A 57671-nucleotide genomic window follows, 5' to 3' on the forward strand; every position below is an offset into this window, starting at 1 on the left:
TCCAAAAGGAGTACCTCAGGGTAAAGACATGAACGATCAAGGCGGCGGCGTAATATTCTACGGAACCAAGGACACCCTGCTTTGCGGATGCTATGGAGTTAACCCCTGGCTCGTATCCGGGCGTAAACCCAGCGTACCAAAGCATAACAGGGAAGTGACTCTTTCCCACGAAATGGACTGGGTACGTGCATGTAAGGAAAGCGCTTCCAGCAGGGTACCGACCTCATCCCCGTTCAACGAAGCTGGTCCGTTTAATGAAATGGTAGCTATGGGCGTGCTGGCAGTTCGGCTGCAATCACTGAATCAGGTGTTGGATTGGGACGGCGCAAATATGCGTTTCACCAATATCCCCGCAGATGCTAAAATCAAGACGGTTATGAAGGACGGATTCAAGATCCATGACGGCCACCCAACCTTTAATAAAACATGGACGGAACCGACGGACGCAACGGCTTACGCATCTGAACTGATCAAACACACGTATCGTCAAGGTTGGAAACTTCCCGACATGCCCCGATAATTAATACGCATAACATAAATAAAATATATTAAAGCTATTAGCATGAAAAAAGTTTTATACCTGCTTACTACTATAACCTTAACAACGATGCTCATAACTTCCTGCAACAACGGAGCGAAAGAGAATAAAGAAGGCGAAGAAAAAGATTCCACCAAGGCCGTGGCCGCCGATACAGCAAACAAAGATCTGTCTCAGGCAGATTGGAATGCCATAGCGGCAAAGGCTGATTCAGGATGGATCACACTGTTTGATGGCACCAGCACCAAGGGCTGGCGGGGCTACGGCCGCGCAGATCTGCCCAAAGCATGGGTCATCGAAGATGGCGCCCTTAAAATTAAAGGATCGGGCGAGGGTGAAGCCGGTGCGAAAGATGGTGGCGACATAATTTTTGGAAAAAAATTCAAGAATTTTGAGCTCTCATTTGAGTACAAGGTATCTAAAGGCGGGAACAGCGGCGTTTTCTATCTCGCTCAGGAAATTCCTGGCGAACCGATATGGAAATCCTCTCCTGAATACCAGGTTCTTGACAACGCCAATCACCCCGATGCCAAACTTGGCAAAGACGGTAACCGTCAGTCTGCTTCACTCTACGATCTGATTCCGGCTAAGCCGCAGAATGCCAAACCTTTTGGCGAATGGAATACAGGCGGGATCATGGTTTATAAAGGAACTGTGGTGCATAAACAAAATGGATCTAATGTTGTGGAATATCACCTTTGGACAGATGACTGGAAGAAAATGATTGACGAAAGTAAGTTCAAGGGATGGGAGCATTTCATTAATGCCGGTGGACCAGAACATGAAGGATATATCGGGCTGCAGGATCATGGCGATGATGTGTGGTACCGGAATATCAAGATTAAAATTTTAGACTAGGATTTAATTTTTTTATTGAAAGTGTTCCGGCATTCATTGCCCGAACACTTTTTTTCTTTCAAACTAACTACAAATGAACCTCAAGTTATTATACACATGCCTGGCTTTCTTTTCTGCCAGCCTTCTTCTGGGATGTGCAGGCCCAAAGAATTCAGGATCTCAAAAACTTGCCAGAAATCAGAAGAAAATCTATCTGCAGTTATATTCAGTCAGGGATGATATCCGGAAAGATTTTTCCGGCACCATCGAACAGGTAGGCAAAATCGGGTTTACCGGTGTGGAAGCCGCCGGCTACAACGAAGGAAAATTCTACAACCTGACCCCTGGCGAGTTCAGGTCAGCCATTGAAAAGAACGGCATGATCGTGTTGTCCTCACACACTGCGAAGTCGCTCGACCGCGATATTTCGAAAACTAACTGGGAAGCCATCTGGAAATGGTGGGATCAATGTATTGCAGACCATAAAGCCGCCGGCATGAAGTACTTAGTAGTGCCTTCAATGCCTGCGCCCAAAACGCTGGCAGACCTGAAGGCTTACTGCGACTACTTTAACCAAATTGGTGAGCGGTGCAATAAACAGGGAATCAGGTTTGGATATCATAATCACCATTTTGAATTTAATGAAGTGGAGGGCCAGCGGATTTATGATTTCATGCTGAAAAACACAGACCCTTCCAAAGTGTTTTTTGAAATGGATGTCTACTGGACTATGAGAGGCGGACAAAGCCCGGTGGAGTATTTTGAAAAATACCCCGGTAGATTTGAAATACTTCATATAAAAGATCATAAAGAACTTGGGCAGAGTGGTATGGTAGGTTTTGATGCTATATTCAGGCACACCGGTGTTGGCGGAATGAAACATGCGGTCGTTGAAGTTGAAGCTTATAATTTTGCTCCCATTGAAAGTATCAGAAAAAGTTACGACTACCTGATTAATCTGAAAGAGTTCTAATTCATCCATCCGTGGCCTCTTTTTTGAGAATGTTTTTATACAAATTAAAACCCCATCAACATGTACAACAGAAAAGAATTCATTAAACTCTCGGGTGCGGCGGCGCTCGGCCTCACGCTCACCTTCAAAGATTCCCTGACCAAAGATCCTTTCAGCAAGGGAACAATTAAGAACCTGGGCATCCAGATCTATTCAGTACGGGATGACCTGCCTCGTGATCCCGCAGGTGTTTTAAAACAGCTATCATCGTTTGGGTACAAAGAAATTGAAAGCTTTGAGGGTGGACAGGGTATGTTTTGGGGAATGGGCGCAGCAGGTTTCAAGAAATATATGGATTCCCTGAATATGAAAATTGTGAGCAGCCATTGTGATTTCAGAAAGGATTTTGAAAAAAAGGCCGCGGATGCTGCTGCAATCGGTATGTCTTACCTGATCTGTCCTTACATAGGAAAACAGCCCACCCTGGACCAGTACAAAAAGATTGCGGACGATTTCAATGTAGCAAGTGAGATATGCAGGAAAAATGGAATACGTTTTGCTTATCACAACCATGACTATTCATTCAGGTTACAGGACGGACAGTATCCCCAGGATATCTTTATGAAGAATGCGACCCACCCTTCCATGGATTTTGAAATGGATATGTACTGGGTGGTTTCGGCCGGTCAGGACCCCGTTGCCTGGCTTAAAAAATATCCCGGCAAGTTCAAGTTATGTCATATCAAAGACAGGACTAAGGGTATTGCTCCGAAGCCCGGGGAAAAAAACGTCAGTTGCATTGTTGGAAAAGGATCTATCAATTACGGCGCGATATTGAAAGAGGCCAAAAAGCTGGGCATGTCCCATTATATCCTGGAACAGGAGGCATATGAAAAGGCACCTCTGGAGTGTGTGAAAGAAGGTGCGGCCTATCTGAATAACCTTAATTTTTAAAACGAGGCTGACGTCCTCGGCTAAATTGCCGGTAGGTGCCTGTAACCCCTGACACTAAAGGGGTGCAGGCAAATGCTGGTGGCCTAATGAAAAGGATATACGATTGAAGTCATTCAAGTTTCCGAGATCTTCCTACTTTAGGAAATCTTTTGCCCGTTGATATCAAATACCAGGGAGCTTCCTCAATATATTGTTGAAAATAAGGTAATAAAGGGGAATGTTTGAGTACACATTTTTACTTATCTTCGAAACTTATTATTCCCTTACTACAAAGCCATAGCAAATCAACATATGAAACAAAGCTTGAAAAATTTTTCTGACGCAGTAGAATGTAACTGCGAAGTTCGCTGTCTGCCCAACAGGCAGGCATTGGACAAAATCATTAACCGCCAAAGGCGGTGACCTAAAAAATATATTAATGAAACGACGGAAATTTATCAGGAGCAGCATAGCTACGCTTGCAGGCCTTTACATCGTACCTTCTCATGTCCTTGGTGGCAACAGGCATATTGCCCCAAGTGATCAGCTTACCAAAGCGATCATAGGCGTTGGCGCCATGGGACAGGGTCATATCAAATATCCAGGTTCGAGACTGATCGCCATTTGTGACGTGGATGAAAAACATCTGGCAACGGCACTGTCCAAATCACCACAAGGGACCAAAACATATCACGACTACCGAGAACTTTTACAGAACCCGGAAATCGATATTGTTCATATTGCCACGCCCCCTCATTGGCATGGGATCATGAGCGCGGATGCGGCACTTGCCGGAAAGGACGTTTGGTGCGAGAAGCCCATGACACGCACTATTGGCGAAGGCAAAAGAGTTCGTGAGGCCATACAGCAGTCAGGCAAAATGTTCAGATTAAATACCTGGTTCAGATTCAAAGATAGCTTTTACGGCATGAGAACCCCGGTACAGCCTATCAAGAAACTGGTCGCAAGCGGACTTCTGGGCTGGCCATTAAAAGTAACCATAAATGCCAGCACCGGGTTTGACTGGAAATTCTACTGGGTGGGAAAAACTAACCTGGATGTACAACCCGTTCCGCCTGAACTGGATTACAACATGTGGTTAGGGCCCGCTCCATTCAAACCCTATAATCCACACAGGGTACATGGCACATTCAGGGGCTATTGGGACTATGATGGCGGAGGTCTGGGAGACATGGGTCAGCATTATCTTGATCCGGTCCAATATATCCTGGATAAAGACCAGACGAGTCCGGTTCGCATTGACGTGGATGCACCACAACAAAATCCGGATGCCGCAGGTACCTGGAGAAGAATTGAACTGATCTACACAGACGGATGTAAAATAGTTCTTGATGGAGAAAACAGGGATAAAAACGCTGCTTTTATTGAAGGACCTAAGGGTAAGCTTTTCCCTGGTATGAGATCAGATATTCCGGACCTGGAAAAAAAACTGGCAGCCTTCCCCGAACCGGCACCCCAGCTCACCGATTTTTCAGAATCCGTAAAACGCAGACAAAAATTCGCCCTCAACGAGGAAAACGGATTCCGGTCAGCCACCCTGGTAAACCTGGCCATTGCAGGAGTCAGACTTGGCCGGTCTCTTGATTTTGATCCTGTAAAACTCGAATTTATTAATGACCCTGTCGCTAACAAATTAATCAGCCAACCGATGAGGACACCCTGGGCCCTTTGATGATCTCTAAATACCAAACAATGAAAAGGAATTATCTATATCTTCTCCCATTTCTACTTCTTGCCGTTCAGCTTTCCGGTCAGCCTAAAACGGACCTGAGGACCACTCAAACAAAAGTTGCCGACCTTCTGATGCAGTTTCCTGCACAGAATGGAGCCCAGCTCAACCAAGCTGTGACCGAACTCTCGGGACTGGGCGAACCAGGAATTCTCCAGATCACTTCACGAATCGTTGCTCCGGGTAACGGCGATGACGCTGCCCAGCGCGACGCGATTAGTGGGCTGATGAAATACACCGGCAAATCGAGTGACAAGAATAAAGTGAAACTGGCTTCTGTCGCAATGACCAAAGCGATTGCCAGAGCCACCAACGATGAAGTGAAGGATTTTCTCTTACAGGAATTGCAATGGGTTGCGGGAAATGAAGCCGTACCTTCGGTCAGCAAATATCTTGTTAGCCAGCGGCTAAGCGACCCCGCAGCAAGGGTATTGGTTCGGGTAAACTCACCGGTAGCAGGGCATGCATTACTTTCCGCGCTGAATAACGCTAAAAAAAGCCAGACACTCACCATTGTTAAGGCCCTTGGTGATATGCACTATTCCCCGGCGCAGAAAAAACTGGCACAACTTGCCTCCACAGCAACAGATCCGGATTTAAGAAAAGTACTATGGTATTCGCTGGCCAGGATCGGCGACCCACAATCACTACCGATTCTGGAAACCGCTGCTTCAAAGTCAGCTTTCAAATTCGGTAACGAAAATGCCACCGGATCCTATCTGTTATATTTAAGCAACCTTTTAAAGTCGGGCAGAAAAAATGAAGTGGCCGGAGCTGCAAAGCGACTGCTGACGAACCCTTCAGTACCGGAATCTTTCAGATCTCCCGCGTTATCGCTCCTGTCAGAGGCTGAAGGACCCGCATCCCTCCCACAGTTGATAGAAGCATTGAAATCATCAGACAAAAAATACCAGGGAACAGCTCTGTCCAACCTGGCAAATCTTTATTCGCCTGCGATTTCAACAGAGTTGCAACAGATTGCCAGGGACAGCAGGGATCAGGATCTGACGGCCGAAATTATCACCATGATGGGACAAAAGAAAGATGCAGCCGGCATTCCATTATTTAAAGAATACTTGCAGGATAAATCGGGTGTTGTACAGACAGCGGCTGTTCAGGCCTTAGCAAGTGCTGGTGGAGAACAGGCTATATCGCCATTGATCGAATTGATGCTGAAGAGCGATAAGAACTTAATTGAGAAAACGGCATCGGCCCTTCAGACTATTAGCGGGAATCGCGTGGCTGACGCTGCGGCTGCAGCATTGCCCCGATCCTCCGGGGAAGCCAGGATTGCGCTGATCGGGATTCTTGCCAATCGCCAGGCAACAGCCTACTCAAACCTGATTCTGGCTGAAGCGGCCAGCAAAGACCCAGGGACCAGGCTCGCGGCGGTTCAGGCACTGCACTCAGTCGTTGGAAAAGAAGATACCGAACGGGTTGCGGCATTATTGACTCGGTCAGACAATGCGGCAGAAACAGAAGCCCTTCAAATGGCATTATTTCAAGCTTTAAACCAGGGAGATAAAACCCAGCTGGTAGCATCGGTAGAAAACCTCATGAAAGCTAATCCAACCGGTTCAACGCGCTATTATGATGTATTGGCTATGAACGGCAGTAAGAAAGCACTTCAAAAAATCGTGAATGAATACGAAACCGGTAAGGAAGAGCAACAAGCACTTGCAGTAAAGGCGCTGACCAGGTGGAGCAATTCGGATGCACTGGATGCCCTGTTTAATATTGCAAAAAAAACAAATAACAGCGCGTTTCGCGACCAGGCATTGACTAGTATTATCGAAGGCATCAACAAGACCTCCTACCCTACAGATCAAAAAGTTTTATTATTCAGAAAAGCGATGGACCTGGCAGACAAGGTCAGCCAGAAGCAAAATATTATCAATGGAATTTCGCGCAACAGTACGCTGCTCTCCCTGGTATTCGTGGCGAAATATCTGGATGATCCGCAACTGATGCCTACGGCCGTTTGGGCAGTTAACAATATCATTTTGGATAACCCGGGGTTAAACGGTGAAATGGTAGAGCGCATCGCTCAAAAATCAATTGAGCTCAACAAGCAGCCGGAATCCGAGTACGCCAAACAAGCCCTGCTCAGGCATTTAGCTGGTCTGCCTAAAGGCCCCGGTTTCGTCTCTATGTTCAATGGAACCGATTTGAGTGGCTGGAAAGGTCTGGTTGAAAATCCTATTGCCAGGGCTAAGATGAGTGCGTCCGAGCTTGCTGCCAAACAGGTAAAGGCAGATGAACAAATGAGAAAAGACTGGCGCGTGGAAAATGGTGTGCTGGTATTTGAAGGAAAAGGATTTGACAACCTCGTATCCACCAAAATGTACCAGGATTTTGACCTGGTCCTGGATTGGCGTATGGAAGCCAAGGGCGATGGCGGCGTGTACCTGCGAGGATCACCGCAGGTTCAGACCTGGGACACTTCCCGTGTGGAAGTGGGTGCGCAGGTAGGGTCCGGAGGATTGTACAACAATAAAACGCATGCCAGCAATCCATTGGTGGTGGCGGATAATCCTATCAACGACTGGAATACATTCCGTATCCGAATGGTAGGCGACCGTGTTACGGTTTACCTCAATGGGCAACTGGTAACAAACCAGGTGGTTTTGGAGAATTACTGGGATAGAAAACTACCAATTTTTGATAAAGAAGCGATTGAACTTCAGGCACACGGTACCCGCCTCGAATTTCGCGATGTCTATGTGCGGGAAATCCCCCGGCCGGAACCTTACGCAGTTAGCGAACAGGAAAAGAAAGAAGGATTTGTTCCTCTATTCAATGGGAAGGATCTGGAAGGCTGGACGGGAAACAAGAACAACTACTTTGCTTCCGGCGGCATGATCGTGTGCGAGCCCGCATCAAAATCCGAGCGGGGCGAAAATCGGAATCTTTATACAGAAAAGGAATACAGTAATTTCGTCATGCGTTTTGAATTTCAATTAACACCGGGTGCGAACAATGGATTGGGTATCCGGACACCAACTGAAGGTGATGCGGCTTATGTTGGCATGGAAATTCAGATCCTGGATAATGAAGCGCCGATTTACAAAGACCTGCACGAGTACCAGTATCACGGCTCCGTATATGGCGTCATTCCTGCGTTGCGGGGTTACCTGAAACCCGTGGGTGAATGGAATGAAGAGGAAGTTACCGCTAATGGAAATCGAATCATTGTTAAACTGAATGGAAAGGTAATCCTGGATGGCGACATAGCTGTTGCCAGCAAGAATAATACACAGACCGCTGATAAGAAGCCGCATCCGGGGCTATTGAACAAAAAAGGTCATATCGGGTTCCTGGGACATGGATCGGCGCTGAAATTCAGAAACCTGAGAATAAAGGAACTGGGAGGGAAAAATTAGACGTTAGATTTTAGATATCAGATATTAATTTTTTAATATATATAAGTAACCCCTGCCACTACCCTACCTCCACGCCTCTGACGTGCGTGACAAGGTTAAAATCTTTATCCTTACAGGATTGAGAAGGATGAGCCGATTATTTAATAGTGCTTGGCTCTCGGTCGTTTGATGAAATTCTTTCTTTAGCAAGTTTGTAGGCTACCTCCAATTGTTCTTCCGGCGTATAATTGGTATTATCAATCACGATGGCATCTTCAGCCTGCCTGAGTGGACTGATGGCCCGGTTGGAGTCGATATAATCCCGCATCTGAATATTCTCAGCCACTTCCTGAACGGTAATATTCGGGTTCTTGGCATACATCTCTTTAAACCTCCTTTCCACCCGCACCATATTATCAGCGGTCATAAAGATCTTGAGTTCGGCATCAGGAAAAACAACGGTGCCAATATCCCGGCCATCCATAATAATGCCCTTATTCCTCCCCATCTTCTGTTGCTGCGCCACTGCAAACTCGCGAACTTCCCCGATGGCAGCCACGTCACTGACTTTTTCTGCCACAATGAGATCCCGGATCAGGTACTCCACATTCTCATCATTCAAAAACATGTCGGCCTGGTGGGTCAGCTCGTTATACCTAAAATCCAGCTCAATTTCTTCCAGCGCTTTTTTGATCTCTTTTGGTTTGTCTAAATCTACGCTCTTACGAAGGAAGTGCAGGGTAATCGCCCTATACATGGCCCCGCTGTCCACATAAACATAGTTCAGCTTCTTTGCGAGTTGTTTGGCAAGAGTACTCTTGCCACAACTGGACCAACCATCTATAGCAATGATAATTTTTTTCATAATCCGGGCGGAAAGATACATATTTTCCCGCCAAAACCTGGATATTGCCTATAACCAGGCAGCCGACACAGCTTCCTGGAAAGCTATGCAAACCTTTCTGACAAAGGCTTCTAGTCCAGATAAGCCCCGGTAACTCGGTCCCCCTTCACTTCCACCGTAATATGTTCCTGTAGCGTTGTCGACAGGGAAAATCCTTTATAATCAGCGCTGATGGGGAACACCGTGTGGCTTCGCTCGACCAGAACAGCCGTCTGTATTTTTTTAGGTTGATAATCCAGAAAAGGCCGCATGGCGTATAGCAATGTTCTTCCGCTGTTTGTAACATCGTCCACCACAATCACAACTTTTCCATCAAAATCCGGATGCGAGTCCAAAACCACATCTCCTGGTATTTTCTTGTCAATTTGTAATGTTATTAAAAAAGCTTTAGTACTGCAATTGGCTTCAATGAGTTGTTTAATCTTTCTTGCGAGGATCACTCCATTTGACACTATCCCCACAAGGAATATTTCCTTCTCGTCCAAGTTGTTTTCAATAATTTCCAATGCCAGCCGCTCGATCTTCTTGGAAATAACATCCTCGTTCAGAATATTTTTTTTTGTGACTACCATGTATTAGTTTTCCTTAATTTTAAGACCTGCCATGAACAAGGCCTAAATTAGCTAATGTAATTGAAACAGTATGCAAATCGTGCAACAAATTTTGTTCGGTCTTCTGACACTCTCTGCTGTTCTGATCTTTTATCGAAGAATTTCCCGGATCAGGAACAATATTAACCTTGGGAGGGAGGAAGTCATCAGCGATCAGAAATGGCGCCGTTGGAAAAATGTGCTGTTGTTCGCCTTTGGACAAAAGAAAATGTTCCGGAACCCGCTGGTAGGTGTACTTCATTTCTTCGTTTATGCCGGATTTATCATAATCAATCTCGAAGTCCTGGAGATCATTGCCGACGGACTGGCGGGCACACACCGAATATTTACGGGTGCTTTGGGGAGACTTTACCCGATCCTGATCAACGCATTCGAAGTCCTTGCCGTGATAGTCATTCTCTTCTGCGCCATATTTCTGATCAGGAGGAATGTTCTCAGGGTAAAACGGCTCGCAAGCAAAGAGCTCGATGGTTGGCCACGGAGCGACGCAAACTATATATTGATTGCTGAAATCATCCTGATGACCCTTTTCCTGACCATGAATGCATCTGATACACTGCTTTACACAAGGAATCCATCGCTTTACAATTATCACCTTTCAGAGAATTTTATTATATCACGTCATTTGCATGCTCAGCTTGCTTCACTGTCCGATGTTTCGCTGATGGGTATAGAACGCGGGAGCTGGTGGTTACATATCGCTGGTATCTTTGCTTTTTTGAACTACCTCCCCTATTCCAAGCACCTGCATATCCTGCTGGCCTTCCCGAATGCCTATTTCGCCGGACTTGAATCACCAGGGAAAATGAAGAATATAGCGGCCGTGCAGGATGAGGTGCATTATATCCTGCAACCCGACCTCACGCCAGATCCTTCAGAGCATCCCGGAAGGTTCGGCGCTAAAGACATCGGCGACCTGAGTTGGAAAAATTTACTGGATGCATTTTCCTGCACAGAATGCGGGCGCTGTACCGCGGCCTGCCCTGCAAACCAGACAGGGAAGAAACTTTCGCCGCGGAAGATTATGATGGATACCCGGGATCGCACTGAAGAAATTGGCCGCGCGATGAACGGGCATAAAGCGATGAAAGAGGATGGGAAGTCACTATTATTTGACTATATCACACCCGAAGAACTCAGGGCCTGCACTACCTGCAATGCCTGTGTACAGGAATGTCCCGTGAGCATTAACCCGCTCGACATCATCCTACAGCTCAGGCGCTATCTGGTGATGGAAGAAAGCAATGCCCCACAGGAATGGAACGCCATGTTCAGCAATATTGAAAATAATTTTGCACCGTGGAAGTTTAGTCCGGATGACCGGGATTCATGGATGCGGGAATAGCACAATCAGTATTCAATCGGACTTGCCTGACGTTGCAGTTTGTCGATATCCTGAATCTTGGCAACTACGCCCTTTTTCTTGATAAACATGCGCCAGACCTGGATCAGTGCTGTCACTGAAAATATAATCCCGATCACCAAATTCAGTCCTGCCTGGTTGTCGCTAATGATGTGTGCAACCAAACGTCCCCCGAAAATAAACACACAATTCCCAAGCAAAGTACCGATGCCTATTCCGGTAATATAAATATTGTAATAGGCCCGGTTCGGTATCAGGATATTTTTTGTAAACAACACGGTACTCCATCCGAACCAAAACGGAATCTGGACTGGGTTTATGGCACTCATGGTCAGGCCCAGCAAATAGGATGGTAAATTATTGTTCAGTATAATATTCCTATGTGCACCCGGATGCAAAGCGGCATAGTAGCCGCTTACTGCCAAGGCCAAAATGACAAGAAGGGTAATCCATTCCAGGTATCTGAAGATCTTCTGCTGCTTCCGGACCCAGTCCATCGCCACCAATGAGAGCCGGACATAGATCACTTCTGCCGACAAAGAACCCAGGGCGAACAGCATGGCATTTCTAACCGATTCAGCAATTGCGATCTGCATGGCTGCAACATTCAGGGTTCCCAAAGGAAGCGAACCCAGAAAGCTAATGAGCATCCCCATCAAAAAAACGCGCAGAATTCCGTTCCTCATCAGGCTAGAATTTTTTTCCTTTTAACATCGGAACAAATGAAAAATTTGCGAAATACTCCACTTCGATATCGCCTTCCATCCGGGTTACCCTCCTCATTTGCTGGACCCCGCCGATATCTACCGGAATCACCATCTTCCCGCCTATTTTCATTTGATCAATAAGCGCCTGAGGGATTTCAGGAGCTGCTGCTGTAATAATGATCCGGTCAAACGGCGCAAACGTGGGAAGGCCAAGAAAGCCATCGCCATAAAAAAATTTGATAAACGGGAATTGCCTGAGATAGGGGAATAATTTATTCTCCTCAAAAAGTTTTCGCTGGCGCTCAATCGTAAAAACATGTGCACCCACGGCCGCAAGTATGACGGCCTGATAAGCGCTTCCCGTGCCAATTTCGAGTACCTTCATCCCGGGTTTTACATCCAATAATTCCGTCTGGTAAGCTACTGTATAAGGTTGTGAGATGGTCTGCCCCTCTTCAATAGGAAAAGCCCTGTCGGCATACGCTACATCGTCAAAAGCAGAATCCAGGAAGAAATGCCTCGGAACACTATTCATGGCCTCCAGCACCCGCTCATCAGTTATTCCCTTCCCCCGTATAGAATCAACCAGTTTTTTGCGGAGGCCCTTATGTTTATACGTGTCCTCTGTACTCCTCTTCATAAGACCGCAAATCTAACCCAAATTTTGCAGTAAGCCGCAAATTGAATGAATATCCAACTTGTGCAGTTTCTCTGTTCTAATTAAGTATTTTTCTGGAAATATTGAGCCTCAAAAACCTATTTTAGGTATATGTCCTATTCAAATAGTATTTTTACCCATATCTTGAGTCCAAAACAATCGTAAAAAAAGGATGATGGGAAAAAGAGAAAATTATATTTCATGGGATGAATATTTCATGGGCGTGGCGCTCCTTTCGGGTAAACGAAGCAAAGACCCTTCCACACAAGTAGGCGCCTGCATTGTAAACCAGCAAAATAAGATCGTTGGTGTTGGTTATAACGGGCTCCCTATAGGATGCAGCGATGACGAGTTTCCCTGGGTAAAACAGGGCGAATTCCTGGAAACCAAATATCCCTATGTTTGTCATGCTGAACTGAACGCGATCCTGAACAATATCGGCATCAACTTACTGGGGTGCAAAATCTACACAGCTTTATTCCCTTGCAATGAATGTAGCAAGGCTATTATTCAGGCGGGTATCAAAGAAGTCATTTATTTATCTGATAAATATGCCAGCCAGGACAGTTTTGTGGCTGCGAAAAAGATGCTAGACACAGCGGGTGTGAGCTACAGGAAGGCAACCGTCAACATCCGTGAAATTCATCTTTCATTTTTGGAAGAAGATGTCTGACAGCAGTTTTGACTGAAATGGATCCAGATTCTTAGCGATCAAAGGGTAAGGATCATCGCTGCCGCCAGCCCTGCAGTTTCTGTCCGAAGCCTGGCCGTACCGAGACTAACGGGCTGAAATCCCTTGTCTACGGAAATATGAATCTCTTCCGGGGTAAAATCTCCTTCGGGCCCGATCAGTATGAGCGGGCGCGGACTGGGAGGAAATGATTTAAGGAGTGGTTTATCTCCTGGTTCACAATGTGCAATATACGTGGTCGTAGCGGTGTCGACCGAATCAGATTTCAAAAAATCAGCAAACAGCATTGGGTCGCTTAAATTAGGCAAGAACGTCTGTCTGCTTTGTAACATAGCACTGACCAGGATGCTACGAAGCCTCTCGGTCCGCACGGTAAGCCTTTCAGTTCGATGGCAGATCAAAGGAAAAATAGTATAAACGCCGATCTCGCCTGCTTTTTCCAGGAACCATTCAAAGCGGCTGTTGTTCTTTAACAGGGAGATGGCTATTGATACCTGTGGTTGGGGGCGTTCAAACACGCTTTCAGCTACCTTCCTGACCGTACTTTGTTTTTTATCAGCTTGCGTAATGACGGCGGTTAGCAGGCGACCCTGTCCGTCGGTGAGATGGATCTGATCCCCCGATTTCATTCTGAGTACCTGAACGATATGCTTTGAGGTCACTTCGTTCAATAGCATATCTTCTCCTATATTTTCGGCGGTATCGATATAGAAATAGGGCAATGGTTGCATGAACGGAAATCAGACGGGCGATTAAATTTGTTTCAGTGTATTAGAAAGGCGCATCATCCAGGTTATTCTCCAGTTCTTCATCAGTCATTTTATTCATGCGGCTTTCAGCAATGAACATCTTTGCGCCACCTTCCTGATCTTCGATCCGCTTCCAGGATCCACCCCCGGCAAGGCCGATGGCGTTATACGGATCTTCTTCCCAACCTATGAATTTCTGAATATGAAGCAGGGCTTTTAGTTTGATGACATCCAACTGACCATTTCTGTGTTTCGCGATCTTCACTTCTGTAAGTCCCCGCTGATCTTCACCATCGGCAGAAGTCGTCATGTCGTAATATTCTGGTCTGTATAGGAACATAACCAGGTCAGCATCCTGTTCAATAGCGCCCGATTCGCGCAGGTCACTCAATTGTGGTACGCGGCTTCCGTCTTTCGCACCACGTTTCTCCACTTCACGACTCAGTTGCGACAGGGCAATAATAGGTACACTCAATTCTTTTGCAAGGCCTTTCAGGTTACGGCTGATATTACTGATCTCCTGTTCACGATTAGCATTCCTGTTTTCTCCTGTGCCACTCATCAATTGCAGATAATCGATGATGATCATCCCCACGTTATGTTTATTTTTAAGTTTCCGGCATTTTGCCCGGAGCTCAAAAATGTTCAGCGCCGGCGTGTCGTCAATGAACAAGGGCGCCTGAGATAATTTCTGAATTCCCTTGGTATACAACTGTTTCATCTCATGCTCTTCCATCTTTCCGCGAGCGATTTTTTCCAGCATGATCTCACTTTCTGCTGCCAGGATACGCTGTACCAACTGGCTGGCGCTCATTTCCAGCGAAAAGAACGCGACCGGAGTAGGTTTGGAAGGATTCATAGAAGCATTTCTCGCCAGGTTTAAGGCAAAGGCTGTCTTACCTACAGCCGGGCGTGCTGCCAGAATGATGAGGTCACTGTTTTGCCAGCCGTAGGTTACTTTGTCAAGAGTTTTGAATCCGCTTGGCACGCCGGTAACATCTTCATTCCGGTGGCGGAGATCTTCGATGCGTTGAATCGTATTCACCAGCACGGAATCAATGGGTTGGATACTGCTTCTTAAATGCTGATTGGTTACTTCAAATAATTTGCCTTCAGCCTCATCCAGTAATTCAAACACATCGGTACTGTCTTCGTAGGCGTCATTGATGATCTCTCCGCTGATCCGGATCAGTTCGCGCTGTATGAATTTCTGTAAAATTATCCTGGCATGGGCTTCGATATTTGCCGCAGAAACAACTGAGTTCGTCAGTTTGGTCACGTAGTAAGCTCCCCCAACCATATCGAGTTCTTCCCGGGATCTGAGTTCTTCTACGACCGTCAGTATATCAATAGGCTGACTTTTATTACCCAGCGACTGCATCGCACGGAAAATTCGTTGATGTGCATCAACGTAAAAGCACTCGGGTTTCAAGATCTCGATAACCGAATCAAATGCGTTCTTTTCAAGCATTATAGCCCCAAGGACCGCTTCTTCCAGTTCCCGGGCCTGCGGGGGTAATTTCCCATAGACCATCGCCCCTAGATCGATAGAAGACCTTCGTTTTTGCTTTCTTTCCGTACCAGTATTTTTCAGATCCATCGTTCGCGTATGCCGATAAAAATTTAGACCATCAGTCTTTACCAATGATTCAGGGGGTAATTTCCAAACTTATACAATAATGGAATTAATTGTGATAGTTCATTCCCTCGAAATCCTGCGACGAATTTAGAGCCGATTTACTGTACAAAAAAATCTTTATTTCTATACGAGTTATTAACAGGTTTATTCACACCGGAAACAAACTGTACGATAGGACTTTACAATTGATTAATTAAACCCATCTAAAACATGATCCGCAACACGTGACGAAATCGCGGGGTTTGGGGGCAATTATTCAGCCGGTTAATGAGCCTTTTTCCAGTCGGCTTTCCAGGTCAACGCCGTGTCGGATAGCCATTTGCCTGGCGGACTCTCATCCTGTGTCGGCGTGCCTGATAATCCCCGTTGCCGGATTTTCTATTCGATGCCCTCTACGTCAAAACCCTTCAAAAACAACAGGGAGGCTTCCATATCGTCGTGCAATACGCGGTCTCTATCGTTAAATGTCACTTTTTCACGGAATCCATTCAGCATCCTTTCCACCGCCGGGGAACTATGGAGAGGTCTCCGGTATTCGATAGCCTGGCAGGCGGTCAGTAGTTCGATGGCAAGGATCTTTTCCAGGTTTCTCGCGACTTTAGAGCACTTAACGGCGGCATTGGCCCCCATGCTCACGTGATCTTCCTGTCCGTTCGAGGAAACGATGGAATCCACACTGGCGGGTGTACATAGTTGCTTGTTGTCGTTAACGATACTGGCGGCCGTGTACTGGGGGATCATCAGTCCGGAGTGCAAGCCCGGTTCTTTAACCAGGAAGAGTGGCAGGTTGCGCTGCCCCGAAAGAAGCTGATAAGTTCTCCGTTCGGAGATATTACCCAGTTCGGCCAGGGCCAGGCACATCAGGTCGAATGCCAAAGCCAGTGGTTGTCCGTGAAAGTTTCCCCCCGAAAGAATGAGATCCTCTTCCGGAAATATATTCGGATTATCAGTGACGGAATTGATTTCGGTCAGCATAGTTTTCTGAAAGAAGTTCGCCACGTCTTTTGAAGCGCCATGCACCTGAGGAATACACCGGAAGGAATAAGGATCCTGAACTTCTTTTTTTGGCTGTGCGATCATTTCACTTCCGGCCAGCAGGTTTCTGATACGGAGGGCCGTGTCAACCTGACCTTTATGGGGTCTCACCGCATGAATTTTTTCGTGAAAAGGCTGTATGCTGCAATCGAAAGCGTCGAGCGAGATGCAGGCTATCAGGTCGGATAATTTGAAGATCCGTTCAGCTTCCAGGAGGCAGTTAACAGCATAAGCCGTCATAAACTGTGTTCCATTGATCAGGGCGATCCCTTCTTTACTTTTAAGGTGAAGTGGTTGCCACCGGAATCGGTCGAGTGCCTGCATGGCAGTCATTTTCTGCCCGTTAACCCGTACTTCGCCTAATCCCAGCAGCGGAAGGCTGAGATGTGCCAGCGGCGCGAGATCACCGGAGGCGCCCAGAGATCCCTGAGTATATATGACAGGCAGTACACCCTGATTATAAAAATCGATGAGCCTCTGAATCGTATTCATGTGGATACCTGAATAACCCCTCGCCAGTGATTGAATTTTCAGAAATAGCATCCACCTCACAATTTCATCGGGCACTTCTTCACCCATTCCGCAGGCGTGTGAAGTGAGCAGGTTGTACTGCAGTTGGGTAATCTGCCCGTTGTTGATCGCTACATTCTGCATGTAACCGAAACCCGTGTTTACGCCATAGTACAGTTCACCCGAGTGCTTCAACTTCCAGTCCAGATACTCACGGCAGCGGTTCACTTTTCGAAACGTTTCAACTGACAATGCTAGATTAATTTTCTGAGCGCCCAGTGTCTGCAGCTCATCCAGGCGGATCCATTCATCTGTGATGTAATGTATGTCCATACCGGCAATCGATTTGCGTACAAATTACCTTTTTTCAGCAATATAAATAAATAGTATTTTTATCGGGCGCCCGGTCTTCTTATTTTTGTCCCGTTTATATTGTTTGTTTCGGAAAAAAAACTTTTCTAGTGGGGAAAAAACAAATATGGGTGCTGGTGGGATTGATACTTTTCGTACTGGCGGGTCTTACAGCCGTGAACTGCGCTGACCGTCAGCAAAAAAAAGAAGCGACACTTGCAGAAAATTACGTCGGCGATTCGGCTTGTATATCCTGTCATAAAACGGAGTTTGACCAATGGTCGCTCTCCGACCATTTCAGGGCTATGCAGGTTGCCAATGACACAACCGTTTTAGGAGATTTCAACAATCGAACCTACACCGCAGATGGCATCACGTCCAGGTTCTTTAAAAAGGATGGAAAATTCTTTATCAATACCCAGGGCGCGGATGGTAAATACCAGGATTTTGAGATACTCTACACGTTCGGCTATTTTCCGCTTCAGCAGTACCTGGTGGCCTTTGACAAGGGGCGTATGCAGGTAACGCGTCAAAGCTGGGACAGCCGCGACAATAAGTGGTTTCATCAATATGCAGGACAGAAAATTCCCCCGGGCGATTGGTTACACTGGACCGGCAACGCGCAAAACTGGAATACGATGTGTGCCGAATGCCATAGCACCAACCTGAAAAAGAATTATAATTTTGAAACCGATAGCTATCAGACCACATACAGTCTGCTTACTCTGGGATGTGAAAGTTGTCATGGACCGGCGGGTCAGCACATAGAATATATCAACAGTCGGGATTATAAGAAGGGCAGGAAACATCCGGGTTCCTACATGAACCTGGCTAAGTACAGCAGTCAGCAGATGGAGATCGAAACCTGTTTCCCCTGTCATTCGAGAAAAAGTAATATCAGTCCGGACCTTAAACACACGAATGAAATCCTTGATGACTATATTCCGGAGATTCCTACTACAGAGTTTTATCATGCAGACGGTCAGGTAGAAGATGAAGATTACACCTACGCATCCTTCCTCCAGAGTGTCATGTATCACCGGGGAGTAAAATGCAGCAACTGTCACAACCCGCATTCGGGGAAACTGATCATCGCGGGCAATGGTGTCTGCAACCAGTGTCATGTCAAGAAAAACTATGACAGTCCGGAGCATACTTTCCATGCGATGGGTACTGATGGGGCATTATGTAAAAACTGTCATATGCCATCCAAGTATTATATGGGGAACGATCTGCGCCACGATCATATTTTCCGTGCGCCCCGCCCCGATCTTTCTGAAAAATATGGTACGCCAAATGCGTGTAACGATTGCCATAAGGATAAACCGGCAAGCTGGGCTGCAGAAGCCGTTGTACGCTGGTACGGTCCCGAAAGAAAATATCACTTTGCGGAGGACCTGATTCCGGGAAGCAAAATGGACCTGCCGGCACAGGCACATTTGCTCAAACTACTCAAGGATACAGCTACGCCCTCTATCATCCAGGCAACCGCCGTGCACTACCTGGCGGGCATTGACAATGATGCAAGTCTACAGGAGATCCTGGTCCAACTTGGGAATAAGGACGCCCAGGTACGTTACCGTGCCCTGACCGGGCTGTCGGGATTTCCTTCGTCCCGCTGGATAGGCCTGGTGACTCCGCTGTTGCAGGACAAAGTAAGGGCGGTGCGGATCGCGGCTGCTAACCTGATCGTCGGTGGTATTGAACCTGAACGTTTATCGGGCTTTGGCGATTCATTTACGAGCGCCCAGCAGGAACTCAGCAGTTATATTATGTACCAGGTTGACTTTGCTTCGGGCAATATAATGGCCGCGGATTATTTTTTGAAACTTCGCCAGTATGATAAGGCTGAGCAATTTTATCTCCGGGGGTTGAAAAAGGACAGTGCTATGAACTATGCCCGCCTCAATCTTTCAACGTTATATAATATAATGGGCAGGAATGCCGATGCACTAAAGGTATTACAGGAAGCGCTTAAAACGGACCCGAAGAATGATCGGATTTATTTTAACCTGGCATTGCTTTTTAATGAGACAGGGAACCAGCACGAGGTGGAGAAGAATCTTCAGAAAGCGATCGCGCTTCATTCACGGAACCCGAGGGTGTACTACAATTATGGGGTGTTGATGCAGCAGCAACAAAACCTTTCTGCTGCGGAAGCGCAGTACAGAAAAGCGCTGGCATTGGCACCGGGTGATGCGGATATCAATTATGCCCTTTGTATTCTTTTCTTGCAGCAAAACCAACCTTCAAATGCGATGCCCTTTGCCCAGACTTTAAAAAAACGCTATCCCGGCGATCCCCGTTTTGCTGCGTTGTGGCAGCGATTGGGTTTGTAGTATTGTGACTACAAAAGGACGGCATAGGTCGACTCAGGCGGCGAATCCACCTGAAATACTGATTAAGATGATCGCTAGCACGATCGAGGTTATGACGATATAGAGTCGGTCTTTTTCCAGGATAAAACCTATCAGGGAAAATATCACGCGAATTACGGGGGTGGCAAAAAGCAACATTATTCCAAGCATGATGAAAGATCTGCCGTTGCCATTGAAGATGCCCGTAATAGCATCGCGAAATATTGTAACGACCGATTGATCAACGGCTGTATAATGACGATGGTTAAAAGTCTGACCTGAATGCCTGAACAGAAAGATAATGCCACCGGTTGCCGTGAAGGTGATGGCAGCGAGTACACCCCAGCGCATGATTTTTGAAATAACCATTTCCAGGTCGCGGTCACCGATATGTTTCCTTTCGTCTTTCATTTTAAAATTTAGCCCTGAATCCGTTGATCATCATATTCACGGCCATGAACATGATGATGACAGCGAAGAACAGTCGAAGTTTCTTTGGGTTTGACCTCACGAGAATTTTTGAGCCGGCTATCGCTCCCAGGAGCACACCGATCAGCACGGGCATCGCGATATTCGGAACGATATAGCCGCGCTGCAGGTAAATAACCGCGCTTGCGGTTGCTGTCACGCCCATCATAAAGTTGCTGGTCGTTGTAGAGACCTTAAAAGGCACTTTCATGATCGTGTCCATAGCCAGCACTTTGAGTGCTCCGCTGCCGATACCGAGCAGTGCGGAAAGGACGCCGGCTATCCCCATCATCGCGAATCCGCCTCCGACATTCTTCATGCCATATTTAACCGGTCCATCGGGGGTTGGGTAGCTGCTATCCAGCTTTAGAGCAGCAGCCAGCTTGTCGGACTTTTCAAGGTGATGTTCCGTTTTTCTTCGGAGGGTATTCAAAGCCGAATAGATCAAAACCACACCGAATAAGATCGCGATGAAATTCGGATTCACGAAGCTGGCCAGCAGGGCGCCGGCGAGGGCTCCAATGGTGGTTGCTATTTCCAGGAGCATACCCAGTCGGATATTGGTGATCCCTTCCCGCACGTAAGCTGCGGCAGAGCCGGTAGAAGTAGCTATAACAGATATTAAAGCAGTCCCTATAGCGTAATGAATATCAACACCCAATCCAATGGTAAGCAACGGAACGATAATCACCCCGCCACCTAATCCGGTCAATGAACCAACAAATCCGGCGCTAAGGGCGCCGGCGAATAAAATAGCTGTGAATGCAAGGACGCTCATGATGAATGGGAACGGCAAATATAGTCCGGTCAATTTGAATTTTTTTTTAATTTTTTTTAACGGTAATGTTGCGTTTGATAATAATCCTACGTTTTACTAAATGGAAATCAATGGGAATGAAAATAAAATTTGATGTTTGTGCCGTTGCTACCCTTCTATTCGTTCTTTTTTTGGTAGGATCCTGTCAGAAAAAGGACGCAAAACCTATTGGTGGAAGTGAGGCTTATAGCTTCATTGGTGAAAAGTTTACTTATCCCGGTTTTGTGTATGACGCGAATGGGAAGTTGCTCAGTACTTCTGCCGGGGGCGGGTCAAATCTGTCGGGAGTGGGACCTTTTCTGAGCATCATCCATGCAGCTCCACTCATTGGGACTTTGGATGTGTCTATCGACAAAAATCGCCTGGGTTTAAAGTATTTTGGGTATACAGACCGGATTGATTACTTCCGGACTTTTGCAGGTCAAAAAACTTTTTCCGTCTATGGCGCAGAGGCTCAAAATCCTCTGTTTTCAAAGGGTCTGCAGTTTGACGGAGGGAAGTATTATACGGTATTGATTGCAGATACATTAAGCAGGATGGATGCGGTTATGTTTAGGGATAGCAGTCAGGCCCCTGGTCCTGACTCGGTAAAAATTAGATTTATCAATATGAGCCCCGATGTTGGCAACCTTGATCTGTACGTAAGAGGACAGGAAATTAAGGTTGCCGAAAACATCGGATATAAAGAGGCCTCTTCATTTATCAGTATCAACGCCGGGAGAAACCTCGCCCTCGATGCCCGTCCGGCCGGAGAAAAAAGTATCTGGGCTAGTGTACCACTAATCAATCTTTTAAATGGCAATATATATACAATCTGGGCCACGGGATTTGTTAGGTTGACGACGGAAAGTGGCAGGATCAGGCTTGAGTCGATCCGGCACTGATAATCCTAGCCGAAATATCCGCCGCTGAAACCCAAAGAAGACGGATATTTGCACGGATAGGAACGGATTCATAACATTGCACAACTATTCATTTGTGGTGGGCCTTGATAATGCCAGTCTTGAAAGTATAATTGCCGGATGCCGGGAGGATTCCTGGCGACACAAGGAATTATTATACAAAGGCTATTATGGCTATATCAAAGGTGTAATTATTCGTTATGTCGATGATTTCCACGAGGTCGAAGAACTGGTAAACGACAGTTTTTTGAAAATCTTCAGCAACCTATCGCGATTCAATGGATCGGGCCAGTCTGCCGGGATCGTTCCTTCTTTTAAAAGTTGGATTGCCCGGATAGCATCCAGGACTGCAATTGATTTTCTGAGAAAAAAGAAGATAGTATTCGGACCGACTGAATTGAATGAAAATAATGTACCGCTGGGATCGGAGAAGTATGAGCTAACCGACAATGCGAAGGATATCCTGAGATTGTTGAATAAGCTGCCCCTGGTACAAAAGACAATATTCAGTTTATATGAAATTGAAGGTTTCACTCATGAGGAAATAGCCGGTTTGCTGGCCATTCCTGAAAATGTGAGCCGGGTTTATTTGTCAAGGGCCAAGAATAAGCTAAAGAGCCTTTATATAAAAAACCTGTAGTGTGATGAAAGAGCCAAAGGACGACTTTTTAGACCATATAAAGCAGACTTTATCCCATCATGATGAGGGTTATGATGAGGGTGCGTGGGAGCGGTTTGCGGCGAAACACCGGCCAGCGGTCAGGAAGCGGGTTGTCGTTCCTATTTGGGGATGGGCGGGCGCGGCGGCGGCGGCCGTTGCTGGTCTGGTTTTCCTGATACAATTTTTGAATACACCCAGGCATCCTTCAACACTTAAAGAACCGAAAATAGCGGTTTCTGTTCCTGCTCCGCAGAAAGATTCAAAAGGCGGCAATCTGGCCCCTGATCAGATCATTCCGGTGGGACCTGAAGTTTCACGGGAATACATTGCGAAGAATACAGGGCGTGTGCCCCAGTTTCCTTACCAGGAAAGGATGGCCGGTCAGGATCAGGGCGAGTTGTTTGTCCAACCGTCTGCAGAAGTTGTTCCAGGCGTTCAACCCAAGGCAGACACTGAACGCAAGCCGGCGAATATCCAGGAAAACAGACCATTTTGGGAGAATAGGATCGTGACCGGTAATGAAACACCTGCACCGAAGCAGCCAGCCAGGGAGGGTCAGGCCATGGCTGTGGCGCAGCAGACTGCAACGCCATCGTCTGGTGAGAGACATTCCAGGTGGCATTCCAGTGTATATGTAGCTCCCACTTATGGAGATCTGGGGCTGAAGATGGGTTTTGGGTATTCAGTTTTATATGCGGTGAGTGAGAAAATAAGTGTAAGTACGGGAGTCGCTCATTCCAAGATGTCCGCTTTAAAACATCTTACGGCGCCTGTGCCGGATGGCGGTTCTACTTTGGCGTCATCGTCGCCGCGGGAACCTTCTAATGCTTTGATTGCCGCGGCCAGAACGGCCAGTGTAATAACTCCTGCTCCTCATCTGGATTCGGTTGAGAATCTGGCTTCTGGAATTGAGATACCGTTGGATTTAAATTTTAAGATCAATCAGCACATGTATGTTTCGGGGGGGCTTTCAGGTTTTTATGTTGTAAGGAATACATCTAAGTACACATATATTAACAGTCAGAATGTAAGGATAAAGGTAGAAAGCAGTTCGGGTAGTTTGAAGGAAGACAAGGTGATGAACATAAGTGATTATAATATCACCAATACGCCGCTTGCTGACACCCGGAAACAACCTAATCTTATGGGATTTTACAATCTTACGTTGGGTTATAAGCAGAAAGTATCACCGAAAAACGCCGTGGCGCTGGAGCCTTTTTTGAAGTTGCCGATGAAGAGTGTGTCTGACCAGCGATTGAATTACACGGGAATGGGCGTAAGGGTGAAGTTAGATTTTTAAACCATTTCCATATAAATATAGAAAACCTGTTCCGGTATACGGACAGGTTTTTTTTATTGGCTCGTTGAAGCCGTTGGGTGTAACACGACTTTCATGGCTGTTGGTGATTCTCCAAAATCATGAATATTTTATGAGGTTTTATCTGCGCACAACTGCTAAATTATTTTGCCGCAAGACGTTGAACCCCTAATTTTGCGCCCGGAGAGATGGCAGAGCGGTTTAATGCGGCGGTCTTGAAAACCGTTGACTGTAACAGGTCCGGGGGTTCGAATCCCTCTCTCTCCGCAAGACAAATAAAGCCCCCGCCTGCGGCGGGGCATTTTTGTTTTCAGACGTCATTATCCATCGCTTGCATACACTTTATCCGTCGTGTTCACACAGTTGCTGATGAAGCATTTAACATCCATTTCCAGGCTGGCATAATTTTAATCTGTACCCCGTCTATAGTCAGTTCTTCCTCTTCCGCAAGCGTGATGATCCAGGCTACTGTAGCTTTACAATAGGCAGATGCCTTAAGTAACCCCTTTATTTCCCTGTTCCGTGTTTCTGGATCGGTGAGCGTCCAACTTACCTGTACTGGCAAAGCAATTCCCCCTTCAGGGTAGACTACAAAATCACATTCGCCGGAGGGTTCGGAATAATAGTAGATGTTTTGAGTATAAATATTGCCAAATTGCAGGTACAGCTCCTTAAATACCAGGTTTTCTAATAACAGACCGTTGTTGCCTGTATATTGTGCGGTGTTGGCATTTAACAAGCCGTTGTCGAGCCAATAAATCTTTTTATCTGATTTGACGCGTTTGCTGTCCGAATAATCAAACCGGCTAATCCTTTTGAAGAGATAGGCTTGTTCTGCCATGTCCATCGCATCGTAGATACTATTTATACCCACACTATATTGTTGTGCTTTGAGCTGATTGTATAAGCGCCGGTTACTAATTGTTTTGCCTATCGTAGCAGCTGCCTGCCGATAGAGGCTTCTTAAATAGCTGTAATTACTCAGCTTGTTGTATTCTACAATGTCGCGGAGCAACATAGCGTTGTAATATTCCTGTAAGTAGGCCAGGCCAATTTGAGGGAAAGGTAGATTAATCGTTTCGGGGTATCCTCCATTCGCCAGGTATTTATGAAATAAGGCGATGGTCTGGCTTTTACCTGAACCGTATACCGAGGGTTTAAAATTGCTGAATTCAACATATTCCTTAAAAGAAAGGGGTAATAATTCGATCGCTACGCTGCGACCTCTCAGTACCGATTTTAACTCGGTATGAAGTACAGAACTATTACTGCCGGTAAAGTATATTCTTTTGGACCATGTTTCATTGATCCGGTTTAAAAAGCGCTCCCAACCCGGTGCCGCCTGTACTTCATCGAAAAAGAACCAGGCATTTTCCAATTTAGCTTCGGGATTGAGTTCCTGCCAGGCCTGGAGAATCAGGTCGAGTTGATGCGGTTCAAGTTGTATGCGCTCATCTTCAAAGTTGAAATAGATAATTTGGGCAGGCGCGATCCCCCGGTTTGTTTTTAATTCTTCCATTGCCAATTGCATTGCCGATGTCTTACCAACACGCCGGGGGCCAATGATGGTTTGTATCTTTTCAAGATCTAACGATATTCCCGTATTGCGAAATCTAAGCCCTCTGGAAAGGTCTCGCTCCTGATTTTGGATTAAAATCTCTTTTATTATTTCTCTCATACCGCACAAATATACAAATCGTCTTTATTAAAAAGACGATTTTTCTAAAATTATCTTCATCAGGAAGACGATTATGCCTATTGATCCACCAAGTGTATCTGGATTTGTGAAGTGCGGGGCCTTTTGCTGGAAGGCTAACAACTGCTTAGCAAAAAAAGGTAAAAGAAAACAGGGACTGGCCGATGAGCCTAATTGAGAATGAATAAACAAACATTTAACCACTTCAAAATAATCAGGCTGCAGAAACTAAGCAAATCGGAAACAAATTAAGACTGCCAGACTAGCTGAAAACTAGCTTGCCTAACCGAATCTGACAAGACTATTCGGTTAGTTTCACGCTGGTTATACCCCATAAGGTATAGTACGGCATTATTTAATTCTCTTTACACCCTATCGGGTACATAAAATACGCTTAGAACCCAAAATATACCTTTCGAGTATAAATACGAACAAAAATATTATATTTGTACCTAGGAGGGTATAAAAATGACTTACCAAGTTTTGTAAAAAAGAAACGCAAATTAGTCAACCTGACTCAGCCTGCCTTCAATATCCATTTGCTGATGTAATATTCTAATAATTTCGATCTCACTTTCTTTCGTGTTAATTCTGTAAAAGACAAAGTGCGATTTTACTTTTGAACGGAAATAACCATCCCTGATATGACCATATTCTTTGCCTGAATTTGGGTTAGCAGTCAGATACTCTATTTCATTTAGAATTAAATTGTAATACCTGTCAGCCTGTTCAGCTGACCAGGTTTCAAAAGTAAAAAGCCAGATGTTTTCAAGATCATTTTGAGCCTCTTTACTAATTCTATATTTCATTATTTTGAAACATGTTTTTTATGCAAAGAGGTCAGAAAAGTATCTCTGTTAAAGTTCTTTACAAATCCAGACTTTTCGCCCTTTCTTAGCTCTCCAATCAATTCAACTTTCTTAGCTTCTTCGTGTTCAAACATCCTTAAGGCCGCCCTTATGACTTCACTCGCGGAAGAAAACTTGCCAGATTTAACTTGTTGATTGATAAAGTTTTCAAAGTAATCACCTAACAAGATCGATGTGTTCTTGGCCATAATTCCAAATTTTTAATCCAAATATACCAATAGTTGGTATCAATCCCAAATTTCGGAACCGTTTGTTTGCGGGTGTTTTCAAAGGCTGGTTGCGTATTAAAACAATATTGCCCTACCTGAGGTAATTCCTGTACCCAGCTCAAACGATCCAAAATCCTGCATCAGTAACTGTGCTTATCCAGTTTTACTTTGCCCCAAAATGTCCTATACACAAAAATGGTATAAGCCAATACTAACGGTGCCCCAATTGCAACGATCGTAAGCATGATCTTCAACGACTTTAAAGACGATGCAGCATTATAGATGGTAATATTATATTGAGGACTTATTGTGGAATATAACAATACAGGGTACAACTCCACCGCAACAAGTACAAAAGTTAAAGCAATGGTCAGTGTAGTAAACAAGAACGCGCTACGATAGCGTTGTTTGTATGCCAGCCTTGGCACGTTAGCCACACTCAACATCGTAAGCAAGGGTGGCAAAAACAATAAGGGATCAGTAAAAAAATCAGCAGACAGGTGTTTGATAAAAATCAGCATATAAGCTGACGTGGCCATAAAAAAAACGATGAATATAGCAATCGCCCTTCTGAGTAAAAGAATGAGCTTTAAATAAAGCCTGCCCTCGGTTTTAAGTAATAAGTAGATCGCCCCGTGCACCGTAAATAAAGCCACCGCCGTTAACCCGACCAGTATAGCAAAGGGGTTCAAAAAATCGAAAAAACCTTCACCATGATACTTGAAATTCTCATCTATAGCAATTCCCTGCAAAACATTCCCCAACACCACGCCTAATAAAAAACCTAGCAGAATGCTAGAAACAAAATAACTGACATCCCAGGTCTTGCGCCATAGTTTTCCTGGTTCTTTGCCGCGAAACTCGATGGATATTGCCCGGAAAATAATCAATACCAGAAACAGCATGAACGGCGTGTACATTGCAGAAAACAACGTGGCGTACATCACAGGAAATCCCGCAAATAGTGCACCCCCGCCTATGACAAGCCACACTTCATTTCCATCCCACACCGGACCAATCGCATTCAGCGCTATTCGTCTTTCTTCTTCCTTTAATAAAAAGAGATGGAGAGCCCCTGCCCCAAAATCAAACCCATCTAATATCGCGTAACCTGAGAATAGTCCACCCACGACTAAAAACCACCAGGTTGGATAATCAAGCCCTAATAATGTTTCCATGGTTAATCAGTTTCCGGTTAATACTTTAGTGATCTCTTCCGTCAGTGGCCGCTTGTCTGCTTCGCCACCGTCGTCCTCAGGACCCTGCTTGATTTTTTTGTGCAGCAGATAAATGAACAGTGCAAATAAAATCAGGTAAACAACCAGGAAAAGAATAATAGAAAATAAAATCTGATTGGCTGTCACGGATGCGGAAAAGGCATCCGAAGTTCGAAGCAACCCATATACTACCCAGGGCTGCCGTCCCATTTCGGCTGCGAACCAACCCACCTGATTCGCAATTTGGGGTAAAATGACTGCCGCAACAAAGATCCAAAGGAGCCATCTTTTATCAAATAATCTCCCTTTCCGCAAACTAAAACTGCCGTAAAGCGTAAGCACTATCAAAATAACGCCAATAGCTACCATAATATGATAGAATTGAAATACTGCATTCACCTGCCCAGGTTGATCTTTTTTGGGGAATGCATTTAAACCTGTTACCGGCGCCTTTGGGTCATAGTGCAACAACATAGATAATCCGCCGGGTATCTTTGGTCCGTAAGTTTGTTGCTTGTCTTTATTCACCCATCCAAACAAATACATATCGGCAGCAGCGCTTTTATCAAAATGACCCTCAAAAGCCGCAAGTTTTGCCGGCTGATTTACTGAAACGCCTTCCGCAGAACGATGACCAATAAGCAGTTGCGAAACTGAAGCGATGGTTGCCACGATCAATGCTATCCGAAATGCATTCTTCGAAATCTGAATATGGCGCTCCCTCAAGAGATAATAGGCATGTACACTTAATACCAAAAACGCACCTGCAATGATAGCGCCGGTCCAGACGTGCAGAACCCTGTCAATACTTGATGGATTGAATACCATTGCCCAAAAATCAGTAATCTCCGCTCTGGCATGAAGACCCTCCCCGACGATATGGAAGCCTGCAGGCGTTTGCTGCCAACTATTAGCGACTACGATCCAAATCGCTGAAAACATGGAGCCTAGAAAAACGCCGGTTGTCGAGAGCAAGTGCACCCAGGGCTTTACGCGATCCCACCCAAATAACAAGACGCCGAGGAATCCACTTTCCAGTGCAAACGCAAAAATCCCTTCTGCAGCCAGGGCGCTTCCGAATACATCACCCACATACCTGGAGTAAGTCGCCCAGTTGGTGCCGAATTCAAACTCCATGACAATGCCCGTTACCACACCAATACCAAAAATAAGCGCGAATATTTTAGTCCAGAATCGAGCCAACTGATGATACGTTTCGTTCTTTGTTCGCAGGTAGCTGCTTTCAAATATCACCATCAGCAGCCCAACTCCTATGCTTAACGGTGGATAGATATAATGAAATGCTATCGTAAAAGCAAATTGAATACGGGCGAGTATCTCAGTATCCATGGTTTTATTTAGTATAAATGGTACTATAAAAGTAAACAATATAATTCGTATTTTTTGCAGATCCTACGATGCAAAGGGGGTCCCAATAGGCCTCAAGTCCCATACCGAATAAGACTATATTTAAATTATCTTTATTTGCCATTATTAAAATGTATCCTAAGTATGCCTGAGCAACACGGTCAATTTTGTACCGCCTTTTATGATATAAGTATCCTTGCCCGGGATGATTGATTGAGCCGCTTTCTTAAGGTGCAGTTGTTCCCGCTTATCTACGATTAACTCCGCGGTGGTGCCGGCGGGTATCGCTAAGCTGAGCTTACGGCGTCCCAGTAAACCGCTGCTTTTAAAAATGATGGGCCCGGCGACAGTATTAGTGGTCATATCAACTGATTTAAGGTCTTCTAACTGCGGATAAATCTGAAAGGTTTTATAGCCTGCGGTAATCGGTCTGATCCCGGCAATCCCCTGGTGCATCATGATCAGCGGCGTTTGGGCGCAATGGCTCCACTGGGACGAGCCATCCGGGTAGCAAACCCAATCTTCTTGTAATGTATTGTTAAGCCGTACGGATGCCATACCTGCCCACATTGTCCGTAAGTCCTTCAGGACAACGTCCATCCGGCCCGCGGAAGCTAATGCCCAGGCGGGCCAAATGGCATTACAAGGATAGGATATACCCAGTTGAGGCGGACGGCTGATCAGCAGCTGCAGGCTGCGCGCTGTGTTGCCACCAGGGCACTGATCAAATAGGATAGCGGTAGACAGGGAACGGTCGCAATACCTCGGGCCGCTTTCCCGGGCTAACCAGGGTAAGTTGATCACAAAGGTCTCTTCCTGCGTACTCCAATATTTCTTTATCGTTGCCGCAAGCAACTCCCTGCCGAATTGTTCGATCTCTTCGGCTTTTTCATTTTGATTAAAAGCGCGGCAAAGCGGCGCCAGGGCATGCATGCACATGGCCGAGGTGTAAAGGTTGAACGCACATTGTTTGTGACCCTGCATCTGGTACGCCGTATGGTCCATCCAAACGGAGGGAATACCCAGGCTGTCGATGGGCAACAGGTTATCGGCGCACCGCTCTTTTTTCAGGTAGGCAAAAAACTTTAAAAGCCGTGGAAAAGACTCCTGCAACCCTACCGTATCCCCGGTATACATATAGTAATAATAACTATCGAAACAAAAACCAACGCTATGGTCTAAAATCGGCCCCCAAGTGGTTAGGTCCACCTGTCGTTCCATTATCCTCGCCAGCCGGTCAAACGCCGGCCAGCTATCCATAAAATAACCCTCTGTAGTCTGGCCCTGGCTGAAGGTTTTAATAAAGCGTGCCGGCAGCCGGCTGTCACCCAATGTCTGGTATATGGGATGTAACTGATGGCTCCCGTCGCCGCTGTATTGCTGGCGTTCCCTCGCCATGCCGTCCACGACGGTTTCCTGTGCGGAATTATAAAGTGTGTTTACTGATGCATTGATCAAGCGTTGCAGCAACGTATCCGAAAGTGTAACCTGTGGTTTTTCCAGAAAAGGGTATTGCCTGCGGCGTATGCCTATGTTACTGATTCTGACATTGCCGCGGTAATTGCGAATATGAAGTTGCAGCCAGCGCAGGCTTTCAAAATCAAACGGTTCAAAGGTATTGAGACCTGCCTTGCAGACAAACCTTGTCCAGGATTGAAAATGAGTATTGATAAGCACATCTTTGCCTGGCTGGTGCGCTTCGTGCACCAGCATTTCGACAATGGTCCCGGCCGGCGCTTCAATGGTAAAATGCGGCCAGCCAACGCATTGCTCTTTGAATTCAAAAGTTAAAACAGCTGCTTTATCTCCGTTTGACGGCACTATCCAGCTACCAGCGCTATCCTGACGGGCGATAGTTGCACGCTCTGCAGTAGAAGCGTTTTTTGTCATGACATCAAAATATTCTTCAGCGGGTCTTTTCCAGGTGATCCAAGCCGATTCAGTCAGCTGCTTTACCGGCACTTCGTTTTCAACCATTATTGGAATACTGCGCTCACGAATATCACCGTTAGAGCTATAAGCCTGCCATTGATAATCCGGAATGTCTGTGGAAATGGACGGCTTCGCCGCGGAAGTTTCGGATTCGTGTGCTGATAACCAATCAGCAGTTACAGCGAAGTTTACATTGTCCCATCCATAAGGAAATAACCGGGCGTCAAACTCCTCCTGCAACGATCTCAGGAAGAAACGCTTATAATGACCCGCAGGCCAGCTTTTGGGCAGGCAGCTTCGCCAGGTGGAATCTGATACAATGTAATGGTTTCCAATTTTAAGTTTACACAATAAACCAGCTTTGCCAATTGGCGAGGTGCCGTCTCCCGCCCCATAAAATAATACCTGACAGGCTATAACGTTTTTCCCGGCATGCAAATATCGGGATATATTAACAGGATCAGCTTCCGGCCACCTCGGGTCGAAAGGGGCAGGGCCCCATTGTACCGCTCGCCCGTTAACAAAAAGCCGATAACGGCTGTCCGCTAAGATCCACCCAGTGGCAGAATCAGGAACGCTACTTAAATTAAATTCCTTGCGAAATAAAACAAAGGTGTTTTGCAACACCCGGTCTGACGGATACCATATCCATTTTGCAGGAGCAAGGTTGAGTACACGTGTGTTCTGGCCGAAGCAGTTTACCGTACATAAAATAAATGCTAATAGCAAGCCAGTAGTTACCTCTTTAAATTTATTATTCATTAATATAAAGTTTATATATGGAGCGCGTTATTTTGGATATCATAGTGATTTTATTCCATTGAACATTAAGTGCAAGGTTTTGCGGAACAAATACGCCCGCATAAAATGAATACAATAAGGAAGGCAAATCTTCTCATAATATGGTTTAAATCTGTTTAATCAATTAACCAAATGTATCCAATCGGGCGATCGGGATAAATGTGAGATTTGACAATAAGTATGTAAATTTTGATTTTAAGAGTAAAAGGCAATAAAAAGAACCTGGCTGAAGGTGCCTCTGAATCCGAAAGTTACTCGCAGGTAAAGATAAAAGCTGATACTATTTCTTTATGCCGATCCAAATCAGAACGATTTTTTCAATCATAGTCTCTCTTTTGACTTTTTTTTGCTATTTTGGCCGAATTATAATGGACCGGAACTTCGTGAATATTTGACTGCAGTTGCGCGTTTCACTGAACTTCCTAAATCCGAATTGAAAACCAAGCATTAGAACAAGTCATTCCGCGAACAATTAATTGTTTAGCCCGCTTTTGCGCAGCCGGAGTGTATCTAAACTGCTTCAATATTTTCAAGAAGTTTAAAATCTAAAAAAGCTTACTATAATGAACAAAATGAGACTAACATTCCTTTTACTCTTAGTTCCTTTTCTCATCAATGCCCAGCCATTCAACGAACTATCCGATTCTAAACCACACGATGACGCAAAGGTTTGGAATGCGTTAAAAAGTAATTTCCAATTTTCCTGGGGCAATACAGATACCCGATACCCGAAGCTTTCCATCCCCTTAAAACCCGGCATGGAAAACAGAGACGGTTCGTCCGACCATATAAAACTTACGGCATGGCGCGGCGAGCAGGTGAACGCACAGGCTGTCTTCTTCACTAAGATGAATTTGAAAGACGTAAGCTTCTCAGTTTCGGCGCTGCGAAACGGTCGATCTATTATTTCTCCATCCGAAATTCAGTTACAACCGGTTTACTATATAATGACCGATGAACTAAATAAGGATGGCAAAGGCGGTTGCAGACATACACCTGACCCCACCAAATTCGATTCGAGTGTAGTAGCTGATATGCTGGGCCCGGTTTCCCAAGGACTGACAATCCCCGCCCGGACTACAAGACCGGTCTGGCTGACCATCAACGTCCCTGGCAATGCACAACCGGGATCATATAAAGGATCCGTTTCCGTTAATGTCCCCGGTCATAAAACCAAAACCCTGCAAATAACCCTGGAAATAAAAAACAGGCAACTCCCCCCTCCTACGCAATGGTCCTTTCACCTGGACCTCTGGCAAAACCCTTATGCAGTGGCCCGTTATCACCAGGTGCCTTTATGGAGCAAAGAACATTTTGACCTGATGCGTCCACTGATGAAACGCCTGGCGAACGCGGGGCAGAAGGTAATTACTACAACTATCATGCATCGCCCATGGAACGGCCAGACCTATGATGCATTCGGCAGCATGATCAGGAAAACAAAGACTGCAAATGGAGGTTGGCAATACGATTACGAAGTATTTGACCGATGGGTCAATTTTATGATCAACGATATCGGTATATCCCAACAAATCAACTGCTATACGATGGTCCCCTGGGCGCTGAATTTTGATTACTATGAAGCAGGAAAAGATGACCTTCAATTTATTCAAGCGAAACCCGGCTCCCGGGAATTTACCGACTACTGGCTTCCCTTTTTAACCGACTTCGCCCGCCACCTGAAGGCCAAGGGATGGTTTTCCAAAACAACCATTGCGATGGATGAGCGTTCGATGAAAGATATGCAGGAGACCATCAAAGTTATCAAACAGGCTGAGCCTGATTTCAAAGTCTCGCTGGCTGGTAATTATCACCAGGAAATCGAAAAAGATATTTACGACTATTGCATCGCCTACAAGCAAAAGTTCCCCGATGATATTAAGGCACAAAGGGAAAGGCAGCATAAGATCAGCACCGTGTATACCTGTTGTGCGGAACCGTTCCCAAACACTTTCACATTCTCTGCTCCTGCTGAAGCCACCTGGATAGGCCTGCATGCTGCAGCAGGGAACTATGACGGCTACCTGCGCTGGGCGTATAACAGTTGGCCTGAAAAACCTATGCAGGACTCCCGCTTCCGCAGTTGGGCCGCGGGAGATACGTACTTGGTCTACCCCGATGGCCTGAGCAGCATTCGCTTTCAACGGCTGGTGGAAGGGATACAGGACTATGAAAAAATTCGTATCCTGCGCAAGGAACTCAGCAACGATCCGGGTAAGCTCAAAAAGCTAAACGACGTCCTGGCCTTATTTACACCGGATGGAAAAGGAACCCAACCAACCGAAAGCACGGTACGAGAGGCACAAAATATAATAAATGGATTTTAAAGGCTCGTAGAAATACGAAGGTGCCATTTACCTTCGTATTTCTACGGATCACATCGCTAATTGCGACATAATTGCACTTAAACCCTGGGCTGCCAGCCATTCTCATAGGTGCGCCCCCACAGTTGCATTGCTTTTGGATTGTTCAGGATATGGCCGTTACGGGGGTCAGTGATCAGCATACCACCAGTCCGCTGGGCTATATTTCCCAACTGGACTAATAAGGTGCTGATATGGCCGCTTTCAATATCTGAGTGGAGTTTTTCCGAGCCTTTGATAGCGTTGAACAGGTTCTGCACGTGATAGCCATCGAGCAATCCAGCCGGATTCACCGGATCTGTGACGTCAACCTTCTTTTCGGGCTTTACTTCTTTAATCACTTTGCTATCCAACCCATACACGGTGTATCCATTACCTGCGCCTATTTGCATAGTGCCAGTTTCGCCATAAAATACAACACCCACGGAATCTCCTTCACTTTTGGTACCGTTTGCGCTCCGGCCTTCCCAGGTTATGCTTCCTTTATTTCCAAACTCAAGTCCAATCATTTGGGTATCCGGCGTTTCCCAGACATCTGAAAAAACATAGCATCCACCCGCAGACGTAACTTTTGTGGGAAAATCTACCTGCATACCCCAACGGGCAAGATCCACCATATGCGTTCCATTATTTAAAGCTTCCCCGGTTCCCCAATGCCAGAACCAATGCCAGTTATAATGAACCAGGTTGTCCTTGAACGGTCTTCTTGGCGCCGGCCCCTGCCATAAGTCATAATTAAGCCATGAAGGAACCGCTGTTAGATTACCCTTCGGAATGGGTTTACGGCTATTTGCATACCAGGTTTTTGCGTAGTACACCTTACCAATAATTCCATCGTGCAGCTCCTTTATACCCATGGCAACATTGGGGAAGGATCGCCTTTGGTTGCCCATTTGCAACGCTTTCCCATATTTTTTTTGTGCCGCTATCAAGAGCTCGCCTTCACGGGGATTGTGACTGCAGGGTTTTTCGAGATACACATTTTTCCCCGCCTGCATAGCCAGCAAGGCTGCTGGTGCATGCCAGTGATCGGGCGTTGCGATGACCATCACATCCATATCTTTCTGTTGCAGAGCCCTTCGAAAATCAGGAATATTTTTTGGCGTCGCAGATTGAATTTTCCCGATTTGGTTTACACATTTTTCGGCCGCGCGGGAGTCTACATCACTGATAAAACCCACAAGACAGTTTGACTGCTGTGCAAGTGTATTCGCCAGGGCAAGACCCCGGCTATTAACACCCATTACTCCCACGGTAAACCGGTCATTAGCGCCTGGTATCCTGCGGTAGCTCGCTGCAGTAACTCCTTGAAGCACGCCACCCACGCTGACTGCAGCAGATGCCATGAGTGCTTTCTTAACAAAGTCTCTCCTTGTATTTTTATTATTTTCCATATTTCTAATTTGTGGAAATCATCAGGACGTTTATGATGAATGGTTATTTGTTCTTTCCCGTTATTTCATTGATGGATACCGCGTTTCCCCCGCGCTGTTTGCTTTTGTCTGCTGCTTCCATGAAGGCAACTATTTCCAGCGTTTCCTCTGCAGTTACCGGGGGCCTTCCTGTTTCAAAGAATTTAATGATCTCCAATAGTAATGGGTCATAGCCCTTGAAAGGGCCCAGCGTAACATTGGATCGCTCTCCGAATATTGTTCCGCCGTAACTACCTTTACCAGATCTGGTTCCCCTGAAGGTCCCCACCCTGCCGTCATTCCAAACACCCACCACCAGATCCGTGTCAGGAGTGTATGTTCGTCTCACGGCTTTGCAACCGGTCCCCATGGCCGCAAATAAAGTCTCCACACCATGAATACCGTACCAAAACAGATCCGGATGAGTTTTCTCCAAAGTCGCGGGGCTATAAGTGTCTGCGCCGATCACTCTTCCAATCTTACCTTCTTTGACATCGCTCATGCCAGTGATATATCTAAGCGATGACGATGAAAAAACAGGCGTTTGATATTTTGCAGCGGCGTCAAAAATGGCCTTCGTATCCTTATAGGAGGCAGCGATCGGTTTATCTATAAACAATGTCTTTTTTGCCTTGATAACGGGTAATGCCTGTTGCAGGTGCAGCCTGCCATCATTGGTCTCCAGGAACACGACATCAACCAGGCTGATCAGTTCTTCAATGGAATTCACAATCTGAACGCCAAACTTTTTCACTTCTTCCGTATAACCCGGTATCCGGTCAATGCTGGATTGGATATCATTACTGCCCTTTGGGTAAGCGGCCACAACGCGGTATCCTTTGAAATCGGGGTTGGGATTCTGCGCATTCAAAGCCTGCGTGTATGCCACGGAATGCGATGTATCCAACCCGATGATCCCCGCCTTCCTGGTAACCTGACCTTTTCCCTGATCCACCAGCGGACTAAAACCACTCAGGCTAATTCCCGCGCCGGCAACTGACAACATTTTCAAAAATTGTCGTCTACCCTTTTTGCTGACTTTCATATAACTTTTATTTTATTTTAAAAAAAAATAAGAAATGTAAAATGCTAGTGCGACGAAATAGGACTGAACGTTATTTAACTGGGAACCGATTTTAAAATAGGGTATCCATATCGCATTCACCCAGGAGACCGAACCGATAATGAAAAACATCAGCCCAATAATTATCAACGGCAAAACCAAACTCTTTCTTTCAACTTGCATGTCTATCGCTAAAAAAATTGAAGTAACAATTGTTCAATCAAGGCAAAACAAGACTGACAACTTTCATTGTAAGCCTTGACAAATATAGCATTCGAAGTCCAACAAACCCCTTCCTTCTAAGGAAATTAATCGCGCCCCGCCTTGGATATGGCTTGACGTACTATCAACATGCCAGGCTGGCTTCAAGTCTCTGAAGTGCTGCCACGTTCTTCCTTAGAAGTCATAGCGACTTGTTCGATACGCTTAAATAGGGGCCGGTAGATGAGCTCAAAAGCAACACAGACACTCCGGGATTTTTTTCAATGACTTTTTCTTTCGCTGATTTTTACCTGAATGCGATAGTACCGGAATTTCCGACCTGCCTTGTCATAATCACTGTGAACCATGTTTGTTGCATAGTAATAGATCCAATAAGTATCCTTTCCCGCAGGAATCAGTCCGGGAGCAATTATGCCCCAATTAGAATTTTGCCCCTCCAGAAGATCATTGGTAATATCAAGATTTGTGATTGCAAAATTCCCTTTGTAATGGTAGGCTACACCAAATTTTATCGCATTTGACTTTTCATTAAAAAACGTAGGGAACAGGATATCGAGGTTATCGCTGACCTTACTTGCCCCCGGGTTATAAAGATGGGGAAAGCTACCTTCGAAATCAGACGTTAGTACATTCTTCTGTGGTTCCAGCGTCTTCCAGTTCCTGTCTGTTACCGTAAGGCCAATGGTTCTGTATCTTGTCCCTTTAAAGACCTCCCAATACCTGTTATAAATATAATATTTCCCGCGCCGCTGTATAACTGAAAACTGGGAATCATGTTTTTCGTTCCAGAGCACTCTTTTATTTACCCAGTTGATACCGTCCTTTGACTCTTCGATAAAGGTCTTTTCGCGCTGCTTGTCGGTCAGGTCCTTTGCCGTATATATCATCTGGTACTTGAATGGTTTACTTTCGTCAATAAACAAATCCTGTTCCACGATGCCATCTTTTTCCGGATCTCCGCTGCCCCTTAATATATTATTCTTCTTACCTGGTATCTCCTTGGTCCAATGCTTCCCATCTTTCGAGTATGCATAAACCAGGTACCCTGAATAGTCATCTTTACGCCGGTCGTCCCAGGATGAATACCACATCTGCCAGAAATCCGGCCGGATCCTCAGCACCTTCAGGTACCCCATCATTTGATTTTCCCAGGGTTTATCCTGGACCATGACCACTTCTCTCGTGTCCTTTAATACTTCGAGCGTAAATGGTAGAGCGGGTCGATCCAGAATTTTCGTCGTCGAACTGCAACTCATTAACACAAATGCGATGATCTGCAGCACCAATAAATTTCTCTTAAAAAATTGCTTCATTGCCTGTCTGTCTAGCTCATTAACATTTTACAACGCCGGTGCAGGTAAATGATTTCTCATTAAAGATCCCGATGGTCTTAAACAACAACCTGGCCATTTGCAGATGGCCTTTGCCCGAAGGATGCAAGGCGTCCGCAAACCATCCTTCTGCCAACGCCTGTGCATTATTTTCCTGCCAATATTTCCAGTTGTCCACCAGGATCACATCGTGTTTCTTCACAACTTTATAAATCGTATCCACGTACTCAGGCAGCCTCAGCCTGACATCGCCACCAGGTAATTTATATTGAATGGTATTCGGTGTGTGAATAATTGGGATCGCCGTAATTTTTCTGAAGCTGTCTATCAGCCAATTCATGTTCTCCTCATACATTGACACCGAAATATTGCGGTTGACGGCAGCGTCGTTCGTTCCGACCGTGAGTGAAACGACCCTTGGGTTGAACTGCTTGATGCGCCAGTCGAAATCATTCCGGATATCTTTTGACGTGTGTCCACTGATCGCTGTATTGACCACAAAATCGCGCCCCCGCCCCATTTCAGTCCTGATACGTTCAGTAAAGATTTCCGGATAACTCCGCAGTCCGTGCGTGTGTACAGCCCCATGCGTAATACTGTCGCCCGAAAATACCCAGATTGCCGGCTTGCTTTTGTCGGCCACCAGTTTAGTGATCTGCTCCAGGTCGCCCTGCGCAGAGCGGGAGACCACAACGGCAGTCGCAGATGATGCACATGACTGCACTAAGGATGGAAGACCGGCTACAGCTAGCCCTTTCAAAGCCTGGTTCAAGAAAGTTCGTCTTTTCATCATGAGATCTATTACTAATATTAATCTGCGTTTGCTCCCATCATTTACCTCAAAGCAATTATATTCCCAACCTCAACGCATCAATACCTAAGCACGGCGCTACAACGTTATATTTCAGCAGTGAGACCAGTATCTAAAAATAGAGAACAATTATTACAAAGGCGAATTTAATCGAAAAACATTTCCCCGCAACGAGCAACGACTCTCTTTTTCCAGACTATCGGCTCCGGGTACTCATTTTAGAACAGCGCGTTTCCGTTTCCAATGGGGAAATACAGCTTTGGATTCGAATCCCGGAACGCCGGAATCCCCAGTGATCAAATCCCTTCATAAAAAAAAGAGTACACCCGCTATGCAGGCATACTCTTATTAAAAATTCTTTCAGTATATTCTGACTACAGCACCCTCACTCTTAGTACCCCCTCAATATCGCTGATCCGTGCTATACCGGGATCCTTAATTTCATCTTCTACGTCTATCATCGTGTATGCATAGTCCCCCCGGCTCTTGTTGATCATATTCGTAATATTAATTCCGTCTTTGGCCAGGGCTGTGGAAATCTGACCCAGCATATTCGGGACGTTCTTATGTGCCACGGTGATTCTGTGCGTAGCGGCACTGATGCCCATATCGCAGGCGGGAAAATTCACTGAGTTTTTAATATTGCCGTTTTCCAGAAAATCTTTAGTCTGTCTTGCGGCCATCACCGCACAGTTATCTTCTGACTCGGGTGTAGAGGCGCCAAGGTGTGGAATAGTAACAACGCCTTTCATCGCCACCAGTTTCTGATTAGGAAAATCTGTAACATACACACCAACCTGACCGCTTTCCAGTGCGGTCTTTATTTCATCGTCATTCACCAGCTCACCGCGTGATAAATTGATTATCCGCACGCCTTTTTTCATCTGGCGGAATGCGTCTTTGTTCATCATCGTCCGGGTACCATCATTCAAGGGAACATGAAGGGTAATATAATCGCTGTTTTTAAAAACAGTCTTCAGGTCGTTGGCTTTTTTTACCATTCTCGACAAGCCCCAGGCAGCATCCACCGAGATATACGGATCATAGCCCAGAACTTCCATACCCAGGTTAGCAGCAGCATTCGCCACCATTACGCCAATCGCACCTAATCCAATTATGCCAAGTGTCTTGCCTTGCAGTTCCGGCCCTACAAAACTGGCCTTTCCTTTTTCAACCTGTTTGTCCAAATCATCACCACTTAGTGACTTTACCCAGTTGATACCCTGTACAATTTTCCTGGAAGAGATCAACATGGACGCAATTGCCAGCTCCTTCACGGCATTGGCATTTCCACCAGGTGTGTTAAATACAACGATTCCTTTTTCAGCGCATTTGCCCACCGGAATGTTATTCACCCCGGCTCCGGCCCTCGCTATGCTGAGAAGCGATTCCGGTAACTCCATTTCATGCATCGAGGCACTCCGCAGGATGATAGCGTCCGGAACAGATACATCATCGCCAATCTGATAAGAATCGCCAAATCTTTCCAACCCCACTTTAGCGATCTTATTTAAAGTTTTAATTTTGAATTTTCCCATTAAAGTCTGCTATTTTTTATTGTCCGTTTCAAATTTTTTCATAAAATCCACCAGTTTCTTCACACCTTCAACCGGCATCGCGTTGTAAATACTTGCGCGCATACCTCCTACCGTCCGGTGACCTTTCAACTGAACGAAACCGGCCGCAGTTGCTTCTTTGACAAATTTGTCATCCAGCGCAGCACTGCCAGTCACAAACGGTACGTTCATAACCGAGCGGTCTGCCGGGTTAGCCGTGGCACTAAACATCGATGAAGAATCCAGAAAATCGTAAAGCACTTTCGCTTTTTCTATATTGATCTGTTCAATCACTTCCACCCCACCCAGATCCTTCAGCCAATCCAGTACCAACTTACAGAGGTAAATACCATAAGTGGGGGGCGTATTGAACATGGAACCATTGTCTATATGCGTTTGATATTGCAACATCGTGGGCGTGAAGGACATAGCGTTCCCTGCCAGATCTTCCCGAATGACAACAACCGTTACACCTGCAGGACCGATATTCTTCTGCGCACCGGCATAAATCAAACCGAAACGTGATACATCATATTTTTTTGACAGAATATCAGATGACATGTCACCCACCAGCGGAATATTTCCGGTATCAGGAATATTATTGAACCGCGTACCATAAATCGTATTATTAGTCGTAATATGAACATAATCCGCTTCCGGATCAAATTTCGTCGGGTCCAGCTCCGGGATGTAGCTGAAGGTTTTATCCTCCGATGAAGCCACCACGTTAATTGTACCGTAGCGACTGGCTTCTTTCCAGGCTTTTTTAGCCCATACACCCGTTACAACGTAATCAGCTTTCTTATTTTTGTTCATCAGGTTTAGCGGAACCATAGCAAATTGCATTGAAGCGCCTCCCTGTAAAAACAGGATCTTATAATTATCCGGCACCTGCATCAGCTCCCGGAGAGATGCCTCTGCCGCATTTATAATCGCCATATAGTCTTTGGAACGGTGACTCATTTCCATCACCGACATACCGGTATTTTCATAGTTCAGCATTTCACTTTGCGCTCTCCGCAATACGGGCTCAGGGATGGCAGAAGGGCCAGCCGAGAAATTAAATACTCTTTCCATAGTAAATATTTGATAGATTATGCAGCAAAAGTACCATTCAACCGGCTAAAATCCATATTATTCGATGATTTTTAGGCCGTTCTGCATTGTTTGTGCATAAAATTCAAATAGATAGCCCTCACAAACCTCACTGATTGATCCCGGGTATAAGGGCACGAGAAAGATTGCTCCATTGCAGATCAACAACAGGTAAAATCAGCGCAGAACATTCCGTTCAACCCGATAATGCTGGACATCGGGAATTCCTGGCCATTGTCCAGTACAACAATTTTATGTCCCTCTGTTCCTTTTAGTTCGCTGATATGACCTTCGGCCCTTTCCAGACCTTTGTCGTCCACGATAAAGGACGCCTTTACATGCTCGCGTTGCGCCTGAAGCACCAATGCTTCGAAGTCTCCATTTACATCTATCGTAGTTCTCTGATCCATCGTAAAATATTTTAGTTCTTAGAAATAATCACATTTCAAATACACTCTTTTACATAGAAACTGCCCGTGTATTGCGTTTAATAGAATAACACTCCACGGGCAGAATAGTTGCTTTTTATCAATCATGCGTTTGTCGCCGGTGAGCTTCACCATTACCTCTTCAACCTCCCCTTCTCAGGTTTCGCCTGGCATTAAACTGCCTCGGCTTTGTAACCGGCCTTACCCAGCGTCCGGATGACCTGCTCTGGCGTAATACCTTCAGACCGGACCGTCAGAATCTTGTCGCGATTGGTCGTATCTACCTCCCAGTGGCTGATCCCTTCTTCACTATCCAGAAAAGGTTTTACGGTAGCCACGCAACTGCTGCAATTGATATTCGTTTTAAATTGGAAGTTCTTCATTTCGTTACTCATATTCATTATTTTAAAATTGTTAAACACTATGTATAAAGGTACACTAGACAAGCCCCAAGAGTATTGTGGAACTTTAGAAAAGATTTGTATTTTTTACTGTACTATTTTTTCCACTTCAGCCTCAGACTGTTACTAACAACACTTACACTGCTCATAGCCATCGCTGCACCTGCGATCATGGGATTCAACAGAAAACCGTTGACAGGGTACAGGATTCCTGCCGCAACCGGTATGCCGATAATATTATAAATAAAGGCCCAGAACAGGTTCTGCCGGATCGTTCGTACCGTCTGTTTAGATAGGCGCAAAGCCCTCGGAATCCGGGTCAGATCAGAAGAAATGATGGTCATTTTAGCTACATCCATAGCTATATCGCTTCCCCCACCCATTGCGATGCTCAGGTCTGCCTGGGCCAGCGCCGTGCTGTCATTAATGCCGTCACCCGCCATCGCCACAATCTTTCCTCCTTCCTGCAACGCTTTTACAAACTGTGCTTTTTCCTGTGGGAGGACGCCCGCTTTGTAATGCCTGATGCCGGTTTGTTTCGCAATAGCTTTTGCCGATGACTCCTGGTCGCCGGTAAGCATGTGCACTTCAACGCCTGCGTCCTGTAACTCCCGGATAGCTTCAATCGAGGATTGCTTGACCTGGTCCGAAACAGCCACTACGGACAAAGCTTCCTGCTCATTAGCGAACCAGATAACCGTGGCAGCCTGACGGCTCCATTCTTCGAATTGCTTTCTCAACGTGCTATCAATGGTGATATTATTTTCGCGCAACAAGGATTCATTCCCCGCTAAGTAACGAGTGCCATTATAAACCGCTCTCACCCCGCTACCGGTAAGCGATTCAAAGTTTGTCAACGGAACCGTTTCAATTCCGCCCAGGTGACTGACGATCGCCTCGGCCAACGGGTGCTCGGAATGTTTCTCGATACTCAGAAGAATTTGCCGCGCAGATTCATTGCCGGGCTTCCACACCATTCCGGTAACCCTGGGTTTCCCTTCGGTGATCGTACCGGTTTTATCAAGCACTACCGCGTTCACGCGGGTGCCTATTTCCAGGGCTTCCGCATCCTTGATCAGGATGCCGTTCTCCGCGCCTTTGCCAACACCCACCATGATCGCCGTCGGTGTGGCCAGACCCAGTGCGCATGGACAGGCGATGATCAGCACCGTAACAAACGCCAGTAAACCGTGAACCAGTCCGTTATCGCCCCCGAGCGTTAACCATAAAAAAAAGGTCAGCACAGCGATACCCATCACCACGGGAACAAAAATTCCCGCGATCTTGTCAACAAGCTTTTGCACCGGAGGTTTGCTTCCCTGCGCATCCTGCACCATTTTGATGATCTGAGCGAGCATGGTCTCCTTCCCTACTTTCAACGCCCGAAACTGAAAACTGCCTTTCTGGTTTATGGTGCCTGCAAAGACTTTTTCGTGCTCCTTCTTCAGGACGGGAATTGGTTCTCCGCTTAGCATACTCTCATCTACATAAGAATTCCCCGCTACTACGGTTCCGTCCACCGCGATTTTCTCGCCGGGTTTCACCAGTAGAAGATCGCCTGTTGTAACTACACCAATTTCCACAATTTCCTGGCTGCCATCGGGACGCAAACGCGTTACGGTCTTGGGTTGCAGGCCCATGAGTTTTTTAATGGCCGATGAGGCGCTGCCCTTCGCTTTCTCTTCCAGGAGCCTTCCCAGCAGGATGAAGGCGATAACCACCGAAGCAGCTTCAAAATATACGTGTGCCTCCAGACCCCTTTGCGTCCAAAAACTCGGAAATAACACGGTGAAGACGCTGAACAGATAAGCCGTCCCGGTACTCAGGGCGACCAGACTGTCCATATTAGCAGAACGGTGTTTTGCCTGTTTCCAGGCATTGATAAAAAAATCCCTGCCAAGCCAAAGAACAATGGGTGTTGACAGAACCCACATGATCTCGTTGGCAAATGGCATATCCATCCAGAACATACCGATCGCTACAACCGGCACGGATAGTATAAGTGCGAGAACCGTCCTCTTTTTCAAGCGCCTGAACTTTTCCTCATGGATCCTGTCCAGGGTGTCCTGCCCGGAGTCTTCCTCATCGATCAGCAAATCATAACCCACTTCCTGAACTGCCTGTTGAAGCGTTTGCGGGCTGGTCATGCCCGGCAAATAGTTTACAACCAGGTTACCGGTGGCGAAGTTAACAGAAGCGTCAAGTACGCCATCTACAGACTTGACGGTACTTTCAGCACTGACTGCACAGGATGCGCAGCTCATATTTAAAACTGGAAAAGTTTTTTTAACGGTTGCCACACCATATCCAAGGTCGGTAATAGCCTTCACGGCTTCCGTTACGGTTGAATTGTCCCGGACAGAAATAACCGCCCGCTTATTGTTCAGTTCCACCCGGTGGTTCCCGATTCCCCGAAGTTTTGACAGCTCTCTGTCCACTATCGATGCGCCATGCTCGCTCTCCACTGCTTCCAGGGGAAGGTATATTGTTTGTTCGTTGCTCTCCACAACTCCTGCTGTTTCTTTCATTCTGCAAATTTCGTTCGTTAGAAGGAAGAAACTATTGTGTTTTTGTGAAATTGATTTGTAAGGTTTGTACTTTGCGGCCCCCTCACCCCACCTGATCAAGTGGTTTTCGTTTGTTGGCTTTAACTTGTTTAAAATGACTGGGCGTAAGACCTGTCACTTTTTTAAACTGGTTACTCAGATAGGCTACACTCGAGTAATTCAGTCGCTGCGCAATTTCACTTAACGATAATTCATCATATACAAGCAACTCCTTCACCCTTTCAATTTTTTGTGCTATTAAATATTTCTCAATCGTTGTGCCCTCTACATCGGAAAACAAATTAGAGAGATAATGGTAATCATGATGAAGTTCGCGGGCTAACAGGTCCGACAGATTACCCCGGTTTTCATAATCCTGGTTGTGCACGAGATCAATGATGACGTGTTTGATCTTTTCGATGATCCTTCCCTTCCGGTTATCAATTAATTCAAAGCCTAATGGAAGCAGTGCCTCATGGATCTTTTCTTTCTGTTCGGCTGTGATATCATGCTCCAGTTGCACCTCGCCCAGCGTAATCTGCTTAACCGGTATTCCCAGTTTATCCATTTCATTTTGCACCACCATGATACAGCGGTTACAAACCATGTTTTTTATAAATAAATCTGACATCGTTCTCTCCTGACATGTGATAAACACCGAAAATACATATAAGTTTAACCCCGCAGTCATTTTCCGTACATAAAAAAGGGGCGACCCTTTCTGGGTACCCCTCGTCGAACTTTAAGAAACAAGCAATATTTATACTCAGAGTTGCGTATATCCTGCATTCTGGATGATCTTCCCGGGATTCGATTGCATCACCGTCATCGGGATCGGATAAAACATCATATGATCACTCCAGGTAAACGGACTGTATCCATCTGCAGCCTGCTCAGCTATCATAACGTCCTTTGCTCTTTTTGTACGGACAAGATCAAACCAGCGATGGTTCTCAAAAGCGAGTTCAACCCTGCGCTCTTTTTCAATGGCCAGCAAAAACTCATCTGAATTGGCAAAATCTGAAAGCATATAATCTTTGAGGAGATTCGCCGGTTTGGTAATCGCGGGATCTCCCGGCGTGTTCCTGGCCCTCTTTCTTATTTCGTTCAAGTAAAATAACGCTTTCGTTTTGTCGCCATTCATCCTCACCAGGGCCTCGGAATAAAGTAGATAAATATCGCCCAGCCTCAATTCTATCCAGTTGTTGCCATTATCACTTCCGCTGCTGGCCACATCATAATATTTGACAACATAGCGGTCATTTTGCACATTCTTGGTTTTGGCATTGATCCAGAAATCCCGCATCGAGACATACTTCCGGGGATCGCCGAATTCATAGGCAGCCGACATATCACCGGTAGGTGCATTCGAACCGCCCTTGTTACCAACCAGCACAACTTCTTTGTCAGAAAACCTGGGCGCAAAATCATTGTTCCAGGGGCTTCCGGTTGAGCCGTTCGGACTGCCTTTTTTATACTGGACTTCAAACAAAGATTCTGAACTGTTTTTCTTATCCACGTTGAAAAGATCGTTATAACGAGGTACGAGTGAAGCTCCCGAGGTCAGGATTACCTCTTCGGCTTTTTGAACGGCGAGTGTGTAATAGCTTTGCCCTTTGTTCAGCGGGTAACCGGCCATCGTCATATAAACCTTCGCCAGCAGTCCCTTTGCGCCCCACTTCGTAACACGGCCTTTATCAATAGACGGGTAGTTGGCAGGGAGATTTTCTTCGCCATATTTAAGATCCTCAACGATGAGGTCATACATGGATTGAAGTGGTGGCCTCACGAGTTCATAAGCTTCTGTCGGAGAGACTTCCTTATCCACTTTGATGACTCCCAGCAGGTCGCCTGAAGTTGAGAATCCTCCAAAAGCCCTGTTTAACCAGAAGTAGACCAGCGCCCGAAGAAACCGTGCTTCACCAATATACTGTTTTTTCAGTTGTTCACTCTTAAACTTTACCGTCTCTATGCGCCCGATAACGATATTGCATCGCAAAATAATATTGTATCCATTGTCCCAGGTGCTGGATAAATAACCATTCTCCGGCAGGAGTGGTGCAGAGAAAATATCTATCCCGTTCTCATTTGCCGGGTTACCCGCCAGCCAGGAAAAATTGGTATTGTCGGACCTGATTTCACCCAACTTGATAAAATTACTGTTGTACAGGGATCGGAGGTTGCTGTAGGCCGATAAGACAGCCTGGTTCATGTCTTCCTCAGTCTTGTAAAAAGAAGTTGCATTCAGATTGGATGGCGGATTCAGGGTTATAAAATCCTTTTTACAGGAAAGAAACACGGAAGCGATGATCAGAAATAATATAATTCGGTTCATTTTATTTCAATTTTAAATTACTGACTATTCAATTAAAGCGTAAGGTTCAGACCGATAATAAAACTACGTGCGGCCGGATAACCCATATAATCACCACCCCGAGATAATCCGTCTCCCTGGCTGCTGTTTTCAGGATCATAACCGGGGTATTTTGTCCAGGTGTACACGTTCTGCCCGGTAGCGTATACTCTCAATCCGCGAACACTCAGGGATCTGAATTTCACCAGACCGAAATCGTAAGACAGTGTGATATCGCGCAGGCGGATAAATGAGCCGTCTGTAACCCATGCTGATGAAGGGTCGCGCTGCCATCCGCTAGGCGTCCTGGTTGCCCGGAAATGGATGCCGTCACCTGGTTGCTCGGGTGAACGCCACCTGTCCATCTGCTCCAGAAGCCCATTTCGGTCGCCGTGATAAATACCGACCATCCGTTTATAAAAGCTGAATAATTTAGCCCCGTAGGAATAACTGATCTGGGTTGAAAGCGATAATTTCTTATAGGAAAAATTGTTGCCAAACCCACCCAGGTATTTAGGTTGATTATTGCCGATGATCGCCTTATCAGTCTGATTCAGCACGCCGTCTCCGTTTACATCTTTATACCGTCCATCCCCTATCTTATCGGTAGGAAGATGCGGATACTTATCCAGTTCTTCCTGGCTCATGAAGACGCCTTCATATACATACCCGTAAAAACTGGCGATTGGATGTCCGGGAAGAGTAATGAATGAGTTGTTGGCATTTGGCGCACCGCCGAATATTGGCCGGCCATCGGGACCCACAGCCAGCACTTCATTATGGTTGAATGTAATATTAAAATCGCTCGACCATTTGAAGGCCCCTATCAGGTTTTTTGTGCTGAGTAAGAACTCCACACCCTGATTCAGCACCTTGCCCACATTTTGTATCTGGCTGTTGTACCCTGTGATGGAGGGCACCGGCACGTTTAGCAGCAGGTCGATTGATTTACTTCTGTAGAAATCGGTCTCCAGTCGAACCCTGTTGTTCCACAATCCCAGATCGAGTCCGATATTGGATTGCAATATCCTCTCCCACCCGAGGTTGGGATTTGGAATAGTACTGGGGTTTACCGAATTCTGAATATTGTCACCCAACGGATAAAAACCCGTGGTCAGCAGCCCGATGGAGGAATAGTTCCCAATCCGGTTATTTCCGGATACACCATAGCTTGCCCTCAGCTTTAAATCACTGATGGCATGAACCGGCTTCATGAATGACTCCTGGTTGATCCGCCATGCGCCGGAAACAGAAGGGAATACCCCCCATTTTTTATTTTCTCCAAACCGCGAAGAACCGTCACCCCGGATCGTGGCTGTCAGTAAATATTTTTGATTAAAAGTATAGTTTGCCCGACCGAAATAAGAGACCATGGAGTACTCCGATTTGTTACTGGTAAGCTGATACATGGTTCCTGCATTCAGGGTCTTGATATTATCATTGGGAAATCCCCTGGCCTCCCCGTACAGATAATCGTAATAATGTTTTTGGGCAGTAAAGCCACCCATAACTACCAGGTCATGCTTGTCGGCAAAATTATTTTCATAGGTCAGGGTTTGCTCCAATACCCAATCGTAATCGGCGGACCTCTCATCCAGGCTCCTGGCTGGTCTGGGGGCTTTGGAACCATCCAGATCAACTATGGAGGGTTCAAACATTTGATAATTGTCGTTTCGAATCCCCCCGTTTATGTGAATACGGTATTTGAGTTGATCTAAGAGGGCCACTTCACCCGTCAGTATTCCTACCCAGCCATATCTCTTTCGTTTGCGGTCCACCTGCTCAGCAATACCCACCGGGCTGGCTACGTCCCCCGCAAACACTTCCGGGTTGCGGACCATAGATCCATAGGTACCATCGTCATTCCGAAGATTAAAAATGGGAGGAAGTGAGGCCGCGTACATAATAGGTGCGTCTTTCCCATTTGCCTGTTCATCACCATTGGTATAAAAGGCATTCAGATTAAATCCTAACTTAATGCGATTGGAGATCTGCGATTCCACACTATTCCTGAAATTATAACGCTGGTAATCGGTATTCAGGGCGATACCATTATCTTTCAAATAGCTGCCTGAAAAAGCATACCTGGTTTTTTCGCTCCCACCTGAAACTGAAAGTTCATGCTGCTGAATGGGCGCCTTGCGAAAAATAAGATCCTGCCAGTTGTTGTCGGGCATGGAGGCCACGGATGCGGGATCTCTGAAATCATACAGGTAACCGTCTTTGCCATCGGGAATGATGAAAAGCGTATTCGCGCTCGGGTAAAGCTTACGGCGGCTGTTGGGATCATTGATGGAGTGAGGACTTTTGTTCGGGTCCGCCTTGATAATCGCCTGATCAAGCCAGGCCTGGTTGCGACCGTCAATAAACCAATCCACATACTGATCCCTGTTCATCATGGGAATGGAACGCGAGCGTTCCTGGAACCCTATATAGCTGCTGATACCGACTACCGGGGCCCCGGCTTTTCCCTTTTTCGTAGTGATCAGGACCACGCCATTTGCACCCCTGGATCCGTAAATAGCCGTTGACGAAGCATCTTTCAGTATCTGAATATTATCGATATCGGAGGGGCTTATAAGGTTGAAGGCACCGCCTTCCATCGGGTAGCCGTCCACGACATACAGCGGTGCGTTCGACTGGGTAATAGAACCGGTACCTCTGATGCGGATTGACAGACCTTCACCACCCGGCGCACCGTTGATTTGCTGTACCTGAACGCCCGCCATCTGGCTTGCCATCGCCTGAGCAAAGTTTGCAACCGGCTTGTCTTTCATTTGATCTGATGAGAGACTGGCCACAGCGCCCGTCAGGTCCGATTTCTTCCGGGTACCATAACCAACCACAATCACCTCATCGCCCACCTTTTCTTCTTTAACCAGCTTGATAGTAAGATCCTGCTTTCCCCCTGCAAAAACTTCCTTCGTGAGGAATCCGGTACTTGAAACAACGAGGACCGCATTTTCAGCGGCTTCCAGCGTGAAGCTTCCATCGCTCCTGGTTATTGTTCCCCGGGTGGTGCCCTTGATCATGACCGACACGCCTTCCAATGGTTGTCCTTCTTCATCCGTCACTACCCCGCGTATCGGGAGCGCGTTAATAATCTTCCTGGGAGATTCTGTAACTTTCTCAGAAATGCTCAGTGTTGATGAATTCAATCTAATAAAATGCGTTGAACTGTTTGCGTAAACTCCCGCAAACCCCGCTAAACCAAAAAATAGCAGAAGCAAGCTGATATTTAACATGACATATGGTTTCCGGGATGGACATACGAATTCCTCCCCCGAAAGAGTAATTTTTTTCATATTTACATTTTGATAATAAGTAATCACACCAATGGGTTTGCCACTTAATGTGTGCTTTTTAAAATACCTGTGTTTTGCCAGGTCAGTCGTTACGATTGCAGTTTATCCTGACCTGATTTTAAATTTCATTGGTAACCCTGTTTTAGTTTAGTAATTGAGTTAAAGCAATACGACGTCATGCCACTGCATGCCCATATGACACGCCCAAATGTAAATATAACATTTAATTCAGCCTATGCAACTTTTTCTTCGAAATCGAAATAGTTGATCGGTTAGTCAGCGTTAGCGAGGTTCCCGAAATAGAATCGCCATTTTATGAAGGCCATTGATTAGCGGCCATGGTCGACTATTTCGGCCCGTTTTTTTTGATTTGATTCAGCAATGCTGCCAGTTCTTTTACTTTTTCCGGATATTTTTTTGCCAGATTATTCCTTTCACCCATATCCACCTGGAGATTATAAAGCTGGGGTTCGGGGTCATTGCCCGATTCGATATTCACCAACGGCCTGACGGCCGGACCAGGGTTGGGTTCGATATACTTCCACCCATCGCGCGTCACCGACAGTGCGCCACCCTGCTGTACGTGTATGGACCGCCCTTTTGTTGTGCGTCCCAGCAGCGCATCCAGCATATCCTGGCTGTCGGTAGCCTCCCCTGCGGGAATACCCTGTCTGGTGAGCTTTGCAAAGGACGCCAGAAAATCAATCTGGCTGACCAGCGCACCGGACACACCGGGTTTCACGTGCCCGGGCCAGCTCAGAATGAATGGTACACGGGTGCCACCCTCAAGAGCACTGTATTTACCTCCCCGCAGCCATCCGGCAGGTGTGTGTCCATTGAGGCGGGTTACAGCTCCATCCTGGTAACCGTCATCCAGCACCGGACCGTTGTCCGATGTTACAATCACGATGGTATTTTTTTCAAGCCCCAGGGTTTTTAAATGCTCCATGATTTTACCAACCGACCAATCAAACTGAAGAATAGCATCTCCCCTGAATCCCAGTCCGCTCTTTTCTTTAAACATGGTTGAAGGCATCCGCGGCACGTGCGGTTCCGTGGGTGAATAATACAGAAAAAACGGCTTGTTCTTATGTTCACTGATAAAACCGATGGCCTTATCCAGGAAAGTGGGCGATAGCTCTTCATCGGTCCAGCGCGCTGTTTTGCCTCCCGTCATATATCCGATTCGCCCGATCCCATTTATGATTGTCTGGTCGTGGCCGTGATTCGGAGATGCTTTCATCTTCAGCAGCTCCGGATGCTCCTTCCCAGTGGGTTCATTACCAACTTTCTTCACGTAATCAACCTGGATCGGATCGTCCGGATCCAGGGCGATCACTTCGTGATTTTCCAGAAATACCGTCGGTACCCGGTCGGCCGTAGCCGGAAAGATGAAGGAGTAATCAAAACCGGTTTCGTTAGGCCCCGGGCTGATGGCATTGTTCCAATCCTTGGCAACGGTTGTACCCAGACCAAGATGCCATTTACCCACAATACCCGTTGTGTACCCTGCATTCCTGAACACTTTTGGCAACGTGATCCTGTCCAGCGGCACAATCAATGCTGCATCTCCAGGCAATACGGCGGCACCTACCCGCCAAGGATACTGACCGGTCATCAGGGCATACCTTGAAGGAGTACAGGTGGCAGATGTGCAATGCCCGTTCGTGAACCGTATCCCGGAGGAAGCGAGCTTATCGATCTGAGGTGTTTGAATTTTTGTGGCACCATAACAACTGAGATCTCCATAACCCAGATCATCGGCATAAATGTAAATGACATTCGGTTTTGCTGCGGTTGCAGTAGACCGGCTTTTGTTTTGGGCCAGCATGACCTGTTGGAAACAAAGAACGAGGACCAATACCAGGCAAATATTAATGTTCAATTTCTTAACCAATCGAAACCCGGACCTATACACGTGTGCTATCATCTTATTTATTCAATTAATAAAAATTAAATGACGTTATTCATGGATTAATTTTCATATTTTTAATGGCCGCCCACCTCTGTGGTAGACAAGCCTCGCTTAGGGAGGTAAAACCATCTGCCTTTCGACCGGATAAGCTGCGCTAAGTTACCCAAATTATTTTCCGGTACAGCAATTTCTGTTATGGGTGTCGTTTGATTCAGGCTAAAGGATTTACTGTCCGATGCTTTCATGAATTTTCGCCGGGATGTCTCGCTGCGAACTATGAATCAACCCTTCCGCAGCGCTATAAGTATTCAACCGGGCGCTCACCCCCAATACAGTTTTTTTCTCAACACAAAAATACTTACCTTTAAGGACGGCTTTTTACGCAATAGTTAAAGGGTGTGAATCAAGCAGGGCAATATTCACCTGCTTGTATCCTGATCCGGGAAGTTGGGTGCCGTTGGTGTACCCAGGTTGTAAAAACTTCAGCCGACTAGAATAACCTGATGGACATATTATTTAATCTGAAATATTAAATCTTCATCTTATGGAAACAAAAATTGGATTAAGCAACCAGAACATGGCAGAAGTCGCCAAAAGTCTCAACATTCTGTTGGCCGATGAGACGGTCCTCTACATTAAAACCCGAAACGCACACTGGAACGTGGAAGGTGCAGATTTTCACACGCAGCACCTATTTTTTGAATCACAGTATGAAGAACTTGATGAATTCATTGATGAGGTGGCCGAACGTGTCAGGCAACTCGGGCACTACGCCGTGGGCACCATGAAGGAATATCTCCAGTTAACCCATTTGACAGAAATGAAATATGGCGCCAATGACAGCCAGGGGATCATTAATGAGCTGCTGGGGGATCATGAGCAGATCATCATGCACTTACGTGGCGTAATAGTAGAATTCAGCGAGAAATATGAGGACGAGGGGAACAGCGATTTTGTGAACAGCCTTATGCAAAAACACGAAAAAATGGCGTGGATGCTCCGTGCCCATCTCAAGTAATATTACTCTCAGCTCATTTTGCCGGCGGGGTCAATACGGCGTCAATCACATGTATGATCCCGTTAGATGCCGGTATGGATGCCAGGATATGTGCGGTCCCGTTGAGCACCGGCTTCCCGTCTACTGTGGTCACGTGGACGTTACCGCCGTTGACCATACCCAGGTTTTGGCCATCGGTCAACTGATCGGCTTTAAGTACACCAACCACCACGTGGTATTGCAGCACATCGATCAGCGCGTCTTTTTTCTCTGGCTTCAACAGACCTTCCACCGTTCCCTTCGGAAGTTTGTCAAAGGCTTCGTTAGTCGGGGCAAAAACCGTGAATGGTCCTGCATTGCTCAGCGAATTCACCAGGTCTGCCGCCTGGACCGCCTTAACAAGTGTGGAGTGGTCTTTACTTCCCACTGCAATCTGAACGACATTCGGGGCAGATGTGCTATCCTGGATCCCTGCCTGTGAGTGCGTCTCAATAGCGGTGGTAGTCTCACTTGGAGAGGATTTGGTCCCGGTACCCGACTGGCAGGAGAAAAAGGTTGCGGCGCCTAAGATTAAGATGATTTTTCGTTTCATAAACAGAATTTATCAGGCAAGTTATATCATCAGTTTTGATAATTCTTATGCGTCCAGTCATAACAAAAACTGATCCTAATCATCCCTGTCTTCACCGCCTTTGCCCGACATCTTCCTCGGATAAGGCACATCGCCTTTCGCATCATACCACAGTATCTCATTCATCAAACCGTCATCGCCCCGGTCGATACGGTCAAACTCCGGCCTCATGGATTGACGGGCATAGTACAGTTTCCGTCCGGTAAGGGTGGTCAGCGGCGGATTCATCTCATTCAGCGGAATATATGCCGGCCTGTGCGTAAATGGATGCAGCGAAATATTGTTGTCAAAACAGTCAAACATGGGGCTGGCGCTCGCATCCAGGGCATTCATCGGGGGAATGCCCAAGATTTGTTCAATCGACCTGACCATGCTCGTCTGGTTGTAATTTGTAGAAATCGTTCTCTTCAATCTGCTATAGGGGCTGATCACGAATCCAGTGGTACGATACGCTGAAACATGATCCCAGCCCGCTTGTGAATCATCTTCTGTGATAAAGATGGCGGTAGATTCCCAAAACCTGCTTTTCGAAATGGCCTCCACGATCCTGCCAACAGCAAGGTCATTGTCTGCTACCATTGCACGCGGCGTGGGAAATCCGGGCCGGGTGCCGATCGTATGATCGTTTGAAAGTGCCATGACTACCAGGTTAGGAAACTGATCGCCGGGCATGGCCTCGTATTCCTTAAGCTCCCTGATGAAAGCATCTGCGCGAATCACATCCGCTATATTGTGATCATCAGAGCCGGGAAATTTTTGGGAAAGCATCGGTCTCACCCTGGATATTGTGGAAGTATTGTGAAATTCAAGCGGTTTCCCATTTTTATAATTTTGATAGATCGTCGTCCAGTTCAGGCTTTTATCATAATGCGGCTGGCAGGCTTCACCATATATTTTAACCGTTTTACCGTGGTCGGCAGCATTGTTCCAGATAAATCCTTTTTCATCGTAAACCAATGCATCTTCCTGTACGTGCGGATAGCTCCTGAACCAGGCCCTCACGCTTTTTTGTACGTAATCAGTGACCATTGCTGCGTCAGTCCACTGATGCCCCTCCGCAGAACATTTCCCGGAGGCGTGAAAATTGTCCAGCAACACAAAATCCCCGGCAAACTGATGCTGGTTGGGTGTAATCGAATCGCCGTAGATGCATAGAGATTTTAAACCCTTTCCTCCTTTCATATCACCCAGCACCTGGTCGTAGGTTCGGTTTTCTTTGATGATATACACAACATGTTTAAAGACAGACGGCTCACCAATCCGCTCCGGCATCGGGCGGGGTGCAATATTTTTTCGTGGCGCCAGACGCGACAATTCGTTTCTGAAGGACAGATTCAGCTCTTTTACTTTCCTGGTATACATGGCGAGCTGCCGGTCATCCGGTACAGAAATCACCGACACCGTAGCTTTTTGTTTGTGTGAGTTATAGGCCCCCGCTTCCCCGTACTGCGGGTCGTTTCCAATTTTAGTTTCCCGGCTGTTTACCCGTGCACCTTCCCCTTCCAGGTTAGTAACGAAAAGCCGACCATTATACAACGCCACACCTCCGGGGTAGGCTTCCGTTGGAATGAACCCGCGGACAAAAGACTTGCCCCGGCCCGAAGCGCTTGCGCCTGCCCCCAATTGGACTACCGCGAGCGCATTGTCCATTCCGTTGGCAACGTACAAGGTGGTACCGGAGGGATCAATCGCCATCGCGTTTGGCGTGTCGCCTATGAACCCGTTAGCATGATCATCCAGCTTGACCGGAATCTTTGAAACTACTTCCAGGTCAGACACCCGGATTACCGATATATTATCGGAGTTGCCATTGGCCACGTAAACAAATTGCTGATCCGGACTGGTGATGATATCATTCGGGTGAAGTCCCACCTGAACTTCACGAATACTATCGCCGGTGTGTATATTGAATACACTTACTGAACCCATAGAAGTGGCGCCGGTTGCCGGATTTATATAAGCTTCTCCATAGGGCACCCCGGCAGTCTCCTTTCCGGCACGCGGGTCAGGTGTGGGTCCTGCCCAATTGGTAACAAAACACAGATCACCTGCAAGCGTAATACCATAAGGGGCTATGCCTGTGGGCCGGGTCCACAAGGGTCTGAGGGTTGTTAAATCAATTTTCACCAGTTGGTTATTTCCATTGAGCACGACCAGCAGACAGGCTTTCCCGTTTTCATGACATATCTCAATTTCGTTAGGCAGCGCCATTGGCGCCGGTGCCACGGCATCGAGTACGATCGGATCCAGCAGGCTGATCTGCTTCCCGTTCCAGGTGGCCCGCATCACATAGGACTTTTTAGAGCGGGTATCAGCAGCGCTCCAGAAAATTTGATTAAGTCCATCTGCAACTTTCATCACCTGAATACCCGAATAGGTACTCATACAATTATTATACAGCTTGTCTCCCGCGAAACTCCAGGTCGCCAGGATCTTATGGGTTCCTGTGTCCATGATCATGATACCATACCGGTCCTCCACGACCAGGTGAGAAGTCCCAGATATCAGCTTAAGGTCTAAACTGTGATTTTCCAGTTCGGGATCTCCATAAACGATTACTTTCCCCGCGGGATCTATGATGCGGTTATAGGGCATCAGCACCGGCAGGATATTTCTATTAAGCGTACTATCATCGGAAGGATGATAGTAAATATTTGTCGTTTGGGGATTGCCTGATTTACCCTGATGGGCTACGTTGCAGGAAATAACCACCAGGGAAATACAAGCCAGAAGCCATGCGGAGATGTTTAACCGGGAGTGCATGCGAAATAATTTGATAGTTCAATAATCAAAGGTAAAGATAGGCACCATTACGATTACCCGGCCCCGTTCAAAAGAAATAACGAAATGATAAAGTCTCGATGGGAGGCCGCACGGGCAAGGTGGCTGGCACCCATGGCGCGGCACCAGTCCAGGACCTATTTACAGTCCGTCTATCACATATTAAGTTCGTTAATATTTAAAAATGCCGTGCTGAATATTACGCAGGCAAAAAAATCAGCTTTTGACCCGTGAAGAAGGCTGTGCACAGATCAGG

At 46.3% G+C, this 57671-nt stretch carries 46 protein-coding genes and 1 tRNA gene (2 of these 47 cut by a window edge); 16 read left to right on the forward strand and 31 right to left on the reverse strand.

Annotation, left to right across the window (positions count from 1 at the left end; translation table 11 throughout):
* From AC3WS5_RS08025 to AC3WS5_RS08050, 6 genes are all read left to right on the forward strand, one after another.
* A protein-coding gene (locus tag AC3WS5_RS08025) for a glycoside 3-dehydrogenase (protein WP_492466777.1) crosses the window boundary here: on the forward strand, positions 1 to 520 show its end. 959 nt of this gene lie to the left of the window's left edge; only the last 520 of its 1479 coding nucleotides appear in the window; the start codon falls outside the window, past its left edge; it ends in the stop codon at positions 518 to 520.
* A 42-nt stretch (positions 521 to 562) separates the two neighbouring features.
* A complete protein-coding gene (locus AC3WS5_RS08030; protein WP_492466778.1) occupies positions 563 to 1396 on the forward strand; it encodes a 3-keto-disaccharide hydrolase in 834 nt (277 codons plus the stop codon).
* Between the two features lie 73 nt (positions 1397 to 1469).
* Complete coding sequence (locus AC3WS5_RS08035) at positions 1470 to 2348, forward strand: sugar phosphate isomerase/epimerase family protein (RefSeq protein ID WP_492466779.1); 879 nt, start codon at positions 1470 to 1472, stop codon at positions 2346 to 2348.
* Positions 2349 to 2408: 60 nt separating this feature from the next.
* The gene (locus AC3WS5_RS08040) at positions 2409 to 3281 is read left to right on the forward strand and encodes a sugar phosphate isomerase/epimerase family protein (protein ID WP_492466780.1); all 873 of its coding nucleotides are present in this window, start codon (positions 2409 to 2411) and stop codon (positions 3279 to 3281) included.
* A 418-nt stretch (positions 3282 to 3699) separates the two neighbouring features.
* Positions 3700 to 4953, forward strand: coding sequence for a Gfo/Idh/MocA family oxidoreductase (locus AC3WS5_RS08045; RefSeq protein WP_492466781.1), 1254 nt, complete (start codon positions 3700 to 3702; stop codon positions 4951 to 4953).
* 20 nt (positions 4954 to 4973) lie between these two features.
* Positions 4974 to 8393, forward strand: a complete 3420-nt coding sequence (locus AC3WS5_RS08050) for a DUF1080 domain-containing protein (RefSeq protein ID WP_492466782.1) — start codon at positions 4974 to 4976, stop codon at positions 8391 to 8393.
* 136 nt (positions 8394 to 8529) lie between these two features.
* Here the strand turns inward: AC3WS5_RS08050 and cmk are convergent, their stop codons facing one another.
* Positions 8530 to 9237: a (d)CMP kinase gene (gene cmk / locus AC3WS5_RS08055; RefSeq protein ID WP_492466783.1), complete on the reverse strand. Its 708-nt coding sequence runs from the start codon at positions 9235 to 9237 to the stop codon at positions 8530 to 8532.
* Positions 9238 to 9347: 110 nt separating this feature from the next.
* The gene (locus tag AC3WS5_RS08060) at positions 9348 to 9848 is read right to left on the reverse strand and encodes a phosphoribosyltransferase family protein (RefSeq protein ID WP_492466784.1); all 501 of its coding nucleotides are present in this window, start codon (positions 9846 to 9848) and stop codon (positions 9348 to 9350) included.
* Positions 9849 to 9918: 70 nt separating this feature from the next.
* Here AC3WS5_RS08060 and AC3WS5_RS08065 point away from each other — a divergent pair, with 70 nt between their 5' ends.
* Entirely contained in the window at positions 9919 to 11232 is a 1314-nt protein-coding gene (locus AC3WS5_RS08065) for a 4Fe-4S dicluster domain-containing protein (protein WP_492466785.1), read from the forward strand.
* 5 nt (positions 11233 to 11237) lie between these two features.
* Here AC3WS5_RS08065 and AC3WS5_RS08070 read toward each other — a convergent pair whose 3' ends face one another.
* Both AC3WS5_RS08070 and AC3WS5_RS08075 read right to left on the reverse strand, forming a co-directional pair.
* A complete protein-coding gene (locus tag AC3WS5_RS08070) occupies positions 11238 to 11936 on the reverse strand; it encodes a LysE family translocator (RefSeq protein WP_492466786.1) in 699 nt (232 codons plus the stop codon).
* 4 nt (positions 11937 to 11940) lie between these two features.
* Positions 11941 to 12597 (reverse strand): protein-L-isoaspartate(D-aspartate) O-methyltransferase, encoded by a 657-nt coding sequence (locus AC3WS5_RS08075; RefSeq protein WP_492466787.1) that lies wholly within the window; start codon positions 12595 to 12597, stop codon positions 11941 to 11943.
* A gap of 193 nt (positions 12598 to 12790) precedes the next feature.
* Between AC3WS5_RS08075 and AC3WS5_RS08080 the strand changes: the two genes are divergently transcribed.
* Positions 12791 to 13288 carry a deoxycytidylate deaminase gene (locus AC3WS5_RS08080; RefSeq protein ID WP_492466788.1) on the forward strand — a complete coding sequence of 166 codons (498 nt, stop codon included), beginning with the start codon at positions 12791 to 12793 and terminating at the stop codon, positions 13286 to 13288.
* A gap of 38 nt (positions 13289 to 13326) precedes the next feature.
* Here the strand turns inward: AC3WS5_RS08080 and AC3WS5_RS08085 are convergent, their stop codons facing one another.
* From AC3WS5_RS08085 to hutH, 3 genes are all read right to left on the reverse strand, one after another.
* On the reverse strand, positions 13327 to 14037 hold the full coding sequence (locus AC3WS5_RS08085; protein ID WP_492466789.1) for an RsmE family RNA methyltransferase: 711 nt from the start codon (positions 14035 to 14037) through the stop codon (positions 13327 to 13329).
* 40 nt (positions 14038 to 14077) lie between these two features.
* Positions 14078 to 15655 carry a replicative DNA helicase gene (gene dnaB / locus AC3WS5_RS08090; protein ID WP_492466790.1) on the reverse strand — a complete coding sequence of 526 codons (1578 nt, stop codon included), beginning with the start codon at positions 15653 to 15655 and terminating at the stop codon, positions 14078 to 14080.
* Positions 15656 to 16072: 417 nt separating this feature from the next.
* A complete protein-coding gene (gene hutH / locus AC3WS5_RS08095; protein WP_492466791.1) occupies positions 16073 to 17572 on the reverse strand; it encodes a histidine ammonia-lyase in 1500 nt (499 codons plus the stop codon).
* Positions 17573 to 17700: 128 nt separating this feature from the next.
* Between hutH and AC3WS5_RS08100 the strand changes: the two genes are divergently transcribed.
* Positions 17701 to 19929, forward strand: coding sequence for a tetratricopeptide repeat protein (locus AC3WS5_RS08100; RefSeq protein ID WP_492466792.1), 2229 nt, complete (start codon positions 17701 to 17703; stop codon positions 19927 to 19929).
* A 33-nt stretch (positions 19930 to 19962) separates the two neighbouring features.
* Here the strand turns inward: AC3WS5_RS08100 and AC3WS5_RS08105 are convergent, their stop codons facing one another.
* Positions 19963 to 20358: a DUF1634 domain-containing protein gene (locus AC3WS5_RS08105; protein ID WP_492466793.1), complete on the reverse strand. Its 396-nt coding sequence runs from the start codon at positions 20356 to 20358 to the stop codon at positions 19963 to 19965.
* Position 20359: 1 nt separating this feature from the next.
* On the reverse strand, positions 20360 to 21226 hold the full coding sequence (locus tag AC3WS5_RS08110) for a sulfite exporter TauE/SafE family protein (protein WP_492466794.1): 867 nt from the start codon (positions 21224 to 21226) through the stop codon (positions 20360 to 20362).
* 83 nt (positions 21227 to 21309) lie between these two features.
* Here AC3WS5_RS08110 and AC3WS5_RS08115 point away from each other — a divergent pair, with 83 nt between their 5' ends.
* The 4 genes from AC3WS5_RS08115 to AC3WS5_RS08130 all read left to right on the forward strand — a co-directional run bounded on the left by AC3WS5_RS08115 (position 21310) and on the right by AC3WS5_RS08130 (position 24380).
* Positions 21310 to 22116: a DUF4397 domain-containing protein gene (locus AC3WS5_RS08115; protein WP_492466795.1), complete on the forward strand. Its 807-nt coding sequence runs from the start codon at positions 21310 to 21312 to the stop codon at positions 22114 to 22116.
* Positions 22117 to 22192: 76 nt separating this feature from the next.
* Positions 22193 to 22774: an RNA polymerase sigma factor gene (locus tag AC3WS5_RS08120; RefSeq protein ID WP_492466796.1), complete on the forward strand. Its 582-nt coding sequence runs from the start codon at positions 22193 to 22195 to the stop codon at positions 22772 to 22774.
* Between the two features lie 4 nt (positions 22775 to 22778).
* Entirely contained in the window at positions 22779 to 24095 is a 1317-nt protein-coding gene (locus tag AC3WS5_RS08125; RefSeq protein WP_492466797.1) for a hypothetical protein, read from the forward strand.
* A gap of 200 nt (positions 24096 to 24295) precedes the next feature.
* Positions 24296 to 24380: transfer RNA gene (locus tag AC3WS5_RS08130), tRNA-Ser, on the forward strand.
* Between the two features lie 88 nt (positions 24381 to 24468).
* On the opposite strand, the gene AC3WS5_RS08135 is transcribed toward AC3WS5_RS08130, so the two are convergent.
* The 6 genes from AC3WS5_RS08135 to AC3WS5_RS08160 form a co-directional block, all read right to left on the reverse strand.
* A complete protein-coding gene (locus tag AC3WS5_RS08135) occupies positions 24469 to 25791 on the reverse strand; it encodes an ATP-binding protein (RefSeq protein ID WP_492466798.1) in 1323 nt (440 codons plus the stop codon).
* Between the two features lie 521 nt (positions 25792 to 26312).
* Entirely contained in the window at positions 26313 to 26618 is a 306-nt protein-coding gene (locus tag AC3WS5_RS08140; protein WP_492466799.1) for a type II toxin-antitoxin system RelE/ParE family toxin, read from the reverse strand.
* Positions 26618 to 26866, reverse strand: coding sequence for a type II toxin-antitoxin system ParD family antitoxin (locus AC3WS5_RS08145; protein ID WP_492466800.1), 249 nt, complete (start codon positions 26864 to 26866; stop codon positions 26618 to 26620). Before AC3WS5_RS08145 ends, AC3WS5_RS08140 begins: the two co-directional genes overlap by 1 nt.
* Before the next feature lie 161 nt (positions 26867 to 27027).
* A complete protein-coding gene (gene cydB, locus AC3WS5_RS08150; RefSeq protein ID WP_492466801.1) occupies positions 27028 to 28065 on the reverse strand; it encodes a cytochrome d ubiquinol oxidase subunit II in 1038 nt (345 codons plus the stop codon).
* Between the two features lie 6 nt (positions 28066 to 28071).
* Positions 28072 to 29454, reverse strand: a complete 1383-nt coding sequence (locus AC3WS5_RS08155; RefSeq protein ID WP_492466802.1) for a cytochrome ubiquinol oxidase subunit I — start codon at positions 29452 to 29454, stop codon at positions 28072 to 28074.
* Between the two features lie 156 nt (positions 29455 to 29610).
* A complete protein-coding gene (locus AC3WS5_RS08160; protein WP_492466803.1) occupies positions 29611 to 32166 on the reverse strand; it encodes an alpha-L-rhamnosidase-related protein in 2556 nt (851 codons plus the stop codon).
* A gap of 611 nt (positions 32167 to 32777) precedes the next feature.
* On the opposite strand from AC3WS5_RS08160, the gene AC3WS5_RS08165 reads away from it, so the two are divergent.
* A complete protein-coding gene (locus AC3WS5_RS08165; RefSeq protein ID WP_492466804.1) occupies positions 32778 to 34532 on the forward strand; it encodes a DUF4091 domain-containing protein in 1755 nt (584 codons plus the stop codon).
* Between the two features lie 77 nt (positions 34533 to 34609).
* Here AC3WS5_RS08165 and AC3WS5_RS08170 read toward each other — a convergent pair whose 3' ends face one another.
* From AC3WS5_RS08170 to AC3WS5_RS08230, 13 genes are all read right to left on the reverse strand, one after another.
* The gene (locus AC3WS5_RS08170; protein ID WP_492466805.1) at positions 34610 to 35962 is read right to left on the reverse strand and encodes a Gfo/Idh/MocA family protein; all 1353 of its coding nucleotides are present in this window, start codon (positions 35960 to 35962) and stop codon (positions 34610 to 34612) included.
* Between the two features lie 43 nt (positions 35963 to 36005).
* On the reverse strand, positions 36006 to 37025 hold the full coding sequence (locus AC3WS5_RS08175; RefSeq protein WP_492466806.1) for a Gfo/Idh/MocA family protein: 1020 nt from the start codon (positions 37023 to 37025) through the stop codon (positions 36006 to 36008).
* 500 nt (positions 37026 to 37525) lie between these two features.
* Complete coding sequence (locus tag AC3WS5_RS08180; protein WP_492466807.1) at positions 37526 to 38578, reverse strand: hypothetical protein; 1053 nt, start codon at positions 38576 to 38578, stop codon at positions 37526 to 37528.
* Positions 38579 to 38597: 19 nt separating this feature from the next.
* Positions 38598 to 39389 carry an SGNH/GDSL hydrolase family protein gene (locus AC3WS5_RS08185; protein WP_492466808.1) on the reverse strand — a complete coding sequence of 264 codons (792 nt, stop codon included), beginning with the start codon at positions 39387 to 39389 and terminating at the stop codon, positions 38598 to 38600.
* Between the two features lie 392 nt (positions 39390 to 39781).
* Positions 39782 to 40945 carry a phosphoglycerate dehydrogenase gene (locus AC3WS5_RS08190; RefSeq protein WP_492466809.1) on the reverse strand — a complete coding sequence of 388 codons (1164 nt, stop codon included), beginning with the start codon at positions 40943 to 40945 and terminating at the stop codon, positions 39782 to 39784.
* A gap of 9 nt (positions 40946 to 40954) precedes the next feature.
* Entirely contained in the window at positions 40955 to 42040 is a 1086-nt protein-coding gene (serC, locus tag AC3WS5_RS08195; RefSeq protein ID WP_492466810.1) for a 3-phosphoserine/phosphohydroxythreonine transaminase, read from the reverse strand.
* A 179-nt stretch (positions 42041 to 42219) separates the two neighbouring features.
* Positions 42220 to 42468 (reverse strand): hypothetical protein, encoded by a 249-nt coding sequence (locus AC3WS5_RS08200; RefSeq protein ID WP_492466811.1) that lies wholly within the window; start codon positions 42466 to 42468, stop codon positions 42220 to 42222.
* A gap of 191 nt (positions 42469 to 42659) precedes the next feature.
* Positions 42660 to 42881, reverse strand: a complete 222-nt coding sequence (locus AC3WS5_RS08205) for a heavy-metal-associated domain-containing protein (protein ID WP_492466812.1) — start codon at positions 42879 to 42881, stop codon at positions 42660 to 42662.
* A gap of 101 nt (positions 42882 to 42982) precedes the next feature.
* The gene (locus tag AC3WS5_RS08210) at positions 42983 to 45415 is read right to left on the reverse strand and encodes a heavy metal translocating P-type ATPase (protein WP_492466813.1); all 2433 of its coding nucleotides are present in this window, start codon (positions 45413 to 45415) and stop codon (positions 42983 to 42985) included.
* Between the two features lie 82 nt (positions 45416 to 45497).
* The gene (locus AC3WS5_RS08215; protein ID WP_492466814.1) at positions 45498 to 46040 is read right to left on the reverse strand and encodes a helix-turn-helix domain-containing protein; all 543 of its coding nucleotides are present in this window, start codon (positions 46038 to 46040) and stop codon (positions 45498 to 45500) included.
* A 159-nt stretch (positions 46041 to 46199) separates the two neighbouring features.
* Complete coding sequence (locus AC3WS5_RS08220; RefSeq protein WP_492466815.1) at positions 46200 to 47768, reverse strand: RagB/SusD family nutrient uptake outer membrane protein; 1569 nt, start codon at positions 47766 to 47768, stop codon at positions 46200 to 46202.
* A gap of 32 nt (positions 47769 to 47800) precedes the next feature.
* The gene (locus tag AC3WS5_RS08225; RefSeq protein WP_492466816.1) at positions 47801 to 51091 is read right to left on the reverse strand and encodes a SusC/RagA family TonB-linked outer membrane protein; all 3291 of its coding nucleotides are present in this window, start codon (positions 51089 to 51091) and stop codon (positions 47801 to 47803) included.
* Positions 51092 to 51437: 346 nt separating this feature from the next.
* Positions 51438 to 52976, reverse strand: a complete 1539-nt coding sequence (locus tag AC3WS5_RS08230) for a sulfatase family protein (RefSeq protein ID WP_492466817.1) — start codon at positions 52974 to 52976, stop codon at positions 51438 to 51440.
* A 574-nt stretch (positions 52977 to 53550) separates the two neighbouring features.
* Between AC3WS5_RS08230 and AC3WS5_RS08235 the strand changes: the two genes are divergently transcribed.
* Complete coding sequence (locus AC3WS5_RS08235) at positions 53551 to 54024, forward strand: Dps family protein (protein WP_492466818.1); 474 nt, start codon at positions 53551 to 53553, stop codon at positions 54022 to 54024.
* Positions 54025 to 54037: 13 nt separating this feature from the next.
* On the opposite strand, the gene AC3WS5_RS08240 is transcribed toward AC3WS5_RS08235, so the two are convergent.
* A complete protein-coding gene (locus tag AC3WS5_RS08240) occupies positions 54038 to 54595 on the reverse strand; it encodes a fasciclin domain-containing protein (protein WP_492466819.1) in 558 nt (185 codons plus the stop codon).
* Between the two features lie 75 nt (positions 54596 to 54670).
* Positions 54671 to 57397 (reverse strand): bifunctional YncE family protein/alkaline phosphatase family protein, encoded by a 2727-nt coding sequence (locus AC3WS5_RS08245; protein ID WP_492466820.1) that lies wholly within the window; start codon positions 57395 to 57397, stop codon positions 54671 to 54673.
* A gap of 84 nt (positions 57398 to 57481) precedes the next feature.
* Here AC3WS5_RS08245 and AC3WS5_RS08250 point away from each other — a divergent pair, with 84 nt between their 5' ends.
* Positions 57482 to 57649, forward strand: a complete 168-nt coding sequence (locus AC3WS5_RS08250) for a hypothetical protein (protein WP_492466821.1) — start codon at positions 57482 to 57484, stop codon at positions 57647 to 57649.
* On the opposite strand, the gene AC3WS5_RS08255 is transcribed toward AC3WS5_RS08250, so the two are convergent.
* Positions 57632 to 57671, reverse strand: the 3' portion of a protein-coding gene (locus AC3WS5_RS08255; RefSeq protein WP_492466822.1) for a hypothetical protein. It continues 1181 nt past the right edge of the window; the window shows 40 of its 1221 coding nt (coding positions 1182-1221); its start codon lies beyond the right edge, outside the window; its stop codon occupies positions 57632 to 57634. The two genes, AC3WS5_RS08250 and AC3WS5_RS08255, sit on opposite strands and share 18 nt — an antisense overlap.

This window comes from Niabella sp. CPT15-335-S11, from assembly GCF_058792415.1.

What these genes read in the sequence shown, in the direction of transcription:
- AC3WS5_RS08140 (WP_492466799.1), bottom strand. Translation starts at nt 26,618, where the DNA reads ATGAAATATAGAATTAGTAAAGAGGCTCAAAATGATCTTGAAAACATC.
- AC3WS5_RS08215 (WP_492466814.1), bottom strand. Translation starts at nt 46,040, where the DNA reads ATGGTTTGTAACCGCTGTATCATGGTGGTGCAAAATGAAATGGATAAA.
- AC3WS5_RS08250 (WP_492466821.1), top strand. Translation starts at nt 57,482, where the DNA reads ATGATAAAGTCTCGATGGGAGGCCGCACGGGCAAGGTGGCTGGCACCC.
- AC3WS5_RS08205 (WP_492466812.1), bottom strand. Translation starts at nt 42,881, where the DNA reads ATGAGTAACGAAATGAAGAACTTCCAATTTAAAACGAATATCAATTGC.
- AC3WS5_RS08235 (WP_492466818.1), top strand. Translation starts at nt 53,551, where the DNA reads ATGGAAACAAAAATTGGATTAAGCAACCAGAACATGGCAGAAGTCGCC.
- hutH (WP_492466791.1), bottom strand. Translation starts at nt 17,572, where the DNA reads ATGGACATACATTACATCACAGATGAATGGATCCGCCTGGATGAGCTG.
- AC3WS5_RS08155 (WP_492466802.1), bottom strand. Translation starts at nt 29,454, where the DNA reads ATGGATACTGAGATACTCGCCCGTATTCAATTTGCTTTTACGATAGCA.
- AC3WS5_RS08105 (WP_492466793.1), bottom strand. Translation starts at nt 20,358, where the DNA reads ATGAAAGACGAAAGGAAACATATCGGTGACCGCGACCTGGAAATGGTT.
- AC3WS5_RS08060 (WP_492466784.1), bottom strand. Translation starts at nt 9,848, where the DNA reads ATGGTAGTCACAAAAAAAAATATTCTGAACGAGGATGTTATTTCCAAG.
- AC3WS5_RS08170 (WP_492466805.1), bottom strand. Translation starts at nt 35,962, where the DNA reads ATGGAAAATAATAAAAATACAAGGAGAGACTTTGTTAAGAAAGCACTC.
- AC3WS5_RS08165 (WP_492466804.1), top strand. Translation starts at nt 32,778, where the DNA reads ATGAGACTAACATTCCTTTTACTCTTAGTTCCTTTTCTCATCAATGCC.
- AC3WS5_RS08050 (WP_492466782.1), top strand. Translation starts at nt 4,974, where the DNA reads ATGAAAAGGAATTATCTATATCTTCTCCCATTTCTACTTCTTGCCGTT.
- AC3WS5_RS08200 (WP_492466811.1), bottom strand. Translation starts at nt 42,468, where the DNA reads ATGGATCAGAGAACTACGATAGATGTAAATGGAGACTTCGAAGCATTG.
- serC (WP_492466810.1), bottom strand. Translation starts at nt 42,040, where the DNA reads ATGGAAAGAGTATTTAATTTCTCGGCTGGCCCTTCTGCCATCCCTGAG.
- AC3WS5_RS08065 (WP_492466785.1), top strand. Translation starts at nt 9,919, where the DNA reads ATGCAAATCGTGCAACAAATTTTGTTCGGTCTTCTGACACTCTCTGCT.
- AC3WS5_RS08080 (WP_492466788.1), top strand. Translation starts at nt 12,791, where the DNA reads ATGGGAAAAAGAGAAAATTATATTTCATGGGATGAATATTTCATGGGC.
- AC3WS5_RS08085 (WP_492466789.1), bottom strand. Translation starts at nt 14,037, where the DNA reads ATGCAACCATTGCCCTATTTCTATATCGATACCGCCGAAAATATAGGA.
- AC3WS5_RS08220 (WP_492466815.1), bottom strand. Translation starts at nt 47,768, where the DNA reads ATGAACCGAATTATATTATTTCTGATCATCGCTTCCGTGTTTCTTTCC.
- AC3WS5_RS08190 (WP_492466809.1), bottom strand. Translation starts at nt 40,945, where the DNA reads ATGGGAAAATTCAAAATTAAAACTTTAAATAAGATCGCTAAAGTGGGG.
- AC3WS5_RS08115 (WP_492466795.1), top strand. Translation starts at nt 21,310, where the DNA reads ATGAAAATAAAATTTGATGTTTGTGCCGTTGCTACCCTTCTATTCGTT.
- AC3WS5_RS08030 (WP_492466778.1), top strand. Translation starts at nt 563, where the DNA reads ATGAAAAAAGTTTTATACCTGCTTACTACTATAACCTTAACAACGATG.
- AC3WS5_RS08175 (WP_492466806.1), bottom strand. Translation starts at nt 37,025, where the DNA reads ATGAAAGTCAGCAAAAAGGGTAGACGACAATTTTTGAAAATGTTGTCA.
- AC3WS5_RS08075 (WP_492466787.1), bottom strand. Translation starts at nt 12,597, where the DNA reads ATGAAGAGGAGTACAGAGGACACGTATAAACATAAGGGCCTCCGCAAA.
- AC3WS5_RS08125 (WP_492466797.1), top strand. Translation starts at nt 22,779, where the DNA reads ATGAAAGAGCCAAAGGACGACTTTTTAGACCATATAAAGCAGACTTTA.
- AC3WS5_RS08185 (WP_492466808.1), bottom strand. Translation starts at nt 39,389, where the DNA reads ATGATGAAAAGACGAACTTTCTTGAACCAGGCTTTGAAAGGGCTAGCT.
- AC3WS5_RS08245 (WP_492466820.1), bottom strand. Translation starts at nt 57,397, where the DNA reads ATGCACTCCCGGTTAAACATCTCCGCATGGCTTCTGGCTTGTATTTCC.
- cydB (WP_492466801.1), bottom strand. Translation starts at nt 28,065, where the DNA reads ATGGAAACATTATTAGGGCTTGATTATCCAACCTGGTGGTTTTTAGTC.
- AC3WS5_RS08070 (WP_492466786.1), bottom strand. Translation starts at nt 11,936, where the DNA reads ATGAGGAACGGAATTCTGCGCGTTTTTTTGATGGGGATGCTCATTAGC.
- dnaB (WP_492466790.1), bottom strand. Translation starts at nt 15,655, where the DNA reads ATGGATCTGAAAAATACTGGTACGGAAAGAAAGCAAAAACGAAGGTCT.
- cmk (WP_492466783.1), bottom strand. Translation starts at nt 9,237, where the DNA reads ATGAAAAAAATTATCATTGCTATAGATGGTTGGTCCAGTTGTGGCAAG.
- AC3WS5_RS08145 (WP_492466800.1), bottom strand. Translation starts at nt 26,866, where the DNA reads ATGGCCAAGAACACATCGATCTTGTTAGGTGATTACTTTGAAAACTTT.
- AC3WS5_RS08210 (WP_492466813.1), bottom strand. Translation starts at nt 45,415, where the DNA reads ATGAAAGAAACAGCAGGAGTTGTGGAGAGCAACGAACAAACAATATAC.
- AC3WS5_RS08045 (WP_492466781.1), top strand. Translation starts at nt 3,700, where the DNA reads ATGAAACGACGGAAATTTATCAGGAGCAGCATAGCTACGCTTGCAGGC.
- AC3WS5_RS08225 (WP_492466816.1), bottom strand. Translation starts at nt 51,091, where the DNA reads ATGAAAAAAATTACTCTTTCGGGGGAGGAATTCGTATGTCCATCCCGG.
- AC3WS5_RS08240 (WP_492466819.1), bottom strand. Translation starts at nt 54,595, where the DNA reads ATGAAACGAAAAATCATCTTAATCTTAGGCGCCGCAACCTTTTTCTCC.
- AC3WS5_RS08040 (WP_492466780.1), top strand. Translation starts at nt 2,409, where the DNA reads ATGTACAACAGAAAAGAATTCATTAAACTCTCGGGTGCGGCGGCGCTC.
- AC3WS5_RS08180 (WP_492466807.1), bottom strand. Translation starts at nt 38,578, where the DNA reads ATGAAGCAATTTTTTAAGAGAAATTTATTGGTGCTGCAGATCATCGCA.
- AC3WS5_RS08135 (WP_492466798.1), bottom strand. Translation starts at nt 25,791, where the DNA reads ATGAGAGAAATAATAAAAGAGATTTTAATCCAAAATCAGGAGCGAGAC.
- AC3WS5_RS08160 (WP_492466803.1), bottom strand. Translation starts at nt 32,166, where the DNA reads ATGAATAATAAATTTAAAGAGGTAACTACTGGCTTGCTATTAGCATTT.
- AC3WS5_RS08035 (WP_492466779.1), top strand. Translation starts at nt 1,470, where the DNA reads ATGAACCTCAAGTTATTATACACATGCCTGGCTTTCTTTTCTGCCAGC.